General features: G+C 59.2%; 52 protein-coding genes and 8 pseudogenes. 30 read left to right on the top strand and 30 right to left on the bottom strand.

The window, feature by feature from the left end; translation table 11 throughout:
• Nucleotides 1-69: 69 nt before the first annotated feature.
• Nucleotides 70-318, bottom strand: a complete 249-nt coding sequence (locus tag ASD03_RS37480) for an MFS transporter (protein WP_057220901.1) — start codon at nucleotides 316-318, stop codon at nucleotides 70-72.
• Nucleotides 319-487: 169 nt separating this feature from the next.
• Between ASD03_RS37480 and ASD03_RS10725 the strand changes: the two genes are divergently transcribed.
• Nucleotides 488-751 carry a hypothetical protein gene (locus ASD03_RS10725; RefSeq protein WP_244494291.1) on the top strand — a complete coding sequence of 88 codons (264 nt, stop codon included), beginning with the start codon at nucleotides 488-490 and terminating at the stop codon, nucleotides 749-751.
• Nucleotides 752-860: 109 nt separating this feature from the next.
• Here ASD03_RS10725 and ASD03_RS10730 read toward each other — a convergent pair whose 3' ends face one another.
• The 3 genes from ASD03_RS10730 to ASD03_RS10740 are packed head-to-tail and all read right to left on the bottom strand — an operon-like array spanning nucleotide 861 to nucleotide 3064.
• On the bottom strand, nucleotides 861-1916 hold the full coding sequence (locus tag ASD03_RS10730; protein WP_244494292.1) for a LacI family DNA-binding transcriptional regulator: 1056 nt from the start codon (nucleotides 1914-1916) through the stop codon (nucleotides 861-863).
• The gene (locus ASD03_RS10735; protein ID WP_057213357.1) at nucleotides 1913-2137 is read right to left on the bottom strand and encodes a tautomerase family protein; all 225 of its coding nucleotides are present in this window, start codon (nucleotides 2135-2137) and stop codon (nucleotides 1913-1915) included. The genes ASD03_RS10730 and ASD03_RS10735 overlap by 4 nt, the downstream gene beginning before the upstream one ends.
• A gap of 15 nt (nucleotides 2138-2152) precedes the next feature.
• Nucleotides 2153-3064, bottom strand: a complete 912-nt coding sequence (locus ASD03_RS10740; protein WP_057213360.1) for an SMP-30/gluconolactonase/LRE family protein — start codon at nucleotides 3062-3064, stop codon at nucleotides 2153-2155.
• Nucleotides 3065-3410: 346 nt separating this feature from the next.
• On the opposite strand from ASD03_RS10740, the gene ASD03_RS10745 reads away from it, so the two are divergent.
• The 5 genes and pseudogenes from ASD03_RS10745 to ASD03_RS40370 all read left to right on the top strand — a co-directional run.
• Nucleotides 3411-4535, top strand: a complete 1125-nt coding sequence (locus tag ASD03_RS10745; RefSeq protein WP_057210211.1) for a sugar ABC transporter substrate-binding protein — start codon at nucleotides 3411-3413, stop codon at nucleotides 4533-4535.
• Nucleotides 4536-4608: 73 nt separating this feature from the next.
• Entirely contained in the window at nucleotides 4609-6150 is a 1542-nt protein-coding gene (locus ASD03_RS10750) for a sugar ABC transporter ATP-binding protein (RefSeq protein ID WP_057213363.1), read from the top strand.
• Nucleotides 6147-7127, top strand: a complete 981-nt coding sequence (locus ASD03_RS10755) for an ABC transporter permease (protein WP_057213366.1) — start codon at nucleotides 6147-6149, stop codon at nucleotides 7125-7127. The genes ASD03_RS10750 and ASD03_RS10755 overlap by 4 nt, the downstream gene beginning before the upstream one ends.
• Entirely contained in the window at nucleotides 7124-8110 is a 987-nt protein-coding gene (locus ASD03_RS10760) for an ABC transporter permease (RefSeq protein WP_057213370.1), read from the top strand. Before ASD03_RS10755 ends, ASD03_RS10760 begins: the two co-directional genes overlap by 4 nt.
• Nucleotides 8111-8390: 280 nt before the next feature.
• A pseudogene (locus tag ASD03_RS40370) lies at nucleotides 8391-8613 on the top strand (hypothetical protein); the annotation flags it as partial.
• A gap of 42 nt (nucleotides 8614-8655) precedes the next feature.
• Here the strand turns inward: ASD03_RS40370 and ASD03_RS10770 are convergent.
• Complete coding sequence (locus tag ASD03_RS10770) at nucleotides 8656-9543, bottom strand: LysR substrate-binding domain-containing protein (protein ID WP_057210137.1); 888 nt, start codon at nucleotides 9541-9543, stop codon at nucleotides 8656-8658.
• A 111-nt stretch (nucleotides 9544-9654) separates the two neighbouring features.
• On the opposite strand from ASD03_RS10770, the gene ASD03_RS10775 reads away from it, so the two are divergent.
• Genes ASD03_RS10775 through ASD03_RS10795 form a run of 5 tightly spaced genes read left to right on the top strand, consistent with a single transcriptional unit; the run spans nucleotide 9655 to nucleotide 14929 of the window.
• A complete protein-coding gene (locus tag ASD03_RS10775; protein WP_057210212.1) occupies nucleotides 9655-10851 on the top strand; it encodes a PLP-dependent aspartate aminotransferase family protein in 1197 nt (398 codons plus the stop codon).
• 45 nt (nucleotides 10852-10896) lie between these two features.
• Nucleotides 10897-11922, top strand: a complete 1026-nt coding sequence (locus ASD03_RS10780; protein ID WP_057210138.1) for an amino acid ABC transporter substrate-binding protein — start codon at nucleotides 10897-10899, stop codon at nucleotides 11920-11922.
• Between the two features lie 15 nt (nucleotides 11923-11937).
• Nucleotides 11938-13062 carry an ABC transporter permease subunit gene (locus ASD03_RS10785; protein WP_057213376.1) on the top strand — a complete coding sequence of 375 codons (1125 nt, stop codon included), beginning with the start codon at nucleotides 11938-11940 and terminating at the stop codon, nucleotides 13060-13062.
• Nucleotides 13059-14168, top strand: a complete 1110-nt coding sequence (locus ASD03_RS10790) for an amino acid ABC transporter permease (protein ID WP_057213379.1) — start codon at nucleotides 13059-13061, stop codon at nucleotides 14166-14168. Before ASD03_RS10785 ends, ASD03_RS10790 begins: the two co-directional genes overlap by 4 nt.
• Nucleotides 14168-14929: an amino acid ABC transporter ATP-binding protein gene (locus ASD03_RS10795; protein WP_057213382.1), complete on the top strand. Its 762-nt coding sequence runs from the start codon at nucleotides 14168-14170 to the stop codon at nucleotides 14927-14929. Before ASD03_RS10790 ends, ASD03_RS10795 begins: the two co-directional genes overlap by 1 nt.
• A 282-nt stretch (nucleotides 14930-15211) precedes the next feature.
• Here the strand turns inward: ASD03_RS10795 and ASD03_RS10800 are convergent.
• Together ASD03_RS10800 and ASD03_RS10805 are read right to left on the bottom strand one after the other, a co-directional pair.
• Nucleotides 15212-15784, bottom strand: a pseudogene (locus ASD03_RS10800) (pyridoxamine 5'-phosphate oxidase family protein).
• A gap of 35 nt (nucleotides 15785-15819) precedes the next feature.
• On the bottom strand, nucleotides 15820-16791 hold the full coding sequence (locus tag ASD03_RS10805; RefSeq protein ID WP_057213386.1) for an MBL fold metallo-hydrolase: 972 nt from the start codon (nucleotides 16789-16791) through the stop codon (nucleotides 15820-15822).
• Nucleotides 16792-16928: 137 nt separating this feature from the next.
• Here ASD03_RS10805 and ASD03_RS10810 point away from each other — a divergent pair, with 137 nt between their 5' ends.
• Nucleotides 16929-17825, top strand: coding sequence for a LysR family transcriptional regulator (locus ASD03_RS10810; protein WP_057213388.1), 897 nt, complete (start codon nucleotides 16929-16931; stop codon nucleotides 17823-17825).
• Nucleotides 17826-18135: 310 nt separating this feature from the next.
• Nucleotides 18136-18870: a phosphotransferase gene (locus tag ASD03_RS10820; RefSeq protein ID WP_057213704.1), complete on the top strand. Its 735-nt coding sequence runs from the start codon at nucleotides 18136-18138 to the stop codon at nucleotides 18868-18870.
• 188 nt (nucleotides 18871-19058) lie between these two features.
• On the opposite strand, the pseudogene ASD03_RS10825 reads toward ASD03_RS10820, so the two are convergent.
• Nucleotides 19059-19606 (bottom strand): annotated as a pseudogene (locus ASD03_RS10825) (tyrosine-type recombinase/integrase).
• 182 nt (nucleotides 19607-19788) lie between these two features.
• Here ASD03_RS10825 and ASD03_RS10830 point away from each other — a divergent pair.
• The 3 genes and pseudogenes from ASD03_RS10830 (at nucleotide 19789) to ASD03_RS10840 (ending at nucleotide 22498) form a co-directional block, all read left to right on the top strand.
• Entirely contained in the window at nucleotides 19789-21495 is a 1707-nt protein-coding gene (locus tag ASD03_RS10830) for an adenylate/guanylate cyclase domain-containing protein (protein ID WP_057213394.1), read from the top strand.
• 116 nt (nucleotides 21496-21611) lie between these two features.
• Nucleotides 21612-21928: pseudogene (locus tag ASD03_RS40375) on the top strand (restriction endonuclease); the annotation flags it as partial.
• Nucleotides 21929-22261: 333 nt separating this feature from the next.
• The gene (locus ASD03_RS10840) at nucleotides 22262-22498 is read left to right on the top strand and encodes a hypothetical protein (protein WP_107027993.1); all 237 of its coding nucleotides are present in this window, start codon (nucleotides 22262-22264) and stop codon (nucleotides 22496-22498) included.
• A 513-nt stretch (nucleotides 22499-23011) separates the two neighbouring features.
• Here the strand turns inward: ASD03_RS10840 and ASD03_RS10845 are convergent.
• Together ASD03_RS10845 and ASD03_RS10850 are read right to left on the bottom strand one after the other, a co-directional pair.
• A pseudogene (locus tag ASD03_RS10845) lies at nucleotides 23012-23531 on the bottom strand (alpha/beta hydrolase); the annotation flags it as partial.
• Nucleotides 23532-23535: 4 nt separating this feature from the next.
• Nucleotides 23536-24186, bottom strand: coding sequence for a hydrolase (locus tag ASD03_RS10850; protein ID WP_057210146.1), 651 nt, complete (start codon nucleotides 24184-24186; stop codon nucleotides 23536-23538).
• A 154-nt stretch (nucleotides 24187-24340) separates the two neighbouring features.
• Between ASD03_RS10850 and ASD03_RS10855 the strand changes: the two genes are divergently transcribed.
• Complete coding sequence (locus ASD03_RS10855; RefSeq protein WP_057213400.1) at nucleotides 24341-25234, top strand: LysR family transcriptional regulator; 894 nt, start codon at nucleotides 24341-24343, stop codon at nucleotides 25232-25234.
• A gap of 433 nt (nucleotides 25235-25667) precedes the next feature.
• Here the strand turns inward: ASD03_RS10855 and ASD03_RS10860 are convergent, their stop codons facing one another.
• Nucleotides 25668-25967 carry a hypothetical protein gene (locus ASD03_RS10860; RefSeq protein ID WP_057210148.1) on the bottom strand — a complete coding sequence of 100 codons (300 nt, stop codon included), beginning with the start codon at nucleotides 25965-25967 and terminating at the stop codon, nucleotides 25668-25670.
• A 1310-nt stretch (nucleotides 25968-27277) separates the two neighbouring features.
• On the opposite strand from ASD03_RS10860, the gene ASD03_RS37500 reads away from it, so the two are divergent.
• A complete protein-coding gene (locus tag ASD03_RS37500) occupies nucleotides 27278-27433 on the top strand; it encodes a CsbD family protein (RefSeq protein ID WP_082555651.1) in 156 nt (51 codons plus the stop codon).
• 158 nt (nucleotides 27434-27591) lie between these two features.
• On the opposite strand, the gene ASD03_RS10870 is transcribed toward ASD03_RS37500, so the two are convergent.
• From ASD03_RS10870 to ASD03_RS10880, 3 genes are read right to left on the bottom strand one after another with little or no spacing between them, the layout of a single operon-like run.
• Nucleotides 27592-28851, bottom strand: a complete 1260-nt coding sequence (locus ASD03_RS10870) for a PHB depolymerase family esterase (RefSeq protein ID WP_057213406.1) — start codon at nucleotides 28849-28851, stop codon at nucleotides 27592-27594.
• Between the two features lie 30 nt (nucleotides 28852-28881).
• Complete coding sequence (locus ASD03_RS10875) at nucleotides 28882-29295, bottom strand: hypothetical protein (RefSeq protein WP_057213409.1); 414 nt, start codon at nucleotides 29293-29295, stop codon at nucleotides 28882-28884.
• Nucleotides 29261-31135 carry a TonB-dependent siderophore receptor gene (locus tag ASD03_RS10880; protein WP_347376840.1) on the bottom strand — a complete coding sequence of 625 codons (1875 nt, stop codon included), beginning with the start codon at nucleotides 31133-31135 and terminating at the stop codon, nucleotides 29261-29263. Before ASD03_RS10880 ends, ASD03_RS10875 begins: the two co-directional genes overlap by 35 nt.
• On the opposite strand from ASD03_RS10880, the gene ASD03_RS10885 reads away from it, so the two are divergent.
• Nucleotides 31050-31715 carry an AraC family transcriptional regulator gene (locus tag ASD03_RS10885; RefSeq protein ID WP_244494294.1) on the top strand — a complete coding sequence of 222 codons (666 nt, stop codon included), beginning with the start codon at nucleotides 31050-31052 and terminating at the stop codon, nucleotides 31713-31715. The two genes, ASD03_RS10880 and ASD03_RS10885, sit on opposite strands and share 86 nt — an antisense overlap.
• A gap of 763 nt (nucleotides 31716-32478) precedes the next feature.
• On the opposite strand, the gene ASD03_RS10890 is transcribed toward ASD03_RS10885, so the two are convergent.
• Nucleotides 32479-33123 carry a TetR family transcriptional regulator gene (locus tag ASD03_RS10890; protein WP_057213419.1) on the bottom strand — a complete coding sequence of 215 codons (645 nt, stop codon included), beginning with the start codon at nucleotides 33121-33123 and terminating at the stop codon, nucleotides 32479-32481.
• Between the two features lie 22 nt (nucleotides 33124-33145).
• On the bottom strand, nucleotides 33146-33817 hold the full coding sequence (locus tag ASD03_RS10895; RefSeq protein ID WP_057210161.1) for a GntR family transcriptional regulator: 672 nt from the start codon (nucleotides 33815-33817) through the stop codon (nucleotides 33146-33148).
• 224 nt (nucleotides 33818-34041) lie between these two features.
• On the opposite strand from ASD03_RS10895, the gene dctP reads away from it, so the two are divergent.
• The 6 genes from dctP to ASD03_RS10925 all read left to right on the top strand — a co-directional run bounded on the left by dctP (nucleotide 34042) and on the right by ASD03_RS10925 (nucleotide 38178).
• On the top strand, nucleotides 34042-35028 hold the full coding sequence (gene dctP, locus ASD03_RS10900; RefSeq protein ID WP_057210162.1) for a TRAP transporter substrate-binding protein DctP: 987 nt from the start codon (nucleotides 34042-34044) through the stop codon (nucleotides 35026-35028).
• A 69-nt stretch (nucleotides 35029-35097) separates the two neighbouring features.
• The gene (locus tag ASD03_RS10905) at nucleotides 35098-35616 is read left to right on the top strand and encodes a TRAP transporter small permease subunit (protein ID WP_057213422.1); all 519 of its coding nucleotides are present in this window, start codon (nucleotides 35098-35100) and stop codon (nucleotides 35614-35616) included.
• Nucleotides 35613-36914 carry a TRAP transporter large permease gene (locus tag ASD03_RS10910; protein ID WP_057213425.1) on the top strand — a complete coding sequence of 434 codons (1302 nt, stop codon included), beginning with the start codon at nucleotides 35613-35615 and terminating at the stop codon, nucleotides 36912-36914. Before ASD03_RS10905 ends, ASD03_RS10910 begins: the two co-directional genes overlap by 4 nt.
• A gap of 14 nt (nucleotides 36915-36928) precedes the next feature.
• The gene (locus ASD03_RS10915; protein WP_057213428.1) at nucleotides 36929-37381 is read left to right on the top strand and encodes a type II 3-dehydroquinate dehydratase; all 453 of its coding nucleotides are present in this window, start codon (nucleotides 36929-36931) and stop codon (nucleotides 37379-37381) included.
• Between the two features lie 99 nt (nucleotides 37382-37480).
• The gene (locus tag ASD03_RS10920; RefSeq protein ID WP_199197059.1) at nucleotides 37481-37699 is read left to right on the top strand and encodes a hypothetical protein; all 219 of its coding nucleotides are present in this window, start codon (nucleotides 37481-37483) and stop codon (nucleotides 37697-37699) included.
• Between the two features lie 239 nt (nucleotides 37700-37938).
• Nucleotides 37939-38178: a hypothetical protein gene (locus tag ASD03_RS10925; protein ID WP_082557299.1), complete on the top strand. Its 240-nt coding sequence runs from the start codon at nucleotides 37939-37941 to the stop codon at nucleotides 38176-38178.
• 365 nt (nucleotides 38179-38543) lie between these two features.
• Here ASD03_RS10925 and ASD03_RS40380 read toward each other — a convergent pair.
• The 6 genes and pseudogenes from ASD03_RS40380 to ASD03_RS40385 all read right to left on the bottom strand — a co-directional run.
• A pseudogene (locus ASD03_RS40380) lies at nucleotides 38544-38754 on the bottom strand (IS1595 family transposase); the annotation flags it as partial.
• Between the two features lie 63 nt (nucleotides 38755-38817).
• Nucleotides 38818-39256: pseudogene (locus tag ASD03_RS10935) on the bottom strand (hypothetical protein).
• A 579-nt stretch (nucleotides 39257-39835) separates the two neighbouring features.
• A complete protein-coding gene (locus ASD03_RS10940) occupies nucleotides 39836-40339 on the bottom strand; it encodes a DUF892 family protein (protein ID WP_057213440.1) in 504 nt (167 codons plus the stop codon).
• A gap of 535 nt (nucleotides 40340-40874) precedes the next feature.
• Entirely contained in the window at nucleotides 40875-41192 is a 318-nt protein-coding gene (locus ASD03_RS10950; protein WP_057213445.1) for a hypothetical protein, read from the bottom strand.
• Between the two features lie 118 nt (nucleotides 41193-41310).
• Nucleotides 41311-41532, bottom strand: a complete 222-nt coding sequence (locus ASD03_RS10955; protein WP_057213447.1) for a hypothetical protein — start codon at nucleotides 41530-41532, stop codon at nucleotides 41311-41313.
• A gap of 216 nt (nucleotides 41533-41748) precedes the next feature.
• Entirely contained in the window at nucleotides 41749-41907 is a 159-nt protein-coding gene (locus ASD03_RS40385; RefSeq protein ID WP_347376841.1) for a DUF4411 family protein, read from the bottom strand.
• 597 nt (nucleotides 41908-42504) lie between these two features.
• On the opposite strand from ASD03_RS40385, the gene ASD03_RS10965 reads away from it, so the two are divergent.
• The gene (locus ASD03_RS10965) at nucleotides 42505-44133 is read left to right on the top strand and encodes a DUF1254 domain-containing protein (RefSeq protein WP_057213450.1); all 1629 of its coding nucleotides are present in this window, start codon (nucleotides 42505-42507) and stop codon (nucleotides 44131-44133) included.
• 92 nt (nucleotides 44134-44225) lie between these two features.
• Nucleotides 44226-44981: a hypothetical protein gene (locus tag ASD03_RS10970; RefSeq protein WP_057213453.1), complete on the top strand. Its 756-nt coding sequence runs from the start codon at nucleotides 44226-44228 to the stop codon at nucleotides 44979-44981.
• 319 nt (nucleotides 44982-45300) lie between these two features.
• Here the strand turns inward: ASD03_RS10970 and rsgA are convergent, their stop codons facing one another.
• From rsgA to ASD03_RS40390, 3 genes are read right to left on the bottom strand one after another with little or no spacing between them, the layout of a single operon-like run.
• Complete coding sequence (gene rsgA / locus ASD03_RS10975) at nucleotides 45301-46323, bottom strand: ribosome small subunit-dependent GTPase A (RefSeq protein WP_057213456.1); 1023 nt, start codon at nucleotides 46321-46323, stop codon at nucleotides 45301-45303.
• Nucleotides 46324-46341: 18 nt separating this feature from the next.
• The gene (locus ASD03_RS10980; RefSeq protein ID WP_057210199.1) at nucleotides 46342-46527 is read right to left on the bottom strand and encodes a hypothetical protein; all 186 of its coding nucleotides are present in this window, start codon (nucleotides 46525-46527) and stop codon (nucleotides 46342-46344) included.
• Nucleotides 46528-46583: 56 nt separating this feature from the next.
• A complete protein-coding gene (locus tag ASD03_RS40390) occupies nucleotides 46584-46823 on the bottom strand; it encodes a hypothetical protein (protein ID WP_244494624.1) in 240 nt (79 codons plus the stop codon).
• 213 nt (nucleotides 46824-47036) lie between these two features.
• Between ASD03_RS40390 and ASD03_RS10985 the strand changes: the two genes are divergently transcribed.
• Together ASD03_RS10985 and ASD03_RS10990 are read left to right on the top strand one after the other, a co-directional pair.
• A complete protein-coding gene (locus ASD03_RS10985; RefSeq protein WP_057213459.1) occupies nucleotides 47037-47621 on the top strand; it encodes a helix-turn-helix transcriptional regulator in 585 nt (194 codons plus the stop codon).
• Complete coding sequence (locus tag ASD03_RS10990; RefSeq protein WP_057213462.1) at nucleotides 47614-48843, top strand: HipA domain-containing protein; 1230 nt, start codon at nucleotides 47614-47616, stop codon at nucleotides 48841-48843. The genes ASD03_RS10985 and ASD03_RS10990 overlap by 8 nt, the downstream gene beginning before the upstream one ends.
• Nucleotides 48844-49114: 271 nt before the next feature.
• On the opposite strand, the gene ASD03_RS10995 is transcribed toward ASD03_RS10990, so the two are convergent.
• Nucleotides 49115-51196, bottom strand: coding sequence for a mechanosensitive ion channel family protein (locus tag ASD03_RS10995; protein ID WP_057213465.1), 2082 nt, complete (start codon nucleotides 51194-51196; stop codon nucleotides 49115-49117).
• Nucleotides 51197-51393: 197 nt separating this feature from the next.
• Nucleotides 51394-51741, bottom strand: a complete 348-nt coding sequence (locus ASD03_RS11000; protein WP_057213468.1) for a hypothetical protein — start codon at nucleotides 51739-51741, stop codon at nucleotides 51394-51396.
• A gap of 548 nt (nucleotides 51742-52289) precedes the next feature.
• Here ASD03_RS11000 and ASD03_RS40395 point away from each other — a divergent pair.
• Nucleotides 52290-53056, top strand: a pseudogene (locus ASD03_RS40395) (pyridine nucleotide-disulfide oxidoreductase); the annotation flags it as partial.
• 161 nt (nucleotides 53057-53217) lie between these two features.
• Here ASD03_RS40395 and ASD03_RS11010 read toward each other — a convergent pair.
• The 3 genes from ASD03_RS11010 to ASD03_RS11020 form a co-directional block, all read right to left on the bottom strand.
• Nucleotides 53218-53517: a hypothetical protein gene (locus ASD03_RS11010; RefSeq protein WP_057210204.1), complete on the bottom strand. Its 300-nt coding sequence runs from the start codon at nucleotides 53515-53517 to the stop codon at nucleotides 53218-53220.
• Nucleotides 53518-53701: 184 nt separating this feature from the next.
• Entirely contained in the window at nucleotides 53702-54787 is a 1086-nt protein-coding gene (locus ASD03_RS11015; protein WP_057213474.1) for a nucleotidyltransferase family protein, read from the bottom strand.
• Nucleotides 54774-55880: a hypothetical protein gene (locus ASD03_RS11020; protein WP_057213477.1), complete on the bottom strand. Its 1107-nt coding sequence runs from the start codon at nucleotides 55878-55880 to the stop codon at nucleotides 54774-54776. The genes ASD03_RS11015 and ASD03_RS11020 overlap by 14 nt, the downstream gene beginning before the upstream one ends.
• Nucleotides 55881-56022 lie beyond the last annotated feature (142 nt).

The raw sequence follows: 56022 nt of genomic DNA on the forward strand, positions 1-56022 counted from the left end.
GTCGCCTCGCGACCCGCTTCGACCGCAACATCAAAAACTTCATGGGGGCAATCGCACTCGCAGCCGCCGTCATCTGGTGGTTGTGAGTCCGGACCCTAAAAGGAGACGGCGACGGTCCATGCGATCAGACAGAAATCCGAAGATTGGAGCCGCGATAGCATAGGACAACGCGTAACTGGACACGAGCCAGGATGCGTTTGCGGGCGTTATGTCGAAAGCCTGCGCGAGTGGCGCAAGCATGGCAGACAGCATGAACTCGGTCGCTCCGACGAAAAAGACGGCGAGAGCAAGAATATGCAAGAGAATTCGTGAGGGCACGAATATCCTCCATCAATGTCGTGTTGAGAGGTAACCGGCGCGCGAGTGTTTGCGGTCGCAAACATAGCACCGGAGCAAAGTCGAATGGGGGAATTTGGGGGGGCGACCGTACGCCCGCACGCAGGAAGAGCCTGCTATTGGTCTGCTTCTTATCTCAATGTGGATGAGAATGGAAGACCACTCCGATGATAGAAGCTGTTGGACAGCCGTTACTCGAACCCCGCGTAGTGGCGAATATGCGACGCTCAATCTCGGCTACGGCCAATCTGCGGTTTCCTTCACACGGTCTGGATTTGAAGAAATGGACGAAGTCACTGGTGACGGCCACGCCGAATTTCCGGACGATGGCGCAATCGAGATCGTGTTCGCTTACGACAATGGCGACGAGGCCATTCTAAAGGCCAAACCAGGGACTTCTTCAACGGTCTGCTAGTGGCAGCGAGAGGTCTCCGCGCAGCCGATGTTGCCGCTATGCGCCTCGAAAATCGCATAATGTATCATCTGGATTGTGCACTGCGGCCGATCCTTGAGAATGTGCCGTTTCATCGCGCCGTACTTTCGCGAACCTGAAGCTCGAAGCCCAAGTCGACGATCGGCGATTCAATTGGCCGGCCGGCAAGTCGATCCAGCACCATCCGCACCGAGCGCCGGCCGATTTCATAGCGCGGCGTGCGTACGCTGGTGAGCGACGGATAGGCGACGTGCATCATGTCGAGATCGTTGAAGCCGCAGATTGCCATGCTGTGCGGCACGGCGATACCCGCCCGCTGGCATTCGAACAGCACGCCCATGGCAAGGTCATCATTGTTGCAGAAGACCGCATCAAGATCGGCGACCTTGGCAAGCGCATCGGCCAGGAGCGGCGCACCGAGCGATACGCGTGAAGGCGTCAGCGTGGTGGTTACCAGCTTGGGATCAAAGAGCTGAGCGGTCTCCAGAGCCGAGCGGTAACCGGCGAGGCGACGCTGCGAGCGAGGATCCATTCGCGCTCCGATGAAGCCTATTCGGCGATATCCAGCCTCGATCAGATGGTTGGTCGCCGCCTTGCCGCCATCGAAGTGGGAGAACCCGACCAGCATATCGACCGGATCGTCGCCATACTCCATGATCTGCACGATAGGGCAATCCGCGCTCTCGAGCAGTTTGCGGGTCGTTTCGGTCTGGTCGATGCCGGACACGATCAGCGCCGATGGCCGCTGGCTCAAAAACATCCGCATCAGCCGTTCCTCTTCCCGGGGCGAATAGTGGGTATTGCCCATCTGTATCTGCAACGGACCGTCGCCGAGCTCGTCATAGATGCCTCTCACCGTGTCGGCGAAGACGATGTTTGTCAGTGACGGCACGAGAACACCGATCACATCGGCTCGGGAGGAGGCAAGCGCGCGCGCATTGGGGTCGGGCGCATAGCCGAGCTGGACCACCGCCGTATCGATCTCCGCGCGCAGTTCGGCCGAAACCAGCGACGGATCGCGTAGCGCGCGCGACACGGTAATCGCGGCAACCCCTGCCAGCTTTGCGACGTCGGCTATGGTTGGCCTCCCACTGCCGCGTCGGCTTGCCTTCCGGCTCTGGTCTTTGGAAGTGATGTCGTCCTTCACGTCGACTCCTGCTGGCTGCGTGAGCGCAGGGTCCCGACATCGATGCGGCCGACATACCAGTTCCCTGCGTCCACCTCATCGAAGACGACGGAGATTTCGCGCTCGGATAATCCGGTTGCCTCGGCAATCGCCACAATGACCTGGCTGCTGATTGCCGCCTTCTTGGCCGCAGGATCGTCGGCGAGGGTCTCGCGCACGATGGTGATCCGCACGAACGGCATGGCTGGCCTCCTGCCTCAGTCGAGTCTTGCGCCGTTGACCATCAGTCGAACGGCATAAAGCGAGCTGGTCGCGCAGATGTAGAGGATATTTCGCTTAGGCCCGCCGAACACGCAATTGGCGGTGTTTTCCGGCACTCTCACCTTGCCGAGCAAGGTGCCGTCCGGGTGGTAGCAATGGATGCCGTCGCGGGCGCTTGTCCAGATCCGCCCTTCGTCGTCCAGGCGGAACCCGTCAAAGAGGCCTACGGTGCAATCGGCAAAGACCCGCCCGCCCGATATCGCGCCCGGCTCGTTCACATCGAAGACGCGCATATGCGCAGGAAGGTCGGGCCCATGCGTCCGGCCGGTGTCGACGACGTAGAGCTCTTTTTCGTCAAGCGAAAAGGCGAGGCCATTCGGCCGCACCATGTCGGTAATGACGGCCGCAACCGCGCCCGTTTTCGGGTCGACACGATAGACGTGGCAGGCGCCGATTTCACTTTCGGCCTTGTGGCCCTCGTAATCGGACTCGATGCCGTAGGCGGGATCGGTGAACCAGATCGACCCGTCTGATCGCACGACGACGTCGTTCGGCGAGTTGAGCCGCTTGCCGTTCCAGCGATCGGCGACGGTGGTGATGCTCCCGTCATGTTCGGTGCGGCTGACACGGCGGCCACCGTGCTCACAGGTCACCAGACGGCCATGCCGGTCGGTGGTATTGCCGTTCGCAAAGTTCGACGGTTGGCGAAAGATGCTGACATGCCCGTCGGTTTCGTCATAACGCAGCATCCGGTCATTGGGGATATCCGACCACACCAGATAGCGCCCGGCGGCGAAATAGGCCGGCCCTTCGGCCCAGCGACACCCCGTGTAGAGCTGTTCCACTCGGGCGCTGTGATTGACCAGGCTGGCAAAGCGCTGGTCTACGATCTCGAAATCCTCGGCCATGGGTACCCTCATGCGGCAACGATCGCACTCTGACCGCGGCATGATAGCGCTAACATCACGGAAGTGAATAGCCTTCCTGCATCGGTGTCGATCGTCGCCGAAATTCAACTGAAAATTGGGAAGTTCGGTTCTCGGTAATCCGCAAATGTTACTTTACAATTTTTTGTGGTAGCGCTACCTAATTAAGAGACAGCGGTGTTTTCGGGAGGAGACCAGAGCGCCTCGTCAATGGTGAAAGCAGGCATCCAGCGTGCCGGTGCCAGAGAAGTTCGTGCCGTTCCGGGGGAAGAGTTCCCTCTCGAACCGGAGAACAAAATCAGTGGCGCGCCAATGGGAGGAAATGTCGATGGTGAAGTCACTCGCTGGCGGCATCGTTGCTGCCACTGCCTTTTTCATGTTGGGATCGGCCGCCTATGCAGAGCCGGAAGTGGTTTCAGGGCCCGCGGCGGAGCCGGAATGTTTCGCGCCCTGGTCGGCAGACACCAAATTCTTCAAGTTTCCGAAAAAGGACGGCCCATACCGCATCGCTCTTGCGAACGGCTACATTGCCAACACCTGGCGTATCCAGATGGTGCAGACAGCCAAGGCCTATGCCGCTCAGCCCGACGTCGCGGCCAAGCTGAAGGAGTTCAAGGTCGTATCGACGGGTGAGGACGTGCCCGCCCAAATCTCGGCGATCAACAACTTCATCGATTCCGGCTATGACGCCATCGTCGTCAACGCCCAGAACCCGACGGCATTCGCGCCCGTCATCAAGCGGGCGAAGGAAGCCGGCGTGGTGCTGGTTGCCTTCGATAACATCCTCGACACCGAGGACGCGATCAACGTGAACGTCGACCAGAAGGGGCTCGGCGGACTGTGGGGCGAATGGCTCGTCAAACATCTGCCGAATGGCGGCAAGGTACTCGAGGTGCGCGGTGTGGCCGGAACTTCGGTCGACACCGACCGGCACGATGGGATCCATGAGAAACTCCAGGCATCGGGCAAGAAATTCGAAGTCGTCGAGGTCATGGGAAAGTGGGATGACGCGGTGGCCCAAAAGGTGACGGCGGATGCGATCGCCACCAGCGGTCCCTTTGACGGCATTACCGGTCAGGGTGGCGATACCGGCATCGTCCAGGCGATGATCGACGCCAAACATCCGTTCGTGCCGTTTGGCGGCGAAACCGAAAACGGGTTTCGCAAGTTCTGCGCAGCACATGCCGCCGACGGCCTGAAATGCTCGTCGGCTGGAACCGGCCCCGCACAGGTGGCCGTTGCCATCAAGACGGCGATCGCCGCGCTCGAGGGACAGGTGGTGCCGCAGTCGGTCAAGTTGCCGTTGGCCATTGTCGAAGATCCAAATTTCAAGGAGGGCCAGGATTACTTCCAGTCCGAATCCGACAATTTCTTCGTCGGTAATTCCTTCCCTACCTGCGGCATTAATTTCTCCGCCCAGGAGATCATGAAGCAGAGCAAGGAAAACAAGTAGGTCGATCAGGAACGGGCACCGCACAGTCAGCCGTGTGGTGCCCGTCGTCCGTAACGGTTTCCCGGAGAGCGCAATGGAAAATGGCGGACCGCTCTTTTGCATGGAGGGGATATCGAAGCGCTATGGTGGGGTTCGCGCGCTTGAAAATGCCGCGCTGTCGGTCAGGGCAGGGGCCATCCACGCCGTACTCGGCGAGAACGGCGCCGGAAAGTCGACGCTCATCAAGATCATGGCCGGCGTCGTGGCTGCGGACGAGGGCCAGATGACGCTCGATGGACAGCCGGTGAAATTCGCTTCGCCGGCTGCCGCCAACGCCGCCGGGATCGTCTGCGTTTTCCAGGAGTTGTCGTTGATCCCAGAACTCAGCGTTGCCGACAATATCGTCATTTCCAATCCGCCGACGCGGTTCGGCATGATCGACCGCAAGGCCCAGAGGCGCCTGGCAGAGGAGGCGCTGGCGCGCGCCGGTGCCGTCGACATCCATCCTCTGGCTCTGGTCAAGGATCTGCCGCTGTCGCGCAAGCAGATCGTCGAGATTGCCAAGGCGCTAGCGCGCAAGCCGCGCATCCTCATCCTCGACGAGGCGACATCGGCGCTGACTGCGGCCGACGTTTCGAAGGTTTTTGCAGTGCTGAAGCGATTGCGTGCGGAAGGGCTGGCGCTTGTCTACATCTCGCATCGAATGAACGAGATTGCGGAACTTGCGGACGACTGCACGGTGTTTCGCAACGGCAGCAAGGTCGCGAGCTACGCGGCGGGCTCCAAGAGTGACGGCGAAGTCATCGAGATGATGATCGGCCGTGAGTATCACAGCGTCTACCCTCCTAAACCGGGCCGGCTTGCACAAACTGCGCCAGTGCTTGAAACACGAAATCTGTCCTGGGCGGACCGGCTCCACGACATCTCGTTTTCGCTCCGCTCGGGCGAAATCGTCGGTCTTGGCGGGTTGGACGGGCAGGGGCAGCGTGATCTCCTTCTAGCGCTGTTCGGGGTCCTGCGCGGGCTGCGCGGCACGGTCCTCGTCGACGGCAGCCCGATCAGCATCAGCAGCCCCGCGCAGGCGCGCCGGCACGGTATCGGCATGGCGCTCATCCCGGAGGACCGTAAGACCGAGGGGCTGATGCTGCCGATGACGGTGCGCGACAATCTCTCGCTTGCGTCGCTCGACCGGCTGACGCGCGGCGGGATCATCGACAGCGCGAAAGAGGAGAGCGCCATCAATCAGATGATGACGCTGCTCGCCATCAAGGCGGGGAATATTGATGCGCCCGTTGGAGCACTTTCGGGCGGCAACCAGCAGAAGGTCGTCATCGCGAAATGGCTGATGCGGCAGCCACGCATCGTCCTCCTCAACGATCCGACACGCGGCATCGACGTTGGAACCAAGCAGGAGATCTATCTGCTCTTGCGGCGCCTTGCTGACGCGGGCGCGGGCATCCTGTTCTATTCGACCGACTATGCCGAGCTCATCGGCTGCTGCGACCGGGTCCTCGTGCTTTATGACGGGGCGGTGAAGCGGGAACTGGTGGGAGCTGAGATAACGGAGCGCGCCCTGATCGCGAGCGCGCTTAACATCCCGTCCGCGGAACCATTCCATCAGGAGCCCGCGCAATGAACGACTGGCAGTATCGACTGGCCGAGCACCGGGGCACGCTGACTGCGGTTGCGATCTTCGTGGTGATGTTCATCATCTACACGGCGAACCATCCGGCTGGTTTCACAGCCAACGTTATTCATACGGCTGCCAACAAGGGGGTGCTGCTCGCCTTTGTCGCGATGGCCCAAACCATGGTGGTGATAACCGCGGGCATTGACCTCTCCGTGGGCATGATCTTCCTTCTCACCAACTGCCTGGCCTCATGGTTGGTTGTGGGCTCGCCGCTCGAAACGACCTTCGGCGTCGTTATCGTCCTGGCCGTCGGGGCTGTGTGCGGCGCGATCAATGGAGCCATCGTCATATATGGGCGGCTGCAGCCGATCGTGGCGACGATTGCGACGGGGGCGATCTATTTCGGTGTCGCCCTGTTGCTGCGACCATTTCCGGGAGGTTCCGTTAACGAGGGTCTGGCGGACGCCCTGACGGGACGGATATTCGGAGTCGTCCCGGCGAGCCTCGCGGCACTCGCGGCGGTGGTTGTGCTGATATGGGTGCCCTTCAGCCGGTCGGTCTATGGCCGGGCCGCCTATGCCGTAGGTTCATCCGAAACGGCGGCCTACATGTCTGGCATGCCGATCCGGCGCGGCAAGCTGCTTGCCTATACGCTTTCGGGCCTGGTGGCCGCCCTCGGCGGGCTGTTTCTCACTTTTTTCACGTATACCGGTGACGCGGCTTTCGCCAGCGGTAACGCCTACACGCTGTTCTCGATTGCCGCAGTGGTGCTGGGGGGCGTTTCGCTGTTCGGCGGCAAGGGCAGCGCCATCGGTGCCGTCTTTGGTGCGCTGGCGTTCCGCACGATCGGCGACCTTTTGTTCGTTTTCGATCTCGACCCGCTCTGGCAACCGCTTTTCCAGGGACTGATCCTGCTTGCGGCCATCAGCCTCGGCGCTCTGGCCCTTTTCCGGGTGCGCAATAGATTGGAGTGGTTCCTGTGAGCGAGACGGCGATGACGCACGTAAACGGACGCAAGCCGAACTTCCTGCGCAAACTCGATCCGGCGGTGGTCACCGCGTTCGGCTGCATCCTGCTGCTGCTTGTCCTTGGCAGCTTCTATTCGCGCAGTTTCCTGTCACCGGAGTATCTGCTGCAGCAATTGAAGGTGGCATCCTTCCTCGGCATCATCGCCACCGGCATGATGCTTGTCATCCTGCTCGGGCAGATCGACCTTTCCGTACCGTGGACCGTTGCAACGGGCGCCATGATGGCCTGCGCGGCTGCCGCCTACGGTCCGGTCGGCACTGCTCTTGCCATCCCTTTCGGAATCCTTTGCGGGATCGGCATCGGGCTCGTCAACGGCGTCGGGGTGGCATATCTGCGCATACCCTCGATGATCGTGACGCTGGCGACGAATGCCGTCGCTCAAGGGGTGATGGTGGTCTACACAGGCGGGTTCTCGCCGCAGGATTCCGCCACCGCGGCCATGCGCTATCTCTCCACCGGCGCCTTGATCCCCGGCATCCCGAATGTCGTCTTCATCTGGGGGCTGGTCGGCACGGCGATGGTCTTCCTGCTGCGCCGGACGGGCTTCGGGCGGGCCGTCTACGGCATAGGCAATCGCGAACGGGCGGCCTATCTTTCAGGGATCAATACCCGCCGCATCGTGATGACCGCCTTCGCCGCCTCGGGCGGGCTCTCGGCCTTCGGCGGCGTCCTGCTGGCAGGCTATGCTTCCAAGGCCTCGCAATCGATGGGCGATGCCTATCTGCTTCCTGCCATAGCGGCTGTTGTTCTTGGCGGAACCTCGATCCTGGGCGGCCGGGGATCCTATCTCGGCACTGTCGCCGGCGTAATCCTCATCACACTCCTGCAGTCAATCCTCTCCGTCACGCAGATGCCAGAGGCCGGGCGCCAGATCATCTACGGCGTGATGATCATACTCATGCTTCTGCTCTATGGTCGTGCGCCAGCCAGCCGTTAAGCTTGCTGAGAACAGAGGAAGCGCCACACGCATCCATCTGGCTTCACGCCAGGACGGCAGTCGATCCGGCAATGGGCTCGAAAGGCCAACCCGCGGGTTGGATGGCCGTCAAGGCCTATCGCCAGTCCTCACCTCGCTCTAGTTCGGATCGTACGGACCTGCCGTCCGCCAGGCGCTCGCGGCAGAAAAGTCACGGAAGGATCTACCCTCGGCGATCTGTCCTCGTGGGTCGTGCCGCAAACGATTGACACGCGCGACGACGGGTACCCGTTGGAAGAGCAACTGTGAAGACCGCAGAACGATGGAGGCGCTGTCGCTGGTCTCGGCCGGTCTTGGCATCGGCTGTGCGCCGGACGCTGGATCTACCCAACCGCAATTTGGACCTCAGGAAGGTGAGCGGTGTCGACTTCCGCATCGGGCCTGGGGTCGCCGGGAGCAAGGAAGATCCGACAGCCGCTCGCGACGACATCCTCGATATCGCCCGGTCGTTGGTCAGGTCGGGTGAGGGATTGGTTCTGGTTCCTGACACTCTGCAGACAGCACATTCAATCCTGAAACACCGAGTGGCGCATGACTTCCTCTACGAAATCGGAAACGATACGAGAGGGTTGCCGATTGGGTGGCAAGAGTAGCAACGTCCTGAAATAGACCGCAGGCTCGAAGGGACGCAAGGAAAGGCCGCGACCCACATAGGGCTCGGCGGTCATGGGATTGACCATTCCAATTCCCATCCCAGCCTGGACCATTGCGCAGATCGTGGTCGAGTAGGGCGTCTCAAGAACCATCTTCGGCTTGATGTTTTCGTTGAAGAAAATTGTCTCTGCCGATCGCCGTGTCGTGTCTTCTGGCGACAGCGCTATGAACGCTTCGCCATCGATATCTTGGGGTCGAATGACGTCGGCTGACTCCAGCCGATGCCCTGAAGGCACGGCGATCGATACCCGATAGCGCGCAAAGGGGCGTACGTCGACGCCTGCAATATCGATCTCATCTGCCGCAAGCCCGACATCGAACTGACCGCTCGCAACGAGGTCTTTCACCACGGAAGACATCTGTGCCTGGAACGTAATTGCGACGTTCGGGTGTTTTTTTTGGAAACCGCTCAACGCGCGTGGCAGCACGTTGGTGCTCAGAGCCGAAAGGCTGGCCACCCGGATTTCACCGGATCCGAAATCGCGGATACGGGCCGCTGCACTCTTGAGGTGGACCAGGCCTGAGAACGAGCCTTCCACCTCTCGGAAGAACATCTGTCCTTCGGAGGTGGGAAACATCCTGCCTTTCTCCCGGCGAAAAAGAGCAAAACCTATATCGCGCTCGAGCTCCTGGATCGCCTTGCTGACCGCAGGCTGCGAGATGCGAAGCACTTCGGCTGCGCGTGACGCGGTGCCGTTGGTCATCACTGCGTAAAAGACCTCGATCTGTCGGATGTTCATCGTACGCAACCTTATAACCAGGAAGAATAAGGTATCACTGTATTGATATTGGACGGAATGGGAATGCCCATGTTTAATCCGATCAAAGAAATCTCTCGGGAAGAAGGCAAGATGAAAGATCTCACCCAGTGCGTGATCACGCCGGACGTTGATATGGACGGTTTTGAAACGCTTGGCGCGGCGACCTATCGCGGCTCCACGATCGTGTTCAAGAACGCTGAAGCCTACAGGACGCGCGGCGAGCGGGGGCATCAGGGCTACACCTATGGTCTGTATGGCACACCCACGACGCGGACCCTGGAAGCAAAACTGACGGCGCTCGAGATGGGCGTGCGAACGTTCCTGGTCCCATCCGGGCAAGCTTCGAACTCGGTCGCCATGCTGTCGTTCTTGAGTACTGGCGATAGGATCCTGATTGCCGACAACTCTTATCCTCCGGTTCGCGACTTCGCCAACCGCGACCTCGCACGCTTCGGAATTGAGGTCGCCTACTATGATCCGGTGGCGATCGACGATCTCGAGCGGCAAATCGATGGCCGCACCAAGATTGTCTGGTGCGAGTCCCCTGGCTCCACGACGATGGAAATCCAGGACCTTCCGAGGATCGCGCAAATTGCCCATCGCCATGGCGCACTCGTCGGCTGCGACAATACCTGGGCAACGCCGCTCAACTACAAACCCCTCACGCTCGGCGCCGACATCGTCACCGAGGCCCTAACCAAATACGTCTCTGGCCACTCCGATGTGTTGATGGGCTCGATTACGGTGCGCGCAGAGGAGCACATCGTTCCCCTTCGCGCGACTCTCGGTCGCCTCGGCATCGGTGTTTCGCCCGATGATGCAACGCTTGTACTGCGAGGAATGGAAACACTTGGGGTGCGCCTCAGGCATGCCGCGGAAGGAGCTGCCGAGATCATTGCCCTGATTCAGCATCATCCCTTGGTCGAACAGGTACTTTACCCCTCGCTGCTGGATTTTCCGGGGCATGACATCTGGAAGCGTGACTTCCTCGGCGTGAGCGGGGTCTTCAGCGTGGTGCTGAAGCCTGAAGCGAGCAAACACGCTGCTGCGGCCCTCGACGTCCTGCGCACCTTTGCCATTGGTGCGTCATGGGGAGGAACGCGCAGCCTCATCGCACCCATGCCGGTCAAACAGAATCGTAGTGCCAGCCAATGGCATGGGGAGGATCTGGTTCTGAGGGTCAGCATCGGCTTGGAAGATCTGGATGACCTCAAAGCCGACATCGAAGCATTCCTCGCCGACATCGCCGAACGATCTGCGCCAGCGAAGGTCTCCAAGGCGAGCTGAAGACGTCTTCCAAAATTCTCACAACCAAAAAAATGGGGAACCAAAATGATACTGAAACTAATGAGCATGACCGCGATCTTCGTCTCTAGTCTAATCGTCGGGTCACCTTCGGCGTCCGCGCAAACGACACTTGCCAGCGTCAAGGCGCGCGGCTTTCTGAAATGCGCCGCTAGCCAAGGTACTGTTGGCTTCGGAGCTCCCGATGAAAAGGGTTATTGGCGCGGCCTTGACGTTGACACCTGCAGAGCGGTGGCGGTCGCAGTCTTCAACGACAAGGACAAGGTGGAGTTCGTGCCCCTGAGTGGCCAGCAACGGGTGCCTGCTCTGCAAACCGGGGAAATCGACATCCTTCCGCGGACGTTTACCTGGACTCTGCGCCGCGATGCGAACGGACTCAACTTCACGACCCCGAACTACTATGAGTTCACCGGCTTCATGATGCCGAAGTCGCTCGGGGTGACGAAAGTCGAGGAGATGGAGGGCGCCTCGGTGTGCGTCCAGACCGGATCGACGACAGAGGTCGTCGCAAACGACGTCTCGAAAGAGCACAATCTTGGTCTTACGCCGGTCGTGTTCGAAAACAGTTCCGCATTGAGCCAAGCCTTCTTCTCCGGCAGGTGTGACGCGCTTATCACCGATGCCGCAGCGCTCGCATCGATCAGGGCCACAAAGGCCGAAAATGCCGACGACTATGTGATCTTTCCCGCTACCAAGTTCATGGACGCGCTCACGCCGGCGGTCCGTCACGGCGACGACCAGTGGCTCGACATTGTCAATTGGTCTATCCAGGCCCTGATCACCGGTGAACAGCTTGGGATTACGCAGAAAAATGTCGCTGAGATGGAAAAGTCGGAAGATCCGCGCGTCAAGCGCTTCCTCGGCGTCGAGCCCGGAAATGGCGCCGCCATCGGTCTCGACGAAAAGTTTGCCGGCAACATCATCGCGAAGCTGGGCAACTACGGGGAGATGTTCGATCGCAACCTCGGCAAGGACAGTCCGCTGAAGCTGGATCGCGGTGCCAACCGGCTCTTTAGCGATGGCGGGTTGATGTTCCCGTTGGCGTTCCAGTAACCTTGGAGGCTGGCCATGCTCTCGACACTGTTGGACAATCGCCATGCTCGAAGCACCGCTCTCCAGGTCCTGTTGCTCGTGGGCTTTGCCAGTCTTCTTTACTGGCTGTGGTCGAATACCGCGAGCAACCTGGCTGAACGCGGCATTCGCGTAGGATTCGATTACCTGGATCGGCAGGCGAACTTCCCCATCTCGGAAGGCATTCTGCCATACGATCCATCCGACACCTTCGGCTGGGCCTACCTCGTGGGCCTGGCAAATACAGCCGCTATCGCGGTCCTTGCCATCGTCGCCTCGACCATTTTTGGTCTCTTAATTGCCCTGGTTCGCCTGGCCAACAATCCGATCTCCTCCAAAATGGCCGTCGTTTTTGTCGGTGGTGTGCGCAACATGCCGCTGATCGTTCAACTGCTGTTCTGGTACGCACTCGCGACCACGCTTCTTCCGTCCCCGAGACTTGCGTTTAATCCAATCTCGGGCATCTATCTGTCGCTGCGCGGACTTTACCTCCCGTCGCTTTCTCTCGGACCGTACGGCGTCGCTTTGGTCCTTGCCTTCGTGGCAATCACGATGGTTCTCTGGTGTTTGATGAGGGGCCGCTCCCCGCTCGAGAGAAGAATCACACTTGGCGGCGTTCTCGTGGCAGCGATCATATTGGGGACAATCGTCATAGAGCCCTCGGTCAGCTTTCCGGAACTCAAGGGTTTCAACTTCGTCGGCGGTATGCGGCTCTCGCCGGAATTTGCGGCGCTGATGGTCGGCCTCGTCATTTACACATCAGTCTTCATCAGCGAGGTAATCCGCGGTGGGATCGAGGCCGTCTCCCGCGGTCAATGGGAGGCCGGCCGAGCCTTGGGTTTGTCAGAGCGGCAGACGGTGTTCCGGATCATCATTCCCCAGGCGCTCCGCATCATCATCCCCCCGATGACCTCTCAGTACCTCTCGACCGTAAAAAACACGACGCTGGCACTCGCCGTTGGGTATCCGGAACTCGGCCTCGTGGTGGGGACCGTGATCAATCAGACGGGCCAGGCCATCGAAAGCATCGCCATCCTGTTGGCCGTCTTCCTCACGATCAGCATCGCAGTATCGCTGTTCATGAATTGGTACAACTCACATGTAGCATTGGTGACCCGATGACGAGCCTTGCGACAATGAACTACGCCATGGCTGCGACCGAGCTGACGGCGCCGCAGAAAGCACCGCCTGCCAAGCGCATGCCGATCCTGAAGCTTCTGTTTGGCGACATGATGAGCGCCCTCCTTTCACTCGGCGCGGTCGGGGTGATCGTTTCGCTGCTTCCGGCCTTCCGATGGGCCGTAACCGATGCCATCTGGGCGACCGATGATGCTTCCGTTTGCAGGTCGGGCGGAGCCTGCTGGGCGTTCATTGGGGCCAAACTTCGCTTCATCATGTTCGGTCTTTATCCACCCGATCAACAGTGGCGACCTGTCGTGGTGATGTCACTCATCCTTCTCATGATCCTCGTCTCGCTTACTCCTGCGCTCTGGGGAAGAAAGCTCGCACTGGCCTGGACAGGCGCCGTCTGTGCGATGCTTGCTCTCATGTGGGGTGGCTTTGCAGGGCTTCCGCACGTCTCCACCGCAAATTGGGGCGGGCTGCCAGTGACGCTTCTTCTTGCACTGTTGTCTCTCGGGCTTGGCTTTCCCTTTGCGATCTTCCTGGCATTGGGCCGCCGATCGACGCTGCCGATACCGCGCCTTCTTTCGATTGGCCTGATAGAAACGGTACGCGGACTTCCGTTAGTCGGTCTCCTGTTCGTCGCTTCGATCCTGCTGCCTCTGCTCCTACCTCCGGGCTTCGACATCGACAAGCTTGGCCGGACGCTCGCTGCCCTTACGATATTCTCCGCCGCCTATCTTGCGGAGGTCATCCGGGGAGGACTGCAGGCAATCCCGCCTGGGCAGATAGAAGCCGCCAAGGCGCTTGGGATCCCGCATTGGAAGGCGATCCAGCACATTGTTCTGCCGCAGGCGATCCAAAAGGTCATCCCGCCGTTGACCAATACCGCCATCGTCATGGTGAAAAACACCAGCCTCGTCATGATCGTCGGTGTGTTCGATATGCTAAGTGCGGGCCGCTCGGCGGCCATGGACCCGGTTTGGCCGGCTCCTTACACTGAGGCCTATCTGTTCGTCGGCCTGATCTACTTCGCGATCTGCGTCGGTATCTCCTATTACGCCCGTTGGCTCGAGATCCGGGTAAAGGCAAAGGATTATCGCTAATGTCTATCCATGAAGAGCGGGACGTCGATCAACCCGCGATCGTCATTCGAAACTTGGACAAGTGGTACGGAAACTACCATGTCCTGCGCAACGTAGACCTCTCTGTCCAGTCGCGCGAAAGGATCGTGATCTGCGGTCCATCTGGGTCTGGAAAATCTACTCTTATCCGCTGCGTCAACCATCTTGAGGAGCATCAGCGGGGCGAAATCATCGTCAATGGTACCGCGCTCAACGAGAGTTTGAAGAACATCGACACGATCCGGCGCGATGTCGGAATGGTGTTCCAGCACTTCAACCTGTTTCCGCACTTGTCGGTCCTGGAAAATTGCGCACTCCCGCAGATACTGTCGCGCCGGACGCCCCGCAAGGATGCGGAAGAGCGCGCGATGCAGTTCCTGGAACGCGTGCGCATTCCGGAGCAGGCACGTAAATTTCCAGGTCAGCTCTCAGGTGGTCAGCAGCAACGCGTGGCGATCGCCCGCGCACTGTGCATGGCGCCCAAGGTAATGTTGTTCGACGAACCGACATCGGCGCTTGATCCGGAAATGGTCAAGGAGGTGCTCGACACCATGGTGTCTCTCGCCGAAGAAGGCATGACTATGATCGTGGTGACTCACGAAATGGGTTTCGCTCGGCGGGTGGCCAATCGAGTGGTGTTCATGGACCAGGGGATGATTGTCGAAAGCAACGTGCCGGATGCCTTCTTCGATGCGCCGGCAAACGAGAGGACGAGACGCTTTCTCCAGCAGATTGTCCATTAACCTCCACGTTTGCTTGCTGAAGTAGAGGCCCTTGTCGCGACGAGCGACGAGGGCAGGCGGGAGACACATAGAACGCGCTCGGCTTCAGACGTGATTTAAGATCGTGTGGCGAATTTCCTCGAAGGTCTTGATCCGCTCCATAGGGAATAAGTCCTTTCAGGCGGTCCTCCGCATCGCTACGGAGCAGAGATTTCCACTATGCGGAATGTGTTATCGGCGGCCACTGGACCATCCGGCTGGTCAACGGCCTGGAAGCCTTTACCGAGGAAAAACAACTTCTGGTTACTCCAATCGCCAACGCTCCAGCTCAGCCAGAGTGAAGCGCGGCGTGATGTGCTGCGGGCAGTTCCAGTCGAACGCCTCCACCGCGATGAGGACGAGACGCTCCACCCGAGCGGGATAGTCGGGCACGGTCAGCTTTTTCGCCAGCACCGGATCGTCTTCTGCATCGATGACGCGCATGTGACCATAGATTTTCAGGCGCCGCCGTTGCGCGTAGTCCATCAGAAACAGTGAGACGCGGTCATTGGCGCTGACACTGCCTGTTGTGATGTATTGGCGGTTACCGCGAAAATCCGCAAAGCCCAGCATCGATGCGTCAACCGTGGTGAGAAAGCCTGCAGGCCCACCACGGTACTGGACGTAGGGCCAGCCGGTCTCCGAGACACTGGCAAGATAAAAACCGTCGCACGCGCCGATGAAGGCCGTTTCTGCCGGACCGAGGCGCTGGCTCTGCGCAGTTTCGTCTGCGTGAGCGCGCGCGCCGATCCGCGCCCACTGCCCCGCGCTGCATTAGTGCTCCTGTGCGGCCGCTACCGAGGGCGTCGTGGCGATACTGAGATATTTGCTGCTCATTCCGTTCCTAACCTTCTAGCCCGCCGGAGCTAACTTCAATCCTGCAAGGCCCAGTCCGCCACCTCCCAGCGCATCTGCCCACGGTCGGCGACGACACGGCCGAGCCCTGGGAAGGGCATGTGCGTGGCGGCGATCAGCGCGCCTTCCGAGGCTGCGCGGGGGAAAAAGCGGTCGCGCATCGCTTTGGCGGCTGCACGGTCCTGCTCGAACAGGAAGAACACATCGGTCGCTCCCGGATGCACGACCGGAAAGATCATGTCCGACACCATGATGAGGCTCTTCCCTTCATCTTCAACCCGCACGCCGATATGGCCGGGTGTATGACCGGTCAGGTCGACGATCGAGACGCCGCGCACAATTTCACGCTCTCCGTCAATCGCCTGGAGTTTCGGGTAGAGGCGCACCACCTCCTGCGCCATCTTAAAGCTGGTCTGCAGATAATCGGGCGCGCCGCTGCGCTTGGCCGGGTCGGTCCAATGCTTGACGTCGCGACGATCGATGTAGAGCTCCGCCTTGGGGTAGTTGTTCTTGCCTCCGGCGATCAGACCGCCCATGTGGTCCTGATGCATATGCGTCACGATCACCGCGTCGATCTGGTCAAGCTGCAGGCCAAGCGCACCGAGCGCCTGCGGCAGTTTGCCGGTCTGCCCGATCGAGCCCGCTGCACCGGCATCGATCAGGATGCGGCGCTCGCCATCATCGATGAGATACTGGTTGAAGAGGAACCGCACCCCACTCGGCCGGGCGGTGAACTGAGCGACTGCCGCCTGCTCCACCGCGGCCGGGGCGCGTCCCGGAAAATAGTCGAAGGGCATATCGGCATACCCGTCTGTCAGTGCCGTCACCGTGAAGCGACCGATGCGGATCTGCGCCAGTGGCGTAATGCTGACCGGCGTTTTGGTGGTATTCTGCGCTGCGGCAAGGGCCGGTGCGCCACTGATCAGTCCTCCCCCGAGGAAGCCGAGAGGAAGAGCGCTGGCAAAGGCACGACGTGAGAGTTGAGGCATGACGTCTTTCTCCTGATCATTGGCAATACGGGGAGCCGGCCGGCGCCCCCTGGAACGCCACAAAAGCTAGGATGTCCGAAACCAATAGGGTATCCTGCCATTTCAGGAACTTTCCTCTCAATTTCCGGAAGGATACGATGGATCGGTTTGAAGCGATGTCGGTGCTGCTGGCGGTGGTGGACGCCGGCAGCCTCTCGGCTGGAGCGCGGCGATTGCATGCACCGCTCGCCACGGTCAGCCGCAGAGTCGCGGATCTGGAAAAGCACCTTGGCGTGCACCTGGTCCGGCGCACCCGCCGCGGCCTCACCTTGACGGATGAGGGCCGCAGCTTCGTCGCCGCGTCACGTCGTATTCTGGAGGAACTGGACGCGGCAGAACGGCAGGCCAGCGGCGACTATGGCGCGCTGCGTGGAGGGCTGCACGTGACCGCACCGATTGCCTTCGGCGAGCGCCATCTGCTGCCAATAGCTCTGGAGTTCCTGAAGGAGCAACCCGATATCAACCTGCGCCTGACCCTCGCCGATCGGCAGCTAAGTCTGGCAGATGAGCACGTCGACGTGGCCCTGCGGATCGGACACTTGGCCGACAGCGCGCTTATCGCAACGCGCGTCGGCGCCGTACGACGGGTGATCTGCGCGAGCCCCGACTATCTTGCCCGACAAGGCGTTCCGCGTCAGCCGGAAGACCTCAGCCAGCATGACGGAATAAGCTTTCAGGGCTTTGCGACCGCGCCGGAATGGCGCTACCGCCGGGACGGCGCGGCCTTTACCATCGAGCCGCGCCCCAAATTCGCGGTTAATACGACGGAGGCTGCCATTCAGGCCGCAATAGCCGGTATAGGCATTATCCGCGTGCTGTCTTACCAGATCTCCGATCAGTTGCGCTCCGGTGCTCTGCACGAATTGCTGACGGACTTTGCACCGGAACCGCTACCTGTGAACGTTATCCATGGACCAGTGGATCCTCTGCCGCTGAAGGTGCGGTGCTTCCTCGACTGGATCGTCCCAAGCCTACGCACGCAGCTGGCCTACTAGCGTCCCGCTCACGCGCACCACCGTTGATGGCAGTGGGGCGCACCGGTGCGAATGCTGCAAGATGCGGTTGTCCTTCCCTAAGCGCCTAACATGTCGTCTTCAAGGAAAGGGCCAAAGCTATCTCTAAGACTGAAATGGGGGCGCAATGCTACCGGGCCAATTCGGACGCTGGTGACCCGGGCTGCCGTTCGATCCGCGACTAGTGCGCACAAGCTTAACAGCGCGTTATCGTAGCCGAGCTGATCCACGTTGTCCCGTTCCTGCGCTTGGTTTACCCAGGTCTCAATCGGGTTGATCAAGGATGCTGCGAGTGGGATGGGAAGCATTAGAGCTGTGGGGGAAAGACGCGGTTCGCATAGAACGGCTCGCTGGCGGGGTTGCCAATGACGTCTGGAGCGTGCACATCCACGGGCAACTTGCAGTCGGTCGTCTGGGTACCAGGAGCAACGCTGATCTGGCGTGGGAGGTTGAACTCCTCCGGCACCTTGACAGTGAAGGTCTGAGCGTGCCGGTGCCGATCCCGGCGGACGACGGCCGGCTATTCGCGGATGGCCTGATGGTTATGAAATACATGCATGGCGGACCACCCGAGACTGAGGGCGACTGGCGTCGCGTAGCCGAGACCCTGCGCGAACTGCATCGTTTGACGCAAGGCTGGCCGCAGCGCCCAGGGTGGCAATCCTCGACTGACCTCCTGCATGCCGAGACGGGGACGAGGATCGATCTTGCCGCGATGCCGCCAGATGGCGTCGCTCGATGCCGCGCGGCATGGGCACGGCTTATCGGACGTAAGACAAGCGTCGTCCACGGCAATCCCAACAACCCTGCCAACATCCGCATGACCACGGACCGCGTCGCACTGATCGACTGGGATGAGTCGCATATCGACGTCCCCGACCTTGACCTCGTCTTGCCCCATAATGCTGCCAATCTGGAAACCGGGGCGTATGACATCGCCGCGCAAGCATCGGCCGCATGGGAAGCCGCCGTCTGTTGGGATGACGAATACGCGAAACAGCGACTTGCCGAAGTTGGAGCGATCTAAGCGACGATCGCTCATGGCGCATTGATGCCGTCAAAGCTTGGCTTGATCGACGTCTGCTTTCGGGAAGACGCCACCGCGGGCCTACGACCGAAATGGGCGCGCGTAGTAGCCCGTTGAAACGTCACGATTGTGGCATGTCAGTCCGCAAATGCGGCCACGCTCACAGCGGAGCCCCACGCTTCTTAGATTTAGGTGTGCTCCGCCAATTCCAGCGCATCTTCGATGTCCACACCCAAATACCTGACGGTATTTTCGATCTTGGTATGGCCCAATAGGATTTGAATAGCGCGAAGATTGCCTATCGCTTTGTAGATCATTGCGGCCTTCGTGCGCCGGAGCGAATGCGTGCCGTAGTCTTCGCATCGCAACCCGATCGCGGTCACCCATTCATCTACCAATCGAGCGTACTGGCGAGTACACAGATGATCGGTATGGTCAACCCGACTGGGAAAGGCGTAGTCGTCTACTGTTCCGCCTCGCCGCTCAAGCCACGCAAGCAAACTTGCCCTCACGTCCGCCGTGATTTCGAACTGAACCGGACGGCCGGTCTTTTGCTGAACGACCATAGCGCGGGTTCGAATCTCTCGACCTGACTGTCGATTGCGAGATCAAACAGCGCGCGATCTCTCATACGCTCCTCCCGGTCCAGGAAGAAGCGGATTGCCCAAATCTGACGCTGTTTCAGAGACTTCTTGACGCCGACCTTTCGGCCGACGTTCCATGCCGGTCGGCCCAAAGCGGCAGGATCCTCGCTTTCCGTGGATACTCATTTCCGTGTAGCCCACTTCGACGCCGTCAGTCACAAAGAAGGATGACGGCTCGATGGAGGTGGAGATCGCCTGGACATTAGCTGCCACTTGTTGACTCACCCGCGGTTGAACAATAACTTGCGAACTCGGTCGTTAGGCTTGTCCTCACATGACGGATCAATCTCTTCAGCGTCGCCTTGCCGCCATCGTCGTTGCCGATGTGGTGGGATATTCACGCCTGATGGAGGCTGATGAAGTCGCAACGCTGGCGAAACTCAGGGAACTCCGTTCTGGCGTTATCGAGCCGGCTGTGATGCGCCACAACGGTCGCATCTTCAAGGTCATGGGCGACGGATTCTTAATCGAATTCGGTAGCGCGGTGGACGCGGTCGCAGCAGCGTTGGAAATGCAACGGGCCACCACTGCTGTTGAGGCTTCCGGAGACCGGCGCCTGCTTTTGCGTGTAGGCGTCAATCTGGGAGATGTCATTGACGACGGTTCAGACGTCCTCGGCGACGGCGTCAATGTCGCGGCGCGCCTCGAGACGCAGGCCGCACCGGGAGGTATCTGCATTTCAGCCAAAGTTCACGGCGAGATCGTCGGCAAGATCGGCGACCGGTTCTTTGATGCAGGCGAACGCTACCTGAAGAACCTGACGCGCCCGGTCCACGTGTGGCATTGGCCGGATGCGCTGCAGAGCATCTTGCCGCTGCCGGAATGTCCCTCGATCGCTGTATTGCCGTTCACAAATATGAGTGGGGATGAAGCGGACGCGCCCTTCGTCGACGGCTTGACCGAAGACCTGATCACCGACCTTTCCCGTACGGCTGGCCTGTTCGTCATCGCGCGCAATTCCGTGTACGGCTACAAGGGCAAGCCGGTCGACGTACGGCTGGTCGCCCAGGAACTCGGCGTCCGCTACGTCCTCGAGGGGAGCGCCAGACGCGCAATGGGCCGTGTCCGCATCAATGCCCAATTGATCGACGCGCTTGGCGGCCAGCACTTGTGGGCCGACCGGTTTGACAGGACCGTGGAAGATGTTTTCGAATTACAGGATGAAGTTAACGCCAAGATTGTTGAAGCCCTCGTCGGCCGGCTGACCATCCCGACGCAACGCAATCGGCCGAAGAACTTTGAGGCGTACGATCTGTGTGTGCGCGCCCGCCTCCTGACGGAAGAGTCGCCACAAACTGAGCGTGAGGCCTATATGCTGCTCCAACGCGCGGTTAAGCTTGAGCCATCATATGCCGAGGCGCACGGTCTGCTCGCCTATAACCGTTGGCTTGCCTGGACTCATTTCGGCGAGCCCGAAGTCCCTAACCGTCGGATGGCGGCGACGTTCGCGCACAAGGCGGTCGACCTGGATCCCAACGATGCCGGCTGCCGTTACGTTCTGGGGACCATTTTGGCTTATGAGCGGCGATGGGAGGAATCGGAAGCCGCCTTCGCCAAGGCCCTGGAGCTGGACCCCAACCACGCCGACACCTGGGCCGCCATGTCGGACATGTCCGTGCTGGACGGCAGGGTTGCCGACGGACTAGCGCAGATCGAAAAAGCTCTGCGGCTCAATCCCTATCCAACCTGCTGGTATCTATGTCATCTTGGGCAGGCGCAATACGCCGCGCGTGACTATGAGGCGGCAACCGCTACACTCCGCAGGAAAGACACGTATCGTACCAACTCACGCAAATTCCTGGCTGCTGCGCTTGCGCAGTTGGGCCAGCGTGAGGAGGCGCGGCGAGAAGCAGAATTGTTCCTGATTGCCCACCCTCATTTCACGATCGGCCATTGGCTCAGCTCCCAGCCGCTGCGCGATGCATCTGTACGAGACCATTTTGTCGACGGCTTCCGAAAGGCTGGCCTGCCCGAGATGTGACAGCGGGTGGGGACAATCCGGACGCGTTCGAGGACTTGATCAACGGATATGCGCTGCGCGACGGCGGTCTGGCGCCGGTCACGATCTCGGCATCAAGCTCGGCCTGTGTCTTGCGCCAGTTTCCGAGCCAAGATCTTGGACGGGTGCGTGGCCTGTAGGCGATTGGATCATCTACTACGAGCCGCGCAAGGTCGCCGCGACCCGCGGTTACTTTGGTGTTGCCAAGGTGACCGAGGTCATCCCGGACCCGAAGGCATCGAGCATGCATCTCGCACTCATCGAACCGGGTAGCTACCTCGACTTCATCAATCAGGTTCAATTCAGTGGAACAGAGGGTGAGGTCGAGAGTGGCGTTCTAAACGAAGAGGGCCGGATATCGGGCAAGGCACAGTCTGCGGTAAGGCCCATTTGGAGCGCGGACTTCAATCGCATCAATTATTCTCGCTCAGGTTAGCGGACCACCACCACCGAGCGAGGCCAAGTTGGGGACGTTGAGCGTCGACGGCCAACGGAAGACGATGGGTTGGAACCTTCCGGTCCGCATGCGAAGACATATGGCACTGGACGCAGACCAGCGCGACCCGCCCCGGTTTGCGGTCACTGGCGCTGTCCCGAGGGAGGCGCCCGGGGCAGAGGGACCCCAACGGGAATCCGATGCACTAAACGGTGCTGAAGCGGCGCGACGGCCTTCGCCTTGACGTGGGCATTTTTCCCCAACATAGGATCAAGCAAGAAAACGTGGTAAGCGCCAGCCAAAGGGAAAATAATCGTGAGTGAGCCGACCGTAGCAGATGCAACAAACCGCATTTATGAATCGCTCCAGGCGGACAATGCCGACATCGATGTGCATATCGCGACCCTCAAGGAAGCGTTGGTGCGGGCAGGTTTGAAAGAGGCCGTGTTCGACCCTGCTAAGCTCATGCAAAATAATCGTTCTGGCAGGAAGTTTATGCAGGCCTACTTTCGCCAGCGCGGCGTGACGGTGAAGTTCTCGGCTTCATGAAGCTTCCATTGACGCCAGACAGGTCGCATTTGGACGGCCGGATCACCTTCAATGGCCTGACACCCAAGTTTTGACCCCGCCGCCGTTCCGGGCGGGCTGCCCAAGCAATTGGGTAGCGATCGGCCATAAATCAGTCATTCCAGCCCGGCCAAGTTCATATCTTGCCCAATGAACTTGTAACAGAGGGAAATGGTAAAAAACTGGGTCATTGGTTCTGATCCCATCAAGGCGAGGGACGCACCCGGACGGGGCGATATGTTGCCGGCTTCCGGCCGACTAAGTCGGGTGGAGTGCATTCGCGTTACTGCCTTTGCTCTGAACGCCGAGGAAGCGTTAGGAGCGTAGTCTTGGCCAGCGTGATCCCTGCGTCTCAATTGGGGCCGACGGCAGACCGTCTGGTTTCGGTCCCAGTAATAAGATTAGCTGACAAACGCGCAGCGAGGCCACTATGAGCGCAGCGCTTCTGTCGTGCGAGATGGAGTTCTTGTGCTCTACCGACGCACGCACACCTTTTTAAGCATCGACTCGAACTACGGGACGGGGCCGGGAGCCGCGCCCCCAGCCCCTGCTGTTCTTGCTGAACTCCAGAAGGTCGGCGTTCAGCACATCAGCGTTTACTGTCAGCATCCCGTGCGAGACACCGGGATAGGTCTTCAACGAACCGTTCGGCGGCGATCGGAACGACCGGGTCGTGATCACCGTGCCGCACCAGCGTCGGCACGGTGATCGCCTTGAGGTCATCGGTCTGGTCGGTTTCCGAGAAGGCCTTGATGCCATCGTAGTGCGCCTTGGCGCTCCCATCATGCCCTGCCGCCACCAGTTCTGGAGCACGCCTTCATGGACCGCCGCGCCCTCGCGGTTGAAGCCGTAGAACGGGCCTGACGGGACGTCGCGGAAGGAGACTGTGAACGGTTGCAGGCCAGTGCCGTCCGGAAGCCGTCGAAGACCTCCATGGGCGGCCTTCGGGCTTGTCGTCGGTCTTCAGCATCAGCGGCGGAATGGCGGCGACGAGGACGGCTTTGGCCACCCGGCCCGGGTCAGCCTTCGCTCGGCACCGGCGTGTTGAGAAGCTGCTGCTCCCAAAGATACGCGATGCCGCTGCCGCCGAAGTGCTGGATGAGAATCTCGGTCAGCTCCTCGACATGCTCGGTGCGCGCCCAATCGCGTTGCCATTCGCCAGCGAGCGCCATCACGGTCATCACGTTCGCGCCGGCCGCGATCATTCGCTGGATGGCGACTTCGTGAGACTCCTTCGAAATCCCGCCCGACGCGTCGGTGATCACGGTGACGTCCCAGCCTTCGCCGGCGGCGTGGATGACAGGCATGGCAACGCAGACCTCGGTCCACAGTCCGGCGATGATCAGTTGCTTGCGGCCGGTCGCCTTGACGACGTTCACCACATTCTCGTCCTGCCAGGTGTTCACCCAGGTGCGATCGATGACTTCCTGTCCAGGGAACACGTCGGTGATCTGCTTAAAGAGAAGTCCACCGCGCGCCGCGATCACGCTGGTGAGAATGGTCGGAACATTGAAGGCTCTTGCCAGCTTCGCCAGCGCGGTCGTGTTGTTGACCACCATATGCGGATCGTGGCTGTTCAGGTTCGCGAGTTGATAAGGTTGGTGATCGATCAGAACGAGGACGGAATCTTCGGGACGAAGAAGCGAATCGAGGCCGTTACGAGGGGGCATCAAGACTTCCTTTCTCTGCCGCTATGGACGGCGATGGGTTCACGGGAGACATGCGCCAGCGGGTGACGTTGCCTGGACGCAATTTGCTGTTCCTTTTGGTGGCGCGGTAGTGCCATAGTCGGGCAAGCTGTGTCGCGAAATAAGGAACGCCGGAATGGACATCGAAGACCTACAGACATTCGTCGCAGTGGCCGATGCCGGGGGCGTATCGGCCGCCGCGCGCCGGCTTGGCGTCTCCAAATCGATCGTCAGTCGGCGACTCTTCCGGGTCGAAGCGGAGCTTGGCGTCCAGCTTCTTGCACGAACGACCCGCGGCGCCGCGCTCACGGAAGCGGGAATCACGTTCAGGGACCATGCGGCCAGAGCCAGCGCCGAGATCGACACCGCCAAGGAAACAATCCTCCCCACCGGTGAGTTGCGCGGCCGCCTGAGGGTTGCCATGCCGCTTACGTTCGGCCCGACCCACTTCGCCCCCGTGCTTGCGGACATGGCGCGCCAGCACCCGCAGCTTCACATCCATACCTCGTACAGCGATCGCTTCGTCGATCTCATCGCAGAAGGTTTTGATTGCGCGATTCGGAGTGCCTACCTCCAAGACTCAAACCTGATCGCGAAGCGCGTTGGGCCGATCCATGGCAAGCTTGTCGCCAGCCCGGATTACATCAAAGCGCACGGGTCACCCGAGACCCCGGACGAACTCGTCACCCATCAGGCCCTCATGCAGGGAACGGAAGCCTGGCAGTTCATGGATGGCGACAAGATCGTCACGGTTCAGCCGCAGGGCAGGTTCAAGGCCGACAGCGCCACGGCGCTTGCCGCTGCGGCGGCGGCAGGTCTCGGCATCGCCTGGCTCCCCGATTGCATCACATATGGATATGTGGCCTCCGGCGCTCTGGTCCCGATCATGACCCGCTATCCGGTCCCTCCGGGGGCGGCGTATGTCGTCCGCCCGCCGGGTCAGCATCCCACGCGGAAAGTGCGTGTGCTTACCGAAATGCTGACCGAGTACTTCAAACGGAACCCGGACGTTTGGGGTCTCGACCGTTAAAACACGGGGCGAAGCCTTATCAATGAATTGCGTTCGACGGTCGCTCCACTGCGAGCCGCCGAGCGTGACGACATTGCCCACACGTTCCACTTACTGACCCAGCTTTCGCTGGGCTCCGGAGCCTGGGGCTGCCTTGGTTGATTATGCAATGGTTGACTGGCTGTTTTCGGGGCGAAGCCCAATCGACCTCAACGATTAGCGTGGGCGCGCAAAGCGGCCATCCGCTATGCCGCTGGCGACAGTCAAAAGCGATCAGGAATCCCGTTCAGGCTTTGCGGCGGAAAGGCAGGAAAGGGCCAGCGGATCTGTTCTCACAAGCCCTGTGCGCCACGCCGATGCCCACGCCCAGGAGGTTCAATAGAAACTGGGTAGATGTAACCCAGACGACAGACGCGGACTGGCAAGTGGGCGACAGCGTTGATCTTGGTGAATATCACAGGCGTGTCATCGACACCGCGCGGACGACGATCTCGTCTTGCTTGAAGCGGCGCTCGAGTTCCTTGCGGTAGTCGGCCCACCAATTCTGGTCCAGCTCGACGGCCATCACCTCCGCAATTATAATAACGTCCTTTTCCACCGCCCCTTCGTCTTCCCACAAACCCTCCGCAGGGGCGTTACGGTAGAGCGTGGCTCCGCCAAAACGAGTTGTCAGCTGGTCGCGGACCTCCGCGAATCTCTTCGAAGAATCGCGTTTGTTGCCGACAAGCGGCAAAAATATCTGGATCAAATGCATCGCCTTTTCCTCCGACCCGATGTCCCAGGTTTTCCAAGGCGGACCATCACCCGCCTCGGCGACGCGCGGTGCAATTAGCCTTCGGCGTTTGGGTTCGGCATGGGTCCGTTCGATCCGAAGTTGCTCCCGTCGTTCGTACGATTGTCTTCAACTTCGAACCTCCCTCGACATGGCTGTCCGCTCAGTGAATCCTCGAGACCTGATAAAGTTCCGGTCCGCGACCTATCAGGCGAGAACATGACGCGATGGAAGTAATGGGTTCACATGGTCGCTGTGCACTGGCCAAAAGGGTTATGGTCGGTTCAGGAGCGGCTGGCCTGCGCTTGGCGAGCCTGCGGACATGCGCCCTTCACTCTATACCGCGCGGGTTTGAAGCTGGGCAGGATCGTTCCGAACGTCGAATGGGAAGCGGCCTTCCAATATCGCGGAGGAGGGAGGACAAGCTTCGTCTTTATCTGGAGCAGGTAGTCGCAGAACTGTCGAGCGTTAGCGGAAAGCACATCGACGTCGCGATCGATCTGCCGCCTGAGCCATTGTTCGTGGATGCCGGGCGTGTTGGACAGTTGGTCTCCAATCTGCTCGGAAACGCCCTGTCTCATGGAGCGGAAGACAAGCCCGTTGAGCTATCTGCGCAAGTGGTCGAAGAATCCGTGATTATTTCCGTCTCAAAAGGTTGCGTTCCCATTCCGCCCGATCTTCCAACCCTTCTTCCATGGCGAAGACCCCGGGGGACGTCACGAGCAGGGGTTGGGTCTTGGACTGGACATCGCTTCCGAGATCGCAAAAGCCCACGGCGGAACGGTTACAGTCTCGTCGTTGAACGAGAAAACCACTTTCGAGGTCAGGATGCCCGTCAGTTCGCAAGCCGAAGAGCCAGGAGCGGAATAATCCGTCAGGTGAAGTGTACCTGAAAACACTCGCGTGAGACGTTTGGAATTGGGTGGAATGCTGCCAGTGGCACTACAGCCCCCACAGTGATGTGTGGCAATAAAGTGCGGCGTGGCTCCACCTTGAATTCTGCGGGTCGCGTTGGGCCGCTGGCGTGGGCCCGTGGTCAAGCCTTCGGATTGCCATGGCAGAAAGGAATAGGCCGACCCGTCGGAATGAGTAGACCTCGTTCCGCAATGTCAGAATGCGGCGTTCAGCGCCTTTTCCTCATCAGTTCACTTGATGAGCCGCGCCGGCTCGGACACTCAAGACGCTGTCGTTGATATGGTCGCCTACGACGAGCAATGAAGGCCAGAGCCTTGCCGGGCCGCCCGTTCGAACAACTGGGGCGCAAGTCGCGTCCTCCAAATCGGGAGACCCGCATGGACAGTGCAAAGGACAAAGTTGGGGGCAAGGCCAATAAGCTCGGTGGTAAGGCCAAGCAAGCCGCAGGCGCGGCACAAGAGGCAAGGCGCGGTGCCCAGCAAGCCAAAGGAAAGCTAAAGGACGCAGTTAAAGTTGCCGTAGACGAGGCTTAAAGCATTGAAGCTGCCGTGCGAACCTGTTCTTGCGCCTGCCGAACAGTATCTCTTGCCGCCCGTTGCGGGCACGGAACATACCATTGGTCCTCGCAAGCGCTTATGACTGACGGACCAGCATGCCGGCACGTGTGCATTCCTCCGGCGGCCGAGTGCCTTCATTCCTTCCCATCGAGGAAGAAGCGCACCATTTGACAAGAGGCATCCGGACCATGCGGGTCCGTATACGTTCCCGAGGGATTGCCGCCGGACCAGGCATGACCGGCGCCCTCTACCAGCCAGTATTCGACCGCCGGGCTTCCACCGGAATCTGCTACGATGGTTCTTGTATAGATCCGCCCGCTCGCGGAGCGGCCGGATTCCTTACGGACCGCGCATCGCGCGTCGGTAGGCGCTGCCTCGGCGACGATCCGATCGGCGTTGGAGGGATGGACCGTCCGATCAGCACCTCCCTGGAAGACGATCGTCCGGAGACGGTGACCATTAGCGAGCCGCTTCGGATCGGATGCAAGACCGCCGTCGCCGCGCATCGCGGAGAAGGCTGAAATGACGTCGTTGGCCGATCCGTAGGCCAGGCCGGAATGGATCCCCGCGGCCGAATAGAGATCGGGATAGGTCTCGCCCATGACCGCCGCCATTGCTCCCCCTGCCGATAAGCCTGCCACGAAGACCCGGCTGCGATCGAGGCCGAATTCCGACATGATCTCCTTGGTGATTCCGGCAATGATCGAGGGTTCTCCCCCGTCGCGCATTTGGTCGGTGGGCCTGAACCAATTCCAGCAGGACGACGCATTGTCAGCACCGCTTTGACGGGGATACGCGACCATGAGACCGTGCGCCTCGGCAACCGCGTTCATGTCCGTTCCTGCAGCAAAATCTTCGGGATCCTGCTTACAGCCATGGAGCATGACGACAAGGCCGCGCGGCCGATCGGGTGCGGACGCGGGAACGTAGAGCCTGTAGCTTCGCGAACCCGCGGGGCAGGTGAAGGATCGTGCCAAGAACTGTGCCCCATCCGAGATGACGGGTTCTCGGACCTGTCTTGCCGTGCCCGGCAGGCCGACGTCGTGTAGCGATCCGAAGACGCCCCGCGCCAGCCGACTCTCGCTCAAAATCCGTACCGTTTCTCGCAAGGGCTTCCGCAACCTCGGCGACGAGGTGCCATTGCCAACCTTTTGGGCGGGCTCTTCGGCATCAGACCGTGTCGGTGGCTCGATGATCTCGGCATCCGGATCGACCGGGAAGGGGGCGGAACGCTGAATTGGCCGCGGTGGCGTGATGTCCGATGACGAGATGCGAGTATCGGAGACCGATCGGCCGGCCAGCGCATCCTGGATCACGCGTGTCGCCTCGGCGACGTTCAAGGCGCGCGTGGACCGTAGCGCACGGCGCATGGCCGTTTCAAAATCGTCATTCATGGCGTTGTCCTTCTTGGTCGGGCCGCAGTTTTACCGGATGCGTTCGGCCAGCGCTAATTTCAACTCGGTGCTGGCCTGGAGGGCGCCGAGCACGGTGATGGATTCAATTGTTGCCAGAGCAAGTTCTGGTGTGACGTCGGACGCGATGCGGGCAAGCCCGACCACCCTGATGTGAACTCTTTCGCCGGCCGCCTTCAACGATTCCAATTCCGCTCTGCTGTAATCGCGCAAACCCAGTTCCAGCCTGTGCCGAACGATCGACTGCTTGACGGCCTCGGCCTCGGCCGTGAGCTGGTTGCGGATCGCTGTTCGGATGAAATCGCTGCGATTGGAATAGCATCCTTCCTGCACGAGAACGTCGATGCGACCGAGATCGACATAACCGAGATTTATGGTGATCTTCTCAGATTCACCACCTCTGTCGCGTAAGAAATTGTCTTTCATGCCATCCACTCGCCATCCAACTGGATGGTATATGGATGTACTCGCAGTCTGTTGCAAGAGCTGGTGCTAGAAGGAAGCGCGGTTCCGGCCAGGACGATCTGGCCGAACTCTCCCGGCGAGGTCTCATTGGGATAAGAGCCGAGTTGGAAGCGATCGCGCTGTCGCAGTGTTCGGCCCGTTGTGCCTCAAAGGGCATTCCGGATCGGCTGGCACCCAGGGCCGGCAAGAAGGCGGTGGAATAGCTGACGTAGGGAGCGATACCGTTGTCGAAGAGATAGGAGAGGCCGGCCCGCCACGTCACTTCGCGATCATCGTTGGAGACGGTCGGCCGACCCGGAGCCAGGCGGTTTTGGGTATCAATGTCCGAGAGATCGTAGCGCAGGCCGACCGTCCCTACCCAGTTGTCGTAGCGGATCTGGTCCTGGGCATAGAAGCCGACCTGCCGTTGCTTCTGCAGGCCAGAGCGCTGGATGGCCGGGACTGGTATCGGTGCGGTGCCGTAGACCGGGTCGAGATAGTCGAGGGGCGGTACTCCGACAGTGCCGTTGCCGAAATTGGTCGACGAATCGGCCCGGAGGACGTCGATGCCGAAGAGAGCCGTGTGATCGAGGGCACCGGTATCGAAACGGGCTTCCAGTTGGGTGTCGACGTTGAAGCTTGTCAGCCAATCATCCGACACTGCCGAAGCCCGATTGAGGGTATGGCCGTCGGGCCGATAGGCGAAGGCCGGGTTGACGAGGGCGAGGAACATGTTCTGGCTCGCGCGGCCGTAGCGCAGGTTCTGACGCACGCTCCAGGTGTCGTTGAACTCGTGGGAAAATTCGTATCCGAGCGTATAGAAATCGCGTTCAAAGATGCTGGCGTTGGGATCGCCGAGATAGAGCTCCCGTGGGATCTGTCCGAATGAATTGTCGATCAGTGTCCCGATCGCCGGGTAGAAACGAGGGTTGAAGTCCTTCGGGCGATCCTTCTGATAGTAGCCATAAAGAGTGAGTTGTGTCTGGTCGGTCGGTGCCCAGGTCAGGCTCGGCGCAAGCATGAGCTGGCGTTCTTGCTCTCGATCGATCTGGCTGCCCATGTTCTTTCCGAGTCCGGTAAGCCTGTAGGTCCAGTCGCTTCCTTCGCTGACCGGTCCTGTGAAGTCGAACATCCCTTCGATGCCACCGAAAGACGAGGTCTGGATGCCTACCTCGTTATGGCGCTCCGGTTGCGGCCGCTTGCTGACCTGGTTGACGAGCCCCCCTGGGACCGCCCGGCCGTAGAGAACCGACGCCGGCCCCTTGATGACGTCGATGCGCTCAAGTGCGTAGGGGTTCACGGCCGGAGTGGCATAGTTGTTGGGGTCGCCCGGAAGCACCAGTCCGTCGAGCCACATCGTACCGTAGGTGTTGAAGCCGCGGATATAGAGCCAGTCGTAACGGATGTCGTAGCCGTTGCTCTCAGTCAACACACCCGGAGTGTATCGCAGCGCCTCCGAAACGGTGTTCACCCCTTGCTCCTCCATCTGGGCACGCGTGACGACGCTGATGGCCTGTGGCGTCTCGAGGAGAGAAGTATCGGTCTTTGACGCGCTGAGGCTTCGCTTGGCGACAATCCCATTGTCCGGCCCCCTTGGGTTGTCCTTAGAAGCAGTTACGGTGATCGCCGCGAGCCGGGTTCCCGGGGCCGCATCCTGTGCCAACACAGGTGCCGCGAGACCGATGACGCCAGCAAATGTCGAGGCAAAAAGGGTCTCTTTGCCGTGCGCAGCGAACGTGCGTGCACGCTCTTTCGCGTCGCGTCTTTTGCCAGCGACGCCGGAATGGCTGCATCTCGACGCGCTCGATGAAGTCGCCGACACCAAGGGCGGCGAAAGGCTTCTCCGCGAACACCTCTTCGAACATCGCTGGACCGTCACTCCTCGCCTGATAGAGATCGTTCGCCAGATCTTCGCGCCCCCACCGCTTTTGCCCGCAATGCGCGACCTCTATCTCGAAAGCCGCGCCGTGGAACTCGTGGCAGAAACGATGGCAGCGGCATTGCAGGCGAGCCGGCGTGATCCGACCGGCATGATTCTGACGCGGCAGGACGCCATTTGCCTCGATCGCGCCAAGAATTACGTCGCAGCGCGATGGGCCAACCCGCTCAATGTTGAAGTGATCTCGCGTGCCGCCGGTATCAGCGCGAGCGGCCTGCAGCGTCTTTTCCGAATCGCGGAGAACCAGAGCGTGCTCGAATATGTGCGCAAACTGAGACTGGCACAGGCCTTCGCGGCCTTGAGCAACGGCGAAGCCACTGTCCTGGAGGCCAGTCTTGTTGCGGGCTATTCTTCCGCGGCCAACTTCGCGACGGCCTTCCGCCGGCAGTTCGGCATCACGCCAAGTCACCTGATGCGACGGTCCGAAAGCCGCCATTGGCCGAAGTCTTCGCAAGCAGTGTAGTTTACATCATCATCGAAAAAGAACCTCTCGGGCCGGCTTGCCGTGCTTGCGCGCATCTGCCAGCCCCGCAACCGGAGAGTTTGGCTACCTAGTTATGGGAAGGCGGCCGCTCGTTCCGTTCTGGCGATCGGCTATCCCCTCGTCATGGTGATGGCGGCGATACCCGCACTGGTGATGGTATCCGGCCGATACGATGGTCGTCATGATGAAGCCTTGACTGCCGAACCTTGCGCTGGTCGTTCTCGCTGGAACTGGCCGAACACTGGTCGGCGATCTCACTCTGAACAGCAAACAAGTCTTTGACGGGCCGATCCCAGCGCTCCGACCAGACGCGGATCCCTGAAGTTGCACAAGCCGCGCGTATACGCGAATGCGCGGGCCTTGGCGTTGGATTGAACCTAAAGAACATAGCCAACTTTCAGGTCCCGCCCGATTTGTCGAATGTCAGCCTTGCCTTGTTAGGGCTCATCGGCCGCTCTAAGACGAGTGAGCAAGCCAGTAATCGCGATGGGCGGAACCGGAGGGAAAAGAGGCGGCACAAACGCCTGTCTAGTTCGCCATCTAGGGCGGTTTCCACGAAGCGACCTAGTCGCCCGTTGGTGTTGGGGTCTTTGTTGACCATGGCTTCCCAAGTCGATTGTTGTGCTGAAGTTAAACAGCACTACGTCTTAATAAGCGAAACGGCATTTTTGTTAATTAACGCATTCGCTTAATTAGCGATAGAGCAATAGAAGCTGGTTCGAATCCGTTCGAGAGCGATAATTTATATTGCTAGACGCAGGTAAGTGATCACAGCGTCCGCTATCATTTTCTTATGCCGTTCGTACGTGGAAGTTTCCGAAAGATTGCGCTGGAAAATCGTACTGAAGGTATGGGCGTTGGAGACCCGGAAGAAGCAGAAGGCGCTGATCAGCAAATGCAGATCGATTGCGTCGATCTCACGCTGAAAACTTCCATCCGCTTTGCCGCGCTCCAGAATGTCCGTCAGCGTTCGAATGATCGAGACGTTGAGGTCGGCAATCTCGGTGGAGCGACGCATGTGCGCGGCCAGGAGAATGTTCTCGCCGCTCACCAGTCTGACGAAGTCCGGATGGTTTTCGTCGTAGTCGAAGGTGTTTGAGATCAGCGTCCGCAGCGCCGCGACTGGCTGCATTTCGGTAAGCTGGAGATCGGCCTCGCGTGAGCGGATCTTGCGGTAGGCCTTCTCAAGGACAGCGAGATAGAGGTCTTCCTTGCTGATGAAATAGTAGTAGATCATGCGCTTGGATGTGCGCGTTCGCTCCGCGATCGCGTCGACCCGGGCGCCTGCTAACCCATGAGCGGCGAATTCCTCCGTCGCGACGGCCAGAATGTTCTCTCGCGTTCTTTCGGGGTCATTTTTGCGCGATACCTGTTCTCGCTTTTCCAATCTCCCGTCTCCGTTGAAGCATTCAGTCAAACCGACCCGTGCGTAGCACGTGATCGATGCCGTGCTCCACGTGTTGGCGCAGCATAGACCTTGCGCCTTCCACGTCGCGGGCCATGGCAAGGTCGAAGAGTTTGCGATGATCGTCCGCAACCGGTTTCCCCCGGAAGCTGCGCGCAAGCAAGTGGTAGCGTAGAAATCGATCGAACGTCGTTGCCAGCGTTTCCATCAGCACCGTAGAGCCGCAAGCCGACGCGAGCGCCTGATGGAACTCCCAGTCGTAGCGCACCCAATCCGGCGTTCGGTCGACGTCGCCGGTTAGCAAACGCTGCTCCACCGCGGCAAGCTTGTGTCTGGCTGCCACAACGCGCGCTTCCCATTCAAGGTCACCCGCGGCGAGAGACAGAGCAAGAGCATGACTCTCGAGCAGAAGGCGCATGTCACCGAGATCCCGCAGCTCCTTCGCGGAAACCGGTGCGACATGGAAGCCGCGCTGCCCTTCGGCAATCACAAGGTTTTCGGTGGCAAGCCGCGATAAGGTTTCTCTGAGGGTGGAGATGCTTACTGAGTATCGATCACGTAGGTCGTCGAGTTTCAGCTTCTGACGCGGAGATAATGTGCCCGCGATGATATCGCTCCGGATTTGGCGAAACGCCATCTCGCTCGCAGTTTCCGATGGTATATTTTGGACGATCATGTTTCCTCCCTTGCTCGAATTATATCCTATGAAATGAAAAAGCTATGATAAAAATTATTTGACATGAGATATTGAACATCAGAAACTCCGGCTATAGCTGGCCGCTTGTCCGCGCCTTTTTTAACTAACTGGTCCGTGCATGAACAGGTGCTCTTCCGAGGAGGGAAGAGTGAAAGTGGGAAAGAGACCGGCCACTCGACGGTCGGCTAACGGGAGGAAAATCAATGGTTTTTGAAATCGACCGACGCCGCTTTCTTGGCGTTTCCGCGGCGGCGACCGCGGCTTTTGCTTTCCCAGCATTTGCACAGGACAAACCCGTGCTGAAGTTTTCGGCGGTGTTCTCCGAGCAGGACATCCGCGCCGAGATGATGAAATCCTTCAAGGATGCCATCAAGGACAGCTTCACGCTGGAGCCGTTTTATGGCGGAACGCTCTTCAAGCAGGGCACGGAACTGGTAGCTCTCCAGCGCGGCAACCTGCAGATGGGCAATATCGCCCCACAGGATATCTCAAACCAGATTCCCGAATGGTCGGTGCTGACCTCAGCCTATCTGTTCCGCGATGCCGCCCATCTCAAGGCGTTCTTCGACAGCGATACCGGCGCGGAATTCAAGAAAATGGCGGAAGATCAGCTCGGCGTGCATATTCTGGGTCCGACCTATTTCGGTGCACGTCAGGTGGGACTTAAACCGGAAAAGAAGATTGCAACACCTGCCGACATGGCCGGTATCAAGCTTCGGATGCCGGGTGGCGACGCCTGGCAGTTCCTGGGGGCTGCGCTCGGCGCAAATCCGACCCCTATGGCCTATGCCGAAGTCTATACCGGTCTGCAGACCGGCGCGATCGACGGACAGGACAATCCGCTTCCGAACGTCAAGAACATGAAGTTCTATGAAGTGATGTCGCAGATCGTGCTGACCTCGCATCTGATCGGTTACGATCTGCTGACTGTATCCAGCAAGGTGTGGGCCGACATGTCGCCGGAACAGCAGACAGCGTTCCAGGCGGCGGCGGATAGGGCGATGGCCTGGAGCCAGGAACAGCACCTGGCGCAGGAAAAGGCTCTGGTCGACGAGTTCAAGGCAGCCGGCCTCAAAATCTATGAACCGGACATTGCCGCATTCCGGAAGCATGCACAGGAGAAGTATCTCTCCTCTGATCTCGCAAAATCGTGGCCCGAAGGCATCCTCGAGAAGATAGCAGCCCTGTAGTCGTATCAGCGACAAGAAGATGTCGGCCGGGTTCGACCCGGCCGATTGGGTGAGGTGAGGAGGAATTTCGTGTCCGAGAGACTGCTTGCCTTTGGCCGGTGGCTGCGCCGGCGTGCTGAAAACATTCTGGCCCTCATGCTGTTGGGCATGTTCGTCGTGTTTCTGTTGCAGATCCTGTTCCGCTATGTCCTCAATCTCTCCATTGGCTGGACGCACGAAGTCAGCGTTGCTCTCTGGATCTGGATTGTGCTCTTCGGGTCCGCTTTCGTGATCGGCGAGAGTGAAGAGATCCGGTTCGATTTCTTCTGGGCCAGCGCGTCCGACCGTGCCCGCCGCATCATGACGCTGATTTTTGCCGTGGCTCTTGTCGTCGCCTTCGGCGTCTCGCTGCCGGCCGTCATAGACTACGTCATGTTCATGAAGGTCGAGAAGACAGCCTATCTCAAGATCCGCTTCGACTATCTCTACTCGATCTACGTCGTCTTTGCGGTAGCAATGATCGTGCGCTACATCTGGCTTGCATGGCAGGCAGCCTTCGGCAAGGCGCCGGACGCTTTCGATCCCACGAAAGCGAGCTCCGGCGTATGAATTTCACCAGTCCTTTTTCGCTTACCATTGTCCTCATCACGGCTCTTGCCTTTTTGGGCTTGCCGATAGGGCTGTCGATGATCGTTGGTTCGATCCTGTACCTGTTTCTTGTCGGAGCCGATATGGGAACGGTGGCCGAGCAATTTCTGAACGGCATGTATTCCAACTATATCATTCTTGCAGTGCCGCTGTTTGTGCTCGCTGCCGAATTCATGAACATCGGCTCGATGACGGAGCGGCTTCTCAACTTCTGTAATGTTCTCGTTGGTCGGTTCCGCGGCGGCCTTGCGCAGGTGAACGTGGTGCAGAGCATCGTATTTGCGGGCATGTCCGGCTCTGCGATCGCGGATGCGGCGGGCAGCGGGCGCATGATGCAAAACATGATGACCCGAGACGGGCGTTATACGCCAAGCTATGCCGCCGCGCTAACGGCGGTGACCTCCGTCATCGGCCCGATCATTCCTCCTTCCATTCCAATGGTAATCTACGCGCTCGTTTCGGACGCATCGATCGGCTATCTCTTTATCGGCGGCATGATCCCTGGACTGTTGATGGCACTTCTGCAGATGGTGCAGGTTGCAATCACCGCGCGGCGCAAGAACTTTCCGGTGGAGGACCCCGTACCGCTTCGCAAGATCCCGAAGATCACCTGGCAGGCGCTTCCGGCGCTCATGATGCCGGTTGTTCTGCTTGGCTGCATCTATTCCGGCATCACGACACCGACTGAGGCTGCAGCTCTTGCGGCGGCCTACGCGCTGGCCATTTCCGTCGTGATCTATCGCAGTATTTCCTTGGTGGCCTTCTACGACGCATTGAAGACCAGCTCCAAGACAACAGCATCGATCGGCATGCTGATCGCCGGCTCGCTGGTCTTCAACTACGTTGTCACGATCGAGAACATCCCGGAGACACTGCGTGTGCTTTTGACGGGTTGGGATCTGTCACCAATTGGCTTCCTGATCCTCGTCAACGTCCTTCTGCTCCTGCTAGGCTGCGTGCTGGAGGGGACAGCAATCCTGCTGATTATCGTTCCCGTATTCATCCCGACCGCGCAAGCGCTTGGTATAGATATGGTGCATTTCGGGGTCATGGTGGTCGTCAACATCATGTTGGGGCTGGTTACGCCACCCTACGGGCTGTTGCTTTTTATCATGACCAACATTTCCGGTGCGCCGGTGCGCGACATCATTCGCGACGCGTTGCCGTTTCTTGGCTGGATGGTGCTCTGCCTGGCGCTCATCACCTTCTTTCCCGACCTCGTACTCTGGTTGCCGCGCCTCACGGGCTACCAGGGGTAACCGGTGAAGCGATCATGACAGACCCCAAACCCCTCTTCATTCTCAACGGACCAAACCTCAACCGGCTTGGAAAACGCGAGCCTGAGATTTACGGCTACACGACAATCGGCGAAATCGAAACGTGGTGCAGGCAGGCGGCTGGAAAGCGGCCGGTGGAATTTCGCCAGACGAACAGCGAGGAACGGCTTATCGAATGGGTGCACGAAGCGATTGATGAGGATGCTGCAGGCATCATCATCAATCCAGCCGCGTTCACCTTCACGTCGCTTGCTTTGCTGGATGCGTTAAAGATGTTTCCCGGTCCGATAATCGAATTTCACATCAGCAATGTTCACCGGCGTGAACCGATCTATCACCGCTCCTACGTCTCGATGCGTGCTACTGCGGTAATGGCGGGTCTGGGCGCTACAGGCTATCCCACAGCGGTTCACGCCATTGAAGCGCTCATTGAGCAAAACAAGGTCTGATGGTGCTCGCAAGGTCTTGCGCGAGGCTGAAAAGGTCAGCCAGCAGAAGAAACACCGGTCATGGTGATGGTGCGGGCATCCCAAAGGGGAATAGGCGCATTGTTCACTGCCGTCTGCGGCCGGGAAATAGCCGATGGAAGGCTCGTGCCGATCCTCCCATCCTATGAATTCAGGCAAGTGGAAGTCCATGCCATCTATCCGCCGGGGCCGCGCTCGGCTGCCAAAACGAAAGCTTTTGTTACATTGCTTGGCGAGCAAGTAGGCGTGCTTTTTGGTCAGGACAAAGGGCTGGTGTCATCTTCCATCGAGCAGAACTGAGTTCCGCATCCATTCTAAAAAGGCGGACAGATTCCTTTCGTGTCATGACGCCTTCCTGACGAGTGGATGGGTGGATGGCAAGCAGCTCCTCGTGACAGCCAAACGCTGCCTATCCGGCGAGGAATAACGAGGACCCCTTGGCACGGACACGTCCAAATCGGCAGGGAACTGACCCCGTCTACGGCTTTCCTATATAAACCTTGTTGAATCCTACAATGGCCGAATCCCATGGATATGCCTTGACCAAAGACGAGATTCCGGCATTCATAGCCGAGCTGATGTCAATCGGGTGCGAGCCAGTCGCGCTGGCTAACTATGATGGTTGGTTAATCGGTGACGCCGATCTTCCTGAGTGCGAACAGGTCCAAAAGCCTTTGAAAGAGATTTGCGACCGCTACGGACCACGCGACCACCTTCATCACGAGATCGTAGCCTACCTACGCGATATTGGCCGCATTCCCGACTTCCAGAAACATTGAGCCGTCCGAAGGTGCGGTTGATCACGTGTTCCGCGATGGCCTCGGACTCCTCGCTATCACGCCGCATCCGCCTACTTCGGAAGGAAATCAAGGTCTACGGTGTTTTCACCGAGCGCGGTCGAGCTTGTCGGGTTTGACCATCTCGGGGATCTGATCCTCGTGCACCAACTTCCATTCCCGCCTGTAGCCGACGATGTCGCGCCAGATCGTTCGGCCGATCCGCTGACCGAGACCGGGGATCGTGTCGACGCTGATCGAAAGTGCCGTTTTCGCTTCCAGCGGAAGACGAGTTCGCTGGCGTAGGTATCAACGTGCTTGTCGCGGACACCATGGTATGTTCCGTAGCTTGATCGCTTGAAGTAGCGCAGCGGAAGCCTGTCCGGGCCCACCATCGCCCGGCGGATCTTGTGGAGCAGGAGCCAGGCGGTTTTGTAACTGCCAAGGCTTTGGCTTCGGCTAGAGCTGAACGGCGGACATTCCATTGGAATCGGTGGCAAGGAGGTCGGCGCCTAGAAACCAGATGCGCAGCGGCAGTTGCGTGCTGTGCATCACCGTGCCAGCAATGAGCGATGTCTGGTGGCGGCAGCCGGTGGTCGTCCGCGTCCCGCCATCATCGACAATAACACCCACTCGCCGGTATCATCCAACGATCATTGCCCGCAGCCGGGCCAATAAGCCATCCGGCCGGTCAACATATCTTACCCGGATGTACCGAGCGGTCTTTTCCGCGCTAACTGTCGTGCCGAAATGACAGTAGCAGACGATTTTGTGCAATTGACCGTCCGAGAGTTCGAAGAACCGTTTCGCTTCTCCGTAGGTGTCGTTTTCAAGCCCGGCGGCCCGAAGGACCGGATCGTTGAAGGCGACCGAGATCGCTGAGTTGTCACAGCGCAAGGCAGCGCGCACAGCACGCGGTTGAAATTCAGTTTCAAGTAGCGTCGAAAGGATCCGCTGCGGATCCGCTTCGAGGAGTTCCACCCAACGTTGAAGACGCTTATCGCGCGGCATGGCTCGATGGGGAAAGTCCTGGTCGATCCTGGCACAAACTTTGCAGTTGGTCGAATTCATGGTGCTTCATGTCGCCCTCCATTGAACGAGTGATGCTCAGCCCCATGACAGAAGTGTGAACCGTCCAAATGCCCAAGTCCAGTCACCCATGCGAGGTAAGAAGCGCCCGAGGGGTTCTGTCCGATATCGGACGCTTGGCGCTGATTTCCGACGTGACCGTGTTCCTTGAGCCGCTTCCCACACGAAAGTTGTCCCGGAACAAGGAGGAACGACGATGGTAAGCTCTGATCTGAGTCGGGCCATCTCCGCGTGGGGGGCGTCGGAACGCTTAAGTGACGGCGGCGCGTGCCAAACACGAGAGGCCCGATCGAGTTCGGCAGTTAGAGCCTGCTCGAAGATCTGCCTGACACCACTGTGGTCTCCTTCCCGACAAATGCAATCGATAACCGCGTGATTTGGCCACAGTGTCGCGCGCCGGGGCGGGACATAATCGTCGGCCGAGACTGCCTTTGCCCGGCTTGATAGGATCAAGCCGGGGCCGATATTCACGTAGAGCGTTCCCGGTTGAGTCAGAGCCGCGGAAGCGCTCTATCTCTTTTTTTACGCATGTCCTAACGGAAAACCGCTTCGCACTTTTACTGGAAATGCTTCAGGCCGCTTTTTCTGCGGTCTGATTCACGACCTTGGTGGCGATCGCGGTCAGAGCTATGTCTGTTGCCTGCTCTTCGTCGAGCGTCGTCTGGAGCAGCTTGGCGGCATCTTTCATGCCCAGTTCCAGGGCCCACGTCCGCAAGGTGCCATAGCGTGACATTTCGTAGTGTTCGACAGCCTGCGCAGCCGCGAGCAATCCGGCGTCGAGCGCGGGCGAGCCTTCATACTCGTCCATGATCGAGGCGCCTTCCTGGGTGATGCCCATGATCGCGTCACATGTCTTCTTTTCCGGCTTCTTGCCGATCATCTTGAAGACCTGGTCCAGTCGCTCGACATGAACCTTTGTCTCGCCGAGATGCTTGATAAATGCATCCTTGAGCTGCTTGCTCTTGGCGGCATCGCGCATCTTCGGCAGTGTGTCGACGATCTTGTTTTCGGCGAAATAGACGTCCTTCAATGTATCGTGAAAAAGCACGTCCAGCGTTTTGATTTCCTTGGCCATGATGGCTCCTGTGGTTAGAGGACTCTCTGTCATGCTCCAGGCGACGCGCCTGGTCGTGCTGGCTGCCCATGAGGGGCGGCCAGGTATTTGACGTCAGAGGGTTGGCGGACGTAGCTGTCGGATGGGGTGAGATGGCTAGCGAGCGACTCGATCGTGAGGATCGCCGGTTTTGGGTACTTGGCCGGAATCCCGACCCTCGCGCGTTCTTGCTGTTCGTATGTCAACGATAGAATGGTTCTTCGCTTTGGGCGGAGTACGTCGCGTCTCGTGCCATAGAGCACATTCCAAAAGGGACGCTTCATCCGTGTTGCCGAACCGGAATTCATCCAGGATGAACCTCGCCAGGCGATCGGCCTGTATGCCGCGCTCCAGGAGCCGTGTCTTCAAACAGGTCGCCTCAAAAACCCTGCGCACTGCTGAAAGATCGCGGGGGCTGAGATGGTGGCCTGTCAGGCTGGGCAGTGTGTGCATCGAATTCTCCCGTTTGGAACATAAGAAGGGCTGACGGCCGATCGGTAGCCGTTCAAGCCGGCGGTCAAGCAGGAGACTTCGCGGTGACGCTTGAGATAGCGCCGCCTTCGTCATCCCATCGATCAATCGCCTCGGCTTTCGTCTGCTGAGGCGTCTGATGTTCTCCGCTTGAAGCATCGCCACGTTCGACAAGGGCTGCGGTAAGCCTTTCGCGGCTATTGATACCGTTTTCGAGCGCCGTCATCAGGAAACGCGTGGCAGCAAGCCGTCCACTTGGATCTGCCTTGGCTGTCGTTCCGTAGAAACCCGCAGCGGTAAGCACCTCGACCAATAGGCTGAGGTCGTCGGCATCAAGATAGTGTTCTGGGTGGCTGGAAGACATGATGTCCTCCTTTGGTTGGGGCACAGGTACATGACGACCCGTTCGCGACAGCGCCCGCTTCAATCGCTGTCGACGAAGTATCCTGCGCGCAATATTGCACTGAGGCAACAGACTTCCGTCAAGCGCCAGACATAAGTGCATTACCGACTAATGTGCCTTGCTGCAACTTTCGTGCATCCATGGCATTTGCTAGATCGAGCCTGCGGGGGCCGGCTTTTGCAAAGATTTCGCGCGCGGCAAGCGGTGCCAAACGATAGGCCCGAATGAATTCTTCTAGATCGTAGACTGCATCCCAGCCGCGAAGCAGGGCCTCTCTTTCATACTTGAAATGCCTGGTCATCGAAACGCTCCCGGGTGTCGGATCTCGGCGCAAAAACGGCCATTTGCCAGGCGGCGGAGGAAGCGTCAGATGGGGTATGTGTACTGCTAAACGGCGTGGGGCGCACAAAGTTCCCAAATAGGGCGTCTGCACAAGATACGTTTCGGTAACCGCGGCACGCGTGCTAGAGAACCGGATTTCCGCATCGGTTCGAGCATGGCATGCCGCAGGTCTTCGTTAAGGCGACCAAACGAACTTCGCGGAGAATTGGCGGAGCCCTTCGAATGTGTTCACGAATAGAACGTCGAAGACCAGGCAGAAATCCGGGATCAGGACGCGCTTCTTCAGTTTATGCGTGACCACGGTGGCGCCGATCGAACGCGCCTTGGCGATCAGTAGTGAATCTGCGCTGTCGAGGAATTTCGCAACTGCCGGCTATAGTGGGCTGTTGCCATGTGCAGGACGATTTCGGCGAAATTGCCCTGCGTGTCGACGTCTCGACGCCAGGAACCACTCGGGCTCTGATCACGTTCGTGAGTAGCCGCGTAACATCAGCTTCGATCCTCATGCAGTCGCAATCCAGTTGGGTCACGTGGCGGGATTTCTGTCCTTCAACCGCATGCACCTGATCCCTCTGAGCAACCGCAAACAAAGCGGCGCCTCGCGTTCGAGGCTTAGTAAACTACACACTCGTTACAGTAATTTACGTTGCTCTGAGCCCGGAAGCGACGCAGCGTAAGTAGTGCATTGAGGAAATCTATTTCACAGATCCAACGCAATTTTACAGGTTCGGCCATGAGAGCAAAGACACGTACGACGAAACTCCTTTGCGCCGACATCGGCGGTCTGACAACTTCCCCAAAGGACAATATCATCAAGGCTTCCTTAGGATTACCGATGAGTCAGCTTGAGCCTACCAACTGGTCAAGGGAGGGCGCGCCGACAACTGGCAGCGCTCGCCACAACCCAAAGAACCTAGGGAGAGAACGACCAATGAAATTGATCGACAGCAGACTCAGCGGGCTGATGATGGCCCTTGCGGCATCGACTTTCCTCGCCTGCACGATTGGAGCAAGCGCCCAAACGGCAACCCCGCCTGCATCTATCCTGACGCCGGACAAGGTCGAGACTCGCATCGGCACACTCGACTTCAAGGACGGCATGCCGAGCAAGGAAACCATCGAAAAGATCTATGACAATCTGGACTTCACGCACGGGTTCGAGGCGTTCGTGAACACTTTCCAGGGTGTCAGCATAGCGGCGCTTCACAAAGGCTTTCAGAGCGTCGGGGTGAAAGACAATGAAGTCCTCATTTTCTCCGATCTGATGGATTCCAAGTCTCTATTCCTGACGGCTAACGCGGACACGATCTATTCCTTGGGAATGCTCGATCTCTCCAAGGGACCGATGGTGCTTGAGGTGGGACCCAAGATGTTGGGCGCTATCGACGACCAGTGGTTCCGCTGGGTTATTGATTTGGGCGCGCCCGGGGCTGATCGCGGTGAAGGCGGCAAGTATCTCATCCTGCCACCTGGCTACGAGGGTAACGTTCCCGAAGGGGGCTACTTTGTGGCCCGCGCCCGCACCAACTTCGTTATCTGGTTCGCTCGCGCGTTCATGGAGAACAACGATCCAAAGCCGGTGGTCGAACAGATCAAGAAAACACTTAAGGTCTATCCGTACCAAGCCGGCGGCTACGGCACGCCCGTTTCCGAATTCCTTGACGGTAAAACCAAACTCGGGCCGATCACCCCGCCGCCACCGACTGTTTTCCACGAAGGCAGTGGTGTGGTGATGAACACGATACCGCCCAACGACTACTCGTATTACGAGTGGCTCAACGAAATCGTGCAACAGGAGCCTGCAACGGCGCTCGACGCCGAGTTGATGGGCCCGATCGCAGCCATCGGCATCGTCAAAGGCAAACCCTTCGCGCCGGATGCGCGGATGAAGAAGATCCTCACCGAAGCCGTGGCGCTAGCCAACGCCACGTCGCGCACCTTGTTCATGGCTCCTCGCGCTGAGGACTGGTACTATTACCCCGGTTCGAGTTGGGTGAACCAGTTGTTTGTCAGCGGCTACGAGTTCGAAACGCCGATTCCAGAAATTACGCCAGAGGGCGCCAAGCCCTACCCGGCGACGGGATACCGCTTGCTGGACTCCAGAACGTCCTTCTTCTACGGCGTCACCGGCATTACGCCAGGGATGGCCATGCGCGTGCCGGGCATTGGTTCGCAGTACCTGTGGACGATCGTGGATGCAGACAAGCAGCCCTTCGACGGTGCCAAGACCTACAAGGTGACGCTGCCGAAGGACATTCCTTACGCCAATTTCTGGTCCTTTATTGCCTACGACAACCAGACGCGTTCGATGCTCGATACCCCCCAGCGCTACCCGCGCGCCGGCAGCCAGAGCTATCCTTCGCCCGCGGCCGAGGCAGCTGCCGACGGCACGACGACGGTCTGGTTCTCGCCGCAACAACCTGAAGGCGTCGCTCGAGGTAACTGGATCCAGACCGTGCCCAGTAAGGGGTTTATCCCGTGCCTGCGTCTCTACGGACCGCTCGAACCATTTTTCACGAAGGAATGGAGGCCAAGCGAGGTTGAACTGGTGACCAAGTGACGGGACGCAGATCTCCAGTAGAGAGCTGAAGGATACCAGCTCTGCAGCAGTGGTGAAGGAAGCTTGCTCTCATTTCTAAGGAGAATTTCAATATGAACATCAATCGCTTCGCAACCGTAGTAGCCTTTGCGGGAGGCCTTGCCATCGCGACGGGTGCGATCGCGCAAGACGTCGCCAAGAAACCACACGTCCCGCTGGAAAAAACCATCGGCCATGTCACGCCGACTGGTCCGGTCCCATCGCTGGCGGTGATCAATTCGGATGGCGCTACGCTTGACGGTAGCAAATTGGTGCTGACGGGTGTGTCGAAGAACTCGATCGTGTTCGCCGACCGGCCCGTTCGCGCTGCAGGTCATGTAACCACCCAGCAGTTCATCATGCAGTGGGATGAAGGCAAGGACAACTTCGCAATCGACCCGCCAAATGCGACGGTTTCAATTCTTGGCGGCGACGGCTCGGATGTGAACGACGCCGTGGTTACGCTCAAGTCGCCGAAGCTGGAAGGAAATACGCTCACGTTCGACGTTGCCGTCCTGGAAGGCAGCCTGAACAATGCGAGCGGTCCAGCAGCTCTTTTCATTGACGCCTTCGCGTTTCGCGGACCGGGCGGCGGTGGATTCGCCCATGTGGGTGGCTACGGTGGCGCGGTTTGGCACGGTGGTGGATACGGCTACCACGGTGGCGCTTACTGGCACGCCCCGGTCTATCACGGCGCGTGGTATGGCGCTGGCGCCGTCGCGGGGGCAGCTGTTGCCGGGGCTGCTGTTGGCGCAGCCGTAGGTGCTGCTGCTACGCCCTATTACCCACCCCCGGCGTGCGGCTACTATCCCTATCCGCCCTGCTACTGATGCAATTGGCCCATTCATGAAGCCCTGCGCCGCCGAACCGCCGACGGCACAGGGTCTCCCTCCAACGTCCGATCGCATACGCACACTTTCCGAGGCCGATTGGAAAAAACACATCGAGACCACAATCACATCAGGGAGCTGCCTCCGCCTCGGAGCAAGCCCAATTACCATGCCGCTGCATCGCAGCGCCTCTCGGTGCCGCGATCGTGCTTGGAAATCGCCGTCACACCAAAAGTCCTTGCCAAGCGAAAGCCATCCATAAATGCGCCCCAGAGGGCGGACGAGTGATGGGTCGGCGGTTCGAATCCTAATTAAGGCGTCAGTACTTCTTTTTGCGAACGATCTTGTTGCCGCGTGGTCCGCTGACGACAGGTGTTCTGTCACGGTTTTCAGAAACAAGACTTCGCCAGCGTTCAAGGCGGTCGGCGGCCAAAGTGCCGCTTTTGACAGCTGCCTGAACTGCGCAGCCCGGTTCATGCGCATGGGTACAATCGCGAAATCGGCAAGCCGGTGCCAGTTCCTTTATGTCGGAAAAAAGCGTGTCGATCCCGTCGGTGATATCGCTGACGTAAAGTGTTCTTATTCCGGGCGTGTCTATGACCCAGCCGCCGCCTGGAATAGGATGCAGCGAGCGCGCGGTCGTGGTGTGACGGCCTTGCGCGTCATGTTCGCGAATAGTCCCGGTTTTCTGCTTTGCGTCAGATGCAGGTCTGGTCAGCGTGTTTACCAACGTCGACTTTCCTACTCCGGACGATCCCACCAGGGCGATCGTTTGGCCAACGCCGCACCAGGAACTCAAAAAGAAGCTTGCATCGGCAGAGCGCCCATTCAGGGCGACCACAGGTAGGTCACGCTGTAAAGCCTCGGCTTTGGCCTGAAATATGCCAACGTCGTCCGCGGTGTCAGCCTTGGTCAACACAATGACCGGTTTGCTGCCCGCCTCGTTGGCCATGATTAGGTAACGTTCTAGCCGGTCAATATTGAAATCGGCGTTGCACGACGTCACGATCAACAGTGTGTCGATGTTGGCAGCAACAAGTTGTTGGCCACGTCCGACTTCCGGGCGTCGCTTAAACACGGTTTTCCGGTCAAGCCGGCGGACAAGCATGTGGGACCGGGGATCGGCAAGCACCCAGTCGCCCACCGCGAAGTCAGCCGTATTGGCGTGGGCTGGTAGCTCTAGCCTGTCTGACCCCGTGGCGCCCATCGCTTCGATGCGTGCCCGGTGCACCGACGCGACGCGCTTGGGTACGAGGTCAGCTTCAGTGGGCTTTACCTGATCCGCAAAAAAGTCAGACCAACCAAGCAATTCCAACGCTGAGCGGAGGCAGGAGTTCGTCAAATTTTGCTTCGCCTTTGATTATGCAAGCTTCTTGTGCTGATGATCTCGCTTTGGCAAAGAATTTGCGTAAGCAGCAGCCTCGCCCGAGTAGGGGAAATGGTCGCCTAACTGACGGTCACCGTCATAAACTTTGAAGGTTGGCCCATCGACTTCGACGATTTTATACCCATTCACGTATTCAAACTTTGGCGTTTTCCAACCCATAAATGCTCTCCAGTGTCGGTCCAGCGTTTCCAAACGCTGAAAATGATGTCCGGCTGTCATACTTCGCAATCTATTGCAATATCACATGCCTGCACAAAAGACGAACTAGCCAACGCTGGTTCGTATCCCATCCAGAGCGTGCCGCCATCACATATGTCGCGGTGCATTTCCCGAACGCCACCGACGTCACCCCCGCGCGAAGGACTGACTGTTTGTTGATAGCGGCGGTGCACCAAGGCGGCGCTATCCTTTACCGAAGGTTCAATGCGGGCGCGTACATATGCGTTTGCAGCCATTTTTGCCTCCTTTTCGAGTCGATATGTATGTAGCCCAACTGAGCGTGATGAGGCCGCGCGTGTGATCGGCAGGTCGAAACCGCTGTAAGCTGATATATAATTACATATAAGCTAGTTTCTTTGATACGGCTTTCTATATCGGCATTGCATCGTTCTGACCACTCTATATATATTATCCTGTATTATTTCCATCGTGCGATACAGGATAATGATATGGCATATAAGACGGAGCATATAACGCAGCAGCTGCGCGCTGCGCGCGAAGCGCAGAAAATGAGCCAGCGCGAGCTGAGCGCACGATCAGGCCTGACGCAAAGCCATATTTCTCAGATAGAACGGGGCACAATGGAGCCCGGACTTGGGAGCCTGGTGGATGTGGCGCGCGCGCTCGACCTCGAGATCGTCCTTACCCCGAAAAAGCTGATGCCGGCGGTACGCAATATCCTCGATAGGACATCGAGTGATCTCCTGACATCCGACCAGCGCAAACTGGTGGGGCGCCTTGAGCGGTGGTTTGCGCAGAACAGGGGCGGGTTCGGTAGTGCTTCCGAGGCAGATTCCTTCAAAGATAGCCTCGCGCTCTTACGGCATCTTCCACTGTCGGCCGAGGAGATGGACACATTCAAAGAGGCGACTGCACGCCTCGACCGGTGGCAGGCCGATCCACCGTCCCGTCAGGAACTGAGCAGGATCGCACATGCCGTAAGACACCTACGCAACGCCGCGGTGCACCGCGACCGTGACGACGCGGTCCCTCGCTCGGCCTATGCGCTGAATGAGGAAGACGATAATGCCTAAGGTCACGGTACTCGATGTCAGGCTATATGGGGAACCAGTTGCGACCCTGACAAATCTGCAGGACGGGCGCACCGTCTTCGCGTTCAACGATGCTTATATCGAGGACGAAAAGCGGCCGACGCTTAGCCTGTCCCAGAAAGACCCGTTCGGGGCGCTCATCACGAAGTTCAGGCCGTACAACATGGTGGTCCCGCCCTTCTTCTCGAACCTACTGCCGGAAGGACCGCTGCGCAAATACCTCGCTTATCGTGCGGGTGTGAAGCCGTCGCGGGAATTCTTCCTGCTCTGGATGCTCGGCCGCGACCTGCCTGGGGCTGTGACGGTGCATCCCTCCGAAGGGGATGACGCGCCTCCGGATGACGAACAGGCTATCGTCGAAGCGCGGCCGAACGCACTGCGCTTTTCGCTGGCGGGTGTGCAGCTGAAGTTCTCGGCCTTTCAGAACGACAAAAAGGGCGGCGGCTTGACCATTCCAGCCGAGGGCACGGGTGGCTCGTGGATCGTGAAGCTGCCGTCTCAGCAATATAGCGGCGTGTCCGAGAACGAGTTCGCGATGATGACCATCGCCCGCATGATAGGTATGAACGTGCCTGAGATCCAGCTGGTTGATCTCGACGCCGTGAGCGGCCTGCCGCAGGGGGTGGGTGAACTGCACGGGCAGGCGCTGGCGATCAAGCGTTTTGACCGCACGCCGGAAGGAGCGGTGCATATCGAGGATTTTGCGCAAGTCTTCGGCGTCTTTCCCGACCACAAATACGATAAGGGCAATTACCGGATGATCGGCCGCGTGCTGGGGATCGAAACCAGCACGGCCGACGTGGCGGAATTCATCCGGCGTCTAGTCTTCAGCACGCTAATCGGCAATGGCGACATGCACCTGAAGAACTGGTCGCTAATCTATCCTGATCGCCGCACCCCTGCGCTCTCGCCAGCGTATGACTTGTTGTCGACTATCCCTTACATCGAGGGGGAAGATACGGCGGCGCTCAATTTCTCCCGCACAAAAAAGATGGCGGCACTGTCAAAGGACGAGCTGGCGCATCTGGCTGCGAAAGCGGAGCTTTCCGAAAAGCTGGTGATCGACACGTCGCGCGAGACGGTTGAACGTTTTAGGGCGGTATGGAAGGCGGAAAAGAAGAACCTGCCGATGGCCGCCAAGGTCGCCGACGCAATCGATAGGCACGCTCCGACGGTCGAGCTGTATCGTGAGTTCGCGAAGTAGTGCCTTGCGGCTCGGCATTCAACTTGTCAAGCCTTGCTGTATATTCAAGGCTTTGTCACCCGTAGACCTCCAGATCCAGTGTTGATCGCACTTGCGCTACCGCCGTGCCATTCGGCCGCCCGGCGCGTGAGTGCGGCAGTTGAACTTTGAGAGAAGGGTGGAAAATGGCCTCCAATTCCGCCTCGATCAGCTTTCGTGGGCGACGACAAGCACGTCAGGGTCTTCTGGCGCTGCCTGCCGATGCATCGCCAGTTCCGGAACCGGTGATTTATTAGGGGCCGACAGGTGCCTTGGCCGCCAGCTCGGCGGCTTTGCTCATGTTGAGCGCTTGCTGCGCACCGGCGGCTTCATCGCTTCCCCCCGTAACATGGACGGTTGGAACCGCGATCTTGATGCCGTTCTCATCGAAAGCCTTCTTGATCATCATGAAAGCGCGTCGCTTTATGGTGAACTGCGCACCCGGTTTGGTCATCAGCTTCATTCTGAGCACGATCGCGAAGTCGCCGAAGCTGTCGACGCCCTGCATCTTCAAAGGCTGAAGCGTGTCGGCAGCGAACTCAGGATCCGCAGCCAGCTCCTGACCGACCTTCTTGATGAGCCTACGAGCGAGATCTACGTCGGAATCGTAGGTGACATTGAGAGTCATCTTGTCGATCACCCAGTCGCGGCTCATGTTCTGAACGGCTCCCAGCTCGCCGAACGGCACTGTGAAGATTGGGCCGCGGTGATGCCGCAGCCTGACCGACCGCAAGCTGAACGATTCGACGGTGCCCTTGTAGCTGCCGCTCTGGATGTATTCACCGACACGGAAGGCATCGTCGAGCATATAGAAAACGCCACTCAGGACGTCCTTAACCAGCGTCTGCGAACCGAAACCGATGGCGACGCCGAAAATGCCCGCGCCGGCGATCAACGGTGCGATCTGCACGCCCAGTCCGGACAGGATCGTCAGTACGGTGACGACGCCGATGAAGACAGCGAGCACGTTGCGGAATATTGGCAGCAGCGTGCGCAGCCGCGCGCCGCGGGCGAGTTCATCGGCATTGGAACCGTCCTTTGGCCCAAGCTCCATCCGATATGCGATCAACGCCTTTGACAGCTGCCAAAGCAGGTCGGCGACCAGGAGAATGATGATGCCGTTGGACAGTCCGGATATCACGATCGCGCCAGTTTCGCTGCCGGCGAGGGCCGCAGCTCTGATCCGCCAGACATAGGCGAGCCATGCGACCGCCGCGGCAATCACCACTGCCCTGGCGCCCCTGACGATGAGCACGTTCAGCATGACGCCGACGGCCCCGGTACGCGTGATCCTGTTTGCGAAGGCTTGCGCCACATCGCCCACACCGCGCACCAGGGCCGGCAAGAGCAGCGAATAGATGCCTAGCCACATTAGTCCCAGCAATCCCGCTACCCAAGCCGACCAAAGCACGACGAGGTAGAGGGTGAGCAGTGACTTGGCGACGAGTGAAGCCGGCTTGCCGGGTCGCCGCCAGACGACTTCGACTGCCGTCGCCAGAATGCCAAGCCCGATCAGAAAGGCGGCGAGCCGGGTCACCTCGATGGAGAAGCCCAGGTCGGGCATGAGGCTGACGAAGGTCCAGCCGAACAGCAGAAAGCCGGCAATGAGGCTGACCCGCCAAAGCCAGAAACGAGCAGCCGCATCGCTTTCAAAAGCTGCCGTCGGCTGATCGGCCTTGGCGCTGGCGCCGCCCAAGGTAAACAGCAACTTGGGGATTGCCCGAACGACCCGAAACACGATGAAGGCTAGAAGCAGTGTAAGGATGATCTTACGCAGCAAGGGCGGCCATTCGAACGCCAGGAACGAGCCGACGCTGGCCAGGGCAAACGTCAGCAACGCAGCGATCTCCTCCAGGATCTGCTGTCCGGCGTCCTCTCCTGCGCCGGGTTTGTGTGCCTGGGCAAAGGCCCTCCGTATCAGCCACTCGGCGCCGAAGCCAACGGCAATCAGCACGGCCAATATGCCGACCACCAGCCCGGGCCTGTCCGAGTTCACGTCGCGCGAGACAACAGCGGCCGCGCTTGCCAGTTCCTCCGGTATCCGGGGGACTGCCTCCAAAAGCCCACCGATGCGAGCGCGGACGGCGGCCTCCCAGCTCGAAATGCCCTCGACGAGCGACCTGGAAGGCGTCTCCGCGGCAGTCGCAGGGATCTTTCCCTCGAGCCATGTCTTCACCTGCGGATCAGAGAGCAGTTCGAGGAACTGTTGTGCCTTTTCGGGTGGCACGCCCACGGGAACCTGCTGTGCCCAGCAGGTTCCAAGCAGCATCCAAAAGAGGATCGGAGCGACGGCAAACAGCAGAAAACCGATTCGAGTGGGTAGTGCGGTAGTCATGGCGCGCTCCGGATTAATTCCTGGCGGACAGCGCGACCAGATTTACACGCCATCAAACCAACCGTTTAGGCTCGACCGCGCGGCGAACTCTGCGCTCTATCCGTCTACCTATTGGGACGGTATCATAAAGTTGGGGAAGGCCGGGCCGCACCCACTCCGGCCCTTCCTCGATCAGGGCCGCGTCATCCGTGATGGTTTCAGTCGCCATCACGGTCGTCATCGTGGGGGTCGTCGTCATCGTCGAACTTGTCATGAGAAGGATCGATGACGGGGACCAGGAAGACATGCCGACCCTCGTCATCCGACTCCTCACCTGACGGAATAGCTGCCGCTCGCCTTGTCTGCCAGATCTCTGTCTCCTCAGGGGTAGCCATCCGCACATGGATCTCCGAGACACCATCCCAGAGCGCACGACCCTTATTCTGCAGGACAATCAGGTCCCGCAGGAATCCCCGGTCTGCCAGCTGTGCTTTCGCTTCAATGTCGTTGGCGGCGTCAAAAGCGGCGATGCCGCGTCCTGAAATCTCGGCGACGTATACGGTCATTTCGGACCCCCCTTATTCTCACACCGGCATCCCGACGTTCTCCTGGATATCTTGAACTCATCCGTGTAGTGTGTTGACGGCACAAGCCAACTGAATAGCGTACACACGCGTTGTTCCGATTGTCAATCGGCCGCGATTGGGACCTGGATCGGCCTTCTCGCCGATAACCACATCTTCGATTTATATACCTCACAGATAGAAAATTGGGCGCCTCGTCCCTATTTCACTCCAGACCAAATCTTGCTGAGGTTCAGCTTGCGTTGAGAGGCCCGGACATGGGAGGCCGAAAGGGGAGACGAGTTGGTGGATGCAAGAAATCCGGAACCGTGGGGCACCTTGGTGATTGCGGATGGCGTATGCGGGCCTAGCTTCTTGACGGCGCTTTCATCCGATATGTGCCAGAACGCGATCTCGCTGCCCATATCCTTCTCAAGTCTCGATGATTGCGGCCTCCTGGTCCCTTGCAACCAACTGGCTGCGCGCTGAGCTCTAATGCCATCGGGTCGACGCCGGATTTGGAGCACCTAAAACCGCGCAGGTCGATGTGCGGGCATTCGGTGGTCTCGCTGGGCGACGATGGTGTCTTGAACGTTGCGTCTGACAAGGGCGTTGCCACATTTGCGGGCCCGCCGCATCCTGGTTTCTACCGGCGCGCGTGAGACGCCGCGCTCGGCGAGGCTAGTATCCGGCGATCGGCCAGTGGGTATCGTCACAACAGGCACCCTGCGGTCCTATGTCACCTTCTATGGCCTCATGCCGTTCAGTCGCCCATTGATCGTCGGCTCAGAATTGGTGTCGCTGTTTCCTGCGATGGAATCCTGTTTACCGGGCGCTTCACGCCGGAGGCCGCGCTTTTCCTGCAGTCTTCGATCGGAGTTGCTGCGGGTAGTGCCGGGCCGGCCGTTGACCAGGACGGTCGCACGGACAACCCCCTCTACTTCGCCAGCGGCAACGTATTGCGCGCCGTGGAGACTTGCAGTTGGGCTTTCCGCGAAGGGACAGTCGTGGGGGCGGCGATTGCGCTAGACCTGGACAGGGGAGGGGAGGCCGGACCACCGTTGCTCTCACCTTCGATCCGCCGGCGAAGCTGGTGGTGCCGCAGATCTCGCGACGCGTCGAGTTGAACGTGTCCGCCTTCCGTCAATTCAAGCTACGCTTCAATCGACGCTGTCGCGGTGTCCTGTCACTCGAACTCGATGGCCGCCAGGTGTCGCGAAAGGCCCAGCTTTGGATGCCGGAACGACGGGTCCCAGTACCTATTCCGGACGCTGCACGCCAAGCGCAGGCAGTCCATTTTCGCTTTCGGGAGGATTAGGGAATGTTGTAAAAATGCAGTTGGCGTGCTTCGCCGCCGTGCTGACCACAAGGCATCGGGTCGATGTCGTGCCCTGGTCTATGGCCGCAACGCGCATAAACATGCAAATTGAAGTCACCGCGCCACGTCTTACGAGAATCCCTGACCACTCAAGGCCTGAACTACCGGACCCCGTTTTGCTTGGTGCTGCTCTGCGACTTGCCCGCACCCGGGCCGCCTTTCGACACACCGCCCCCGTGGCTGCTTCCTGGATTTGTCGGATCCGGTCCATTGCCCCAACCATTGTTGCCCTTAGTACTGCCACCTCCGCCGGATGCCGCAATCGCCTTCGACGTCAGGCTGGTGGACAGAAGCATCGTCACGACAGGCGGGGTTACGACTGCAAAGCGGCCGCAGTCCTTCAGGAATTCGCGCCGGTCTTCGTTGCTTCGAGACTGCGAGCCGTCAACTTTTTCGGACATACGTGTTCCCCCCGCGCCTAATGTGATCAATAGTACATTAGTAAATTGAGTTATTCCAGCAAAGTCTTTGGCCTAGATCTGGGCCTTTAAGCTGGTCGGATGTGACTTTCATCCAAAATGTGCACTCCGGCTTGTCACTTCGCCTACCTCAACCAAAGCGCGCTCTAACAGTTTCGAAACAGCCCTACAGTTTACCAAGCGGCTTCGGGCGAAAAATGCGTCGCAACTCGCGAACCTTTCGCTCAATTTCCTGGCGCCAGGAAGGATAGGGCTCGCCACCGAAGCGATCCCAGGAACGGTAGTGGGCAAGTTCCGAGATAAGTGTCAGGAGCGTGAGCGGGCCCGCAAGATACTCGCGGCCGAGCTGAAAATGCCGCCGGGCAAACTGGATCCTGGCCATCCATCCCACCCCGCTAGTAGCCGGCCGGTCTAGCCCGAGCAGCGCGTCGGCCGTCACGATTTGCGTATCCACAGCGTTTCTCTCATAACCGCTCGCGAAGAGCCCTCTCAACTCATTCCAGTCGATCGGTGATGTGCGGGAGAGCTTCGCGATGTCCAGAAGGTGGCGCAGGTCCATCAGCCCACGCCAGTAATCCCCGTCCTGAAACTGATCGTGCAGAAGCAAGAGGACGATCTGCGCAAGGGGCGTGGGTAGGCGCACGCGACTACCGGCAATATCTAGCGCGCGGCTGTGACGGTGGAGCCATTCTGCGTTACCGAAGGAGGACGGCCCCCTCGGTCGGCACTGAAGGTCAATGCTCCCGACATACGTTGGACGGACCAGAACGACCGGGAGATGATATTTTGTGTTTCCTGGCCAGGAACCTTCGCCGGCTGAAAGCTCGATCTCGTATCCGACATGGCGCAATGTTTCTATTGCGGCGGCCATGTTCTCCGGACGGACAAGAATATCCAAATCGGTCAGAATGCGGGCGCCGAACTCTTCAGGGTCTGCACTCACGAGAACCGCTGTTCCCTTCATAACGACCGGTTCTATGCCAATGTCGTTGAGACGGGCGCTCGCCTCGATCAGTTGCGCCTTCAGTCTGCAATTCCGCTCCGCGTTGCGCGCGTAGATCATTGCCAGGTAATTGCTCACGTCTTCAGGCAAGTCCTGCGTTTCGGACTTCTTAGCCGCCGCTGCGAGAGAGGTGATCGTCAGGCTCCTGTTCGCAAGAGCTATGATCGCGTCCCAGTTCGCGTCTTTTGGTATCTGCCCATTGAGGCAGCAGGCAAGCGTAAGGAGGTCGCGTCTGCTATTGCCTGTCATGAAGGCGGCTCAAGGTTTCTACGGCCTCGTCGAGGGCAGAGTACGTAAGTTCGACGGCGCGCGCCCCTGAAACCATCTGCAGGAGTCGCTGAAACTGCGGCAAAGCGAGGCGGCGCCCAGGCGTGAAAGCACCGGCCACCAGTTCAGAAAGCACTTTTAGGGCCTCAACGTCTGTAACCACGACCGGTCCGTTTCGCCGACGGCGGAGCAGTACGATGGCTTCAAGCGGAACCCGTTCCTGTGTGGCATAGCAAAGCCCTTTCGGATAGCGGACGCGTTTATTGTCAAGCCGCCGGTGGATAGGTGCCGCCAGAATGGCATCCGTCATTTGGTCGAGCAGACCCCAAGAACCCTGCTTGAGTGCCGGCGAGAAGGGCACGCCCACAAGTAGGCCATCTTCGTCCAAAAGTGCGATGTCATCCCCGCCGCAGGCGAAACCTGCTGCAAGCAGCGCCATGGCGAGCGTGGTCTTGCCAGCCCCCGGCGCGCCACAGATTAACAGGCCTCTGGCGTTCCTGACGAGCAATGCTGCGTGTAGGGCGATGTTCGCTCCAAGATTCGCAAGAACGTCGTCTGTTATTAGCGCCTTAAGCGCGGGGGCAGCTTCCGAGCCGGCGACGATCATTCCTGAGGTACGATTTCGGCTGATGCATACGCGATCGCCAAGCCGCGCCACGTCGTAGACAGCCGTGTGTAACGTATCGGCGTTCGTCCTGTTGTGGGCGAAAACGGGTAGAATGAGATCGCGAAGATCTTGATCGTAAAAGGCTATCGAAACGGTGGTACCGGCGAAAACGAACTTTCGGGTATCTAGTAACTGGCCCTCCTCCTCATCGAAAATGATCTCCAGTAGATTGCGTCGTGACCAATAGGCCAGGTAATTTTGCACCGACGCATGAGCCCGGGCCCGGCTGGCGCCACGCGCCATGACCGCGGTTTCCAATTCATGAGGCGACGTGGGGTCGGTGAGAAGGCAGGTAAGATAAGCGCTCAGCTCATCGAGCTGAAGAATCTGCTGCGACGCCTCGTCAAATATTGTCTTTCGCTCGCCCAGCAGGAAAAAACTTGCACCGGCGGAGAGGCGGAACTTCATTCCTATCCCATTTGTGTTCGCCACGGACAGTCCATCCACATTAACGATCGAAAGAACGGTTGCAAGGGTGTCCGGTTCTCGGGAGTCGGTCGGGAGCTGACGCGGGCTCGGGCGACCGGGCCAGCCGGAGCCCCTCCCTGAT

Origin of the sequence: Ensifer sp. Root127 (assembly GCF_001425225.1) — a bacterium.
In the GTDB taxonomy this organism is placed as follows: domain Bacteria; phylum Pseudomonadota; class Alphaproteobacteria; order Rhizobiales; family Rhizobiaceae; genus Ensifer; species Ensifer canadensis.

Excerpts from the sequence above, each read along its gene's own strand:
- ASD03_RS10965 (WP_057213450.1), top strand. The coding sequence starts at position 42,505 with ATGAAATTGATCGACAGCAGACTCAGCGGGCTGATGATGGCCCTTGCG.
- ASD03_RS10950 (WP_057213445.1), bottom strand. The coding sequence starts at position 41,192 with ATGTCTTCCAGCCACCCAGAACACTATCTTGATGCCGACGACCTCAGC.
- ASD03_RS11000 (WP_057213468.1), bottom strand. The coding sequence starts at position 51,741 with ATGACCGTATACGTCGCCGAGATTTCAGGACGCGGCATCGCCGCTTTT.
- ASD03_RS10735 (WP_057213357.1), bottom strand. The coding sequence starts at position 2,137 with ATGCCGTTCGTGCGGATCACCATCGTGCGCGAGACCCTCGCCGACGAT.
- ASD03_RS37500 (WP_082555651.1), top strand. The coding sequence starts at position 27,278 with ATGGACAGTGCAAAGGACAAAGTTGGGGGCAAGGCCAATAAGCTCGGT.
- ASD03_RS10810 (WP_057213388.1), top strand. The coding sequence starts at position 16,929 with ATGGATCGGTTTGAAGCGATGTCGGTGCTGCTGGCGGTGGTGGACGCC.
- ASD03_RS10795 (WP_057213382.1), top strand. The coding sequence starts at position 14,168 with ATGTCTATCCATGAAGAGCGGGACGTCGATCAACCCGCGATCGTCATT.
- ASD03_RS10995 (WP_057213465.1), bottom strand. The coding sequence starts at position 51,196 with ATGACTACCGCACTACCCACTCGAATCGGTTTTCTGCTGTTTGCCGTC.
- ASD03_RS10790 (WP_057213379.1), top strand. The coding sequence starts at position 13,059 with ATGACGAGCCTTGCGACAATGAACTACGCCATGGCTGCGACCGAGCTG.
- ASD03_RS10775 (WP_057210212.1), top strand. The coding sequence starts at position 9,655 with ATGAAAGATCTCACCCAGTGCGTGATCACGCCGGACGTTGATATGGAC.
- ASD03_RS10770 (WP_057210137.1), bottom strand. The coding sequence starts at position 9,543 with ATGAACATCCGACAGATCGAGGTCTTTTACGCAGTGATGACCAACGGC.
- ASD03_RS10740 (WP_057213360.1), bottom strand. The coding sequence starts at position 3,064 with ATGGCCGAGGATTTCGAGATCGTAGACCAGCGCTTTGCCAGCCTGGTC.
- ASD03_RS10955 (WP_057213447.1), bottom strand. The coding sequence starts at position 41,532 with ATGACCAGGCATTTCAAGTATGAAAGAGAGGCCCTGCTTCGCGGCTGG.
- ASD03_RS10780 (WP_057210138.1), top strand. The coding sequence starts at position 10,897 with ATGATACTGAAACTAATGAGCATGACCGCGATCTTCGTCTCTAGTCTA.
- ASD03_RS10985 (WP_057213459.1), top strand. The coding sequence starts at position 47,037 with ATGGCATATAAGACGGAGCATATAACGCAGCAGCTGCGCGCTGCGCGC.
- ASD03_RS10860 (WP_057210148.1), bottom strand. The coding sequence starts at position 25,967 with ATGCATTTGATCCAGATATTTTTGCCGCTTGTCGGCAACAAACGCGAT.
- ASD03_RS11020 (WP_057213477.1), bottom strand. The coding sequence starts at position 55,880 with ATGAAGTTCCGCCTCTCCGCCGGTGCAAGTTTTTTCCTGCTGGGCGAG.
- ASD03_RS10805 (WP_057213386.1), bottom strand. The coding sequence starts at position 16,791 with ATGCCTCAACTCTCACGTCGTGCCTTTGCCAGCGCTCTTCCTCTCGGC.
- ASD03_RS10850 (WP_057210146.1), bottom strand. The coding sequence starts at position 24,186 with ATGCCCCCTCGTAACGGCCTCGATTCGCTTCTTCGTCCCGAAGATTCC.
- ASD03_RS10910 (WP_057213425.1), top strand. The coding sequence starts at position 35,613 with ATGAATTTCACCAGTCCTTTTTCGCTTACCATTGTCCTCATCACGGCT.
- ASD03_RS10875 (WP_057213409.1), bottom strand. The coding sequence starts at position 29,295 with ATGAAAGACAATTTCTTACGCGACAGAGGTGGTGAATCTGAGAAGATC.
- ASD03_RS10830 (WP_057213394.1), top strand. The coding sequence starts at position 19,789 with ATGACGGATCAATCTCTTCAGCGTCGCCTTGCCGCCATCGTCGTTGCC.
- ASD03_RS10980 (WP_057210199.1), bottom strand. The coding sequence starts at position 46,527 with ATGGGTTGGAAAACGCCAAAGTTTGAATACGTGAATGGGTATAAAATC.
- ASD03_RS10750 (WP_057213363.1), top strand. The coding sequence starts at position 4,609 with ATGGAAAATGGCGGACCGCTCTTTTGCATGGAGGGGATATCGAAGCGC.
- ASD03_RS10870 (WP_057213406.1), bottom strand. The coding sequence starts at position 28,851 with ATGAATGACGATTTTGAAACGGCCATGCGCCGTGCGCTACGGTCCACG.
- ASD03_RS10990 (WP_057213462.1), top strand. The coding sequence starts at position 47,614 with ATGCCTAAGGTCACGGTACTCGATGTCAGGCTATATGGGGAACCAGTT.
- ASD03_RS10895 (WP_057210161.1), bottom strand. The coding sequence starts at position 33,817 with ATGATCGTCCAAAATATACCATCGGAAACTGCGAGCGAGATGGCGTTT.
- ASD03_RS11015 (WP_057213474.1), bottom strand. The coding sequence starts at position 54,787 with ATGACAGGCAATAGCAGACGCGACCTCCTTACGCTTGCCTGCTGCCTC.
- ASD03_RS10725 (WP_244494291.1), top strand. The coding sequence starts at position 488 with ATGGAAGACCACTCCGATGATAGAAGCTGTTGGACAGCCGTTACTCGA.
- ASD03_RS10940 (WP_057213440.1), bottom strand. The coding sequence starts at position 40,339 with ATGGCCAAGGAAATCAAAACGCTGGACGTGCTTTTTCACGATACATTG.
- ASD03_RS10915 (WP_057213428.1), top strand. The coding sequence starts at position 36,929 with ATGACAGACCCCAAACCCCTCTTCATTCTCAACGGACCAAACCTCAAC.
- ASD03_RS10855 (WP_057213400.1), top strand. The coding sequence starts at position 24,341 with ATGGACATCGAAGACCTACAGACATTCGTCGCAGTGGCCGATGCCGGG.
- ASD03_RS10785 (WP_057213376.1), top strand. The coding sequence starts at position 11,938 with ATGCTCTCGACACTGTTGGACAATCGCCATGCTCGAAGCACCGCTCTC.
- ASD03_RS11010 (WP_057210204.1), bottom strand. The coding sequence starts at position 53,517 with ATGTCCGAAAAAGTTGACGGCTCGCAGTCTCGAAGCAACGAAGACCGG.
- ASD03_RS10745 (WP_057210211.1), top strand. The coding sequence starts at position 3,411 with ATGGTGAAGTCACTCGCTGGCGGCATCGTTGCTGCCACTGCCTTTTTC.
- ASD03_RS10970 (WP_057213453.1), top strand. The coding sequence starts at position 44,226 with ATGAACATCAATCGCTTCGCAACCGTAGTAGCCTTTGCGGGAGGCCTT.
- ASD03_RS10755 (WP_057213366.1), top strand. The coding sequence starts at position 6,147 with ATGAACGACTGGCAGTATCGACTGGCCGAGCACCGGGGCACGCTGACT.
- dctP (WP_057210162.1), top strand. The coding sequence starts at position 34,042 with ATGGTTTTTGAAATCGACCGACGCCGCTTTCTTGGCGTTTCCGCGGCG.
- ASD03_RS40390 (WP_244494624.1), bottom strand. The coding sequence starts at position 46,823 with ATGGCTGCAAACGCATATGTACGCGCCCGCATTGAACCTTCGGTAAAG.